This window comes from Streptococcus sp. STC1396 (genome assembly GCF_058933875.1).
In genome coordinates, this window is the sequence record NZ_JBZYCU010000009.1 from 1 (window position 1) to 57,671 (window position 57,671).

General features: G+C 40.8%; 47 protein-coding genes, 3 pseudogenes, 3 CRISPR repeat arrays and 1 other annotated feature (1 of these 54 running past the window's edge). Of the genes and pseudogenes, 4 read left to right on the plus strand and 46 right to left on the minus strand.

All coding sequences use genetic code 11. The features are described 5' to 3' along the window. Nucleotides 1–267: 267 nt before the first annotated feature. From AC5FEC_RS04320 to AC5FEC_RS04355, 8 genes and pseudogenes are all read right to left on the minus strand, one after another. Complete coding sequence (locus AC5FEC_RS04320; protein WP_493661407.1) at nt 268–939, minus strand: potassium channel family protein; 672 nt, start codon at nt 937–939, stop codon at nt 268–270. Between the two features lie 10 nt (nt 940–949). Continuing rightward, nucleotides 950–2,299 (minus strand): TrkH family potassium uptake protein, encoded by a 1,350-nt coding sequence (locus AC5FEC_RS04325; protein WP_493661408.1) that lies wholly within the window; start codon nt 2,297–2,299, stop codon nt 950–952. Next, nucleotides 2,296–2,439, minus strand: a pseudogene (locus AC5FEC_RS04330) (putative immunity protein); the annotation flags it as partial. The gene AC5FEC_RS04325 and the pseudogene AC5FEC_RS04330, both read right to left, overlap by 4 nt. After that, a pseudogene (locus AC5FEC_RS04335) lies at nt 2,425–2,981 on the minus strand (HAD hydrolase family protein); the annotation flags it as partial. The pseudogenes AC5FEC_RS04335 and AC5FEC_RS04330, both read right to left, overlap by 15 nt. A 110-nt stretch (nt 2,982–3,091) precedes the next feature. Beyond that, nucleotides 3,092–3,646: a GNAT family N-acetyltransferase gene (locus AC5FEC_RS04340; protein ID WP_493661409.1), complete on the minus strand. Its 555-nt coding sequence runs from the start codon at nt 3,644–3,646 to the stop codon at nt 3,092–3,094. 425 nt (nt 3,647–4,071) lie between these two features. Beyond that, the gene (ucpA, locus tag AC5FEC_RS04345) at nt 4,072–4,872 is read right to left on the minus strand and encodes an SDR family oxidoreductase UcpA (protein ID WP_493661410.1); all 801 of its coding nucleotides are present in this window, start codon (nt 4,870–4,872) and stop codon (nt 4,072–4,074) included. Between the two features lie 248 nt (nt 4,873–5,120). Further along, nucleotides 5,121–5,987 carry a homoserine kinase gene (gene thrB / locus AC5FEC_RS04350; protein ID WP_493661411.1) on the minus strand — a complete coding sequence of 289 codons (867 nt, stop codon included), beginning with the start codon at nt 5,985–5,987 and terminating at the stop codon, nt 5,121–5,123. A 1-nt stretch (nt 5,988) separates the two neighbouring features. Next, complete coding sequence (locus AC5FEC_RS04355) at nt 5,989–7,275, minus strand: homoserine dehydrogenase (RefSeq protein ID WP_217473009.1); 1,287 nt, start codon at nt 7,273–7,275, stop codon at nt 5,989–5,991. A gap of 133 nt (nt 7,276–7,408) precedes the next feature. Here AC5FEC_RS04355 and AC5FEC_RS04360 point away from each other — a divergent pair, with 133 nt between their 5' ends. Next, nucleotides 7,409–8,353, plus strand: coding sequence for a polysaccharide deacetylase family protein (locus tag AC5FEC_RS04360; protein WP_217473008.1), 945 nt, complete (start codon nt 7,409–7,411; stop codon nt 8,351–8,353). 112 nt (nt 8,354–8,465) lie between these two features. Here the strand turns inward: AC5FEC_RS04360 and kphA are convergent, their stop codons facing one another. The 7 genes from kphA to lepA form a co-directional block, all read right to left on the minus strand. Further along, nucleotides 8,466–8,705, minus strand: a complete 240-nt coding sequence (gene kphA / locus AC5FEC_RS04365) for an RNA-binding protein KphA (RefSeq protein WP_005590445.1) — start codon at nt 8,703–8,705, stop codon at nt 8,466–8,468. Between the two features lie 19 nt (nt 8,706–8,724). After that, nucleotides 8,725–8,997 carry a 30S ribosomal protein S16 gene (rpsP, locus tag AC5FEC_RS04370; RefSeq protein WP_005590447.1) on the minus strand — a complete coding sequence of 91 codons (273 nt, stop codon included), beginning with the start codon at nt 8,995–8,997 and terminating at the stop codon, nt 8,725–8,727. Nucleotides 8,998–9,121: 124 nt separating this feature from the next. Then, complete coding sequence (gene pynA / locus AC5FEC_RS04375; protein WP_037617506.1) at nt 9,122–9,808, minus strand: pyrimidine 5'-nucleotidase PynA; 687 nt, start codon at nt 9,806–9,808, stop codon at nt 9,122–9,124. Between the two features lie 90 nt (nt 9,809–9,898). Beyond that, nucleotides 9,899–10,732 carry an AraC family transcriptional regulator gene (locus AC5FEC_RS04380; protein ID WP_493661412.1) on the minus strand — a complete coding sequence of 278 codons (834 nt, stop codon included), beginning with the start codon at nt 10,730–10,732 and terminating at the stop codon, nt 9,899–9,901. Nucleotides 10,733–10,814: 82 nt separating this feature from the next. Continuing rightward, nucleotides 10,815–11,309 (minus strand): YkgJ family cysteine cluster protein, encoded by a 495-nt coding sequence (locus tag AC5FEC_RS04385; protein ID WP_493661413.1) that lies wholly within the window; start codon nt 11,307–11,309, stop codon nt 10,815–10,817. Nucleotides 11,310–11,405: 96 nt separating this feature from the next. Further along, nucleotides 11,406–12,044 (minus strand): hypothetical protein, encoded by a 639-nt coding sequence (locus tag AC5FEC_RS04390; protein WP_149517250.1) that lies wholly within the window; start codon nt 12,042–12,044, stop codon nt 11,406–11,408. A 720-nt stretch (nt 12,045–12,764) separates the two neighbouring features. Then, the gene (gene lepA, locus AC5FEC_RS04395; protein WP_234550287.1) at nt 12,765–14,588 is read right to left on the minus strand and encodes a translation elongation factor 4; all 1,824 of its coding nucleotides are present in this window, start codon (nt 14,586–14,588) and stop codon (nt 12,765–12,767) included. Nucleotides 14,589–14,736: 148 nt separating this feature from the next. Here lepA and AC5FEC_RS04400 point away from each other — a divergent pair, with 148 nt between their 5' ends. Beyond that, complete coding sequence (locus tag AC5FEC_RS04400; RefSeq protein WP_217473002.1) at nt 14,737–15,552, plus strand: Cof-type HAD-IIB family hydrolase; 816 nt, start codon at nt 14,737–14,739, stop codon at nt 15,550–15,552. A 605-nt stretch (nt 15,553–16,157) separates the two neighbouring features. Here the strand turns inward: AC5FEC_RS04400 and hemH are convergent. Further along, the gene (gene hemH / locus AC5FEC_RS04405) at nt 16,158–17,252 is read right to left on the minus strand and encodes a ferrochelatase (RefSeq protein ID WP_493661442.1); all 1,095 of its coding nucleotides are present in this window, start codon (nt 17,250–17,252) and stop codon (nt 16,158–16,160) included. Between the two features lie 378 nt (nt 17,253–17,630). Here hemH and pepT point away from each other — a divergent pair, with 378 nt between their 5' ends. Beyond that, nucleotides 17,631–18,854 (plus strand): peptidase T, encoded by a 1,224-nt coding sequence (gene pepT, locus AC5FEC_RS04410; protein WP_493661414.1) that lies wholly within the window; start codon nt 17,631–17,633, stop codon nt 18,852–18,854. A gap of 214 nt (nt 18,855–19,068) precedes the next feature. Then, the gene (tnpA, locus tag AC5FEC_RS04415) at nt 19,069–19,533 is read left to right on the plus strand and encodes an IS200/IS605 family transposase (RefSeq protein ID WP_493661415.1); all 465 of its coding nucleotides are present in this window, start codon (nt 19,069–19,071) and stop codon (nt 19,531–19,533) included. Nucleotides 19,534–19,795: 262 nt separating this feature from the next. On the opposite strand, the gene AC5FEC_RS04420 is transcribed toward tnpA, so the two are convergent. The 30 genes and pseudogenes from AC5FEC_RS04420 to AC5FEC_RS04565 form a co-directional block, all read right to left on the minus strand. Continuing rightward, the gene (locus AC5FEC_RS04420) at nt 19,796–23,083 is read right to left on the minus strand and encodes a pneumococcal-type histidine triad protein (RefSeq protein WP_493661416.1); all 3,288 of its coding nucleotides are present in this window, start codon (nt 23,081–23,083) and stop codon (nt 19,796–19,798) included. A 9-nt stretch (nt 23,084–23,092) separates the two neighbouring features. Further along, nucleotides 23,093–24,031 (minus strand): metal ABC transporter solute-binding protein, Zn/Mn family, encoded by a 939-nt coding sequence (locus AC5FEC_RS04425; RefSeq protein WP_493661417.1) that lies wholly within the window; start codon nt 24,029–24,031, stop codon nt 23,093–23,095. Nucleotides 24,032–24,346: 315 nt separating this feature from the next. Then, nucleotides 24,347–24,685: an ATP cone domain-containing protein gene (locus tag AC5FEC_RS04430; RefSeq protein WP_037617483.1), complete on the minus strand. Its 339-nt coding sequence runs from the start codon at nt 24,683–24,685 to the stop codon at nt 24,347–24,349. Between the two features lie 18 nt (nt 24,686–24,703). Then, the gene (locus tag AC5FEC_RS04435; RefSeq protein ID WP_493661418.1) at nt 24,704–25,207 is read right to left on the minus strand and encodes a GNAT family N-acetyltransferase; all 504 of its coding nucleotides are present in this window, start codon (nt 25,205–25,207) and stop codon (nt 24,704–24,706) included. 340 nt (nt 25,208–25,547) lie between these two features. Continuing rightward, complete coding sequence (gene brnQ / locus AC5FEC_RS04440) at nt 25,548–26,876, minus strand: branched-chain amino acid transport system II carrier protein (protein WP_493661419.1); 1,329 nt, start codon at nt 26,874–26,876, stop codon at nt 25,548–25,550. A gap of 646 nt (nt 26,877–27,522) precedes the next feature. After that, nucleotides 27,523–29,295: an ABC transporter ATP-binding protein gene (locus AC5FEC_RS04445; protein WP_493661420.1), complete on the minus strand. Its 1,773-nt coding sequence runs from the start codon at nt 29,293–29,295 to the stop codon at nt 27,523–27,525. Between the two features lie 9 nt (nt 29,296–29,304). Continuing rightward, nucleotides 29,305–31,041: an ABC transporter ATP-binding protein gene (locus tag AC5FEC_RS04450; protein WP_493661421.1), complete on the minus strand. Its 1,737-nt coding sequence runs from the start codon at nt 31,039–31,041 to the stop codon at nt 29,305–29,307. Between the two features lie 227 nt (nt 31,042–31,268). Then, nucleotides 31,269–32,775: a CRISPR direct-repeat array (repeat unit 29 nt; unit sequence GTCTCAATTCCTTATAGGTAAGGTATAAC). A gap of 386 nt (nt 32,776–33,161) precedes the next feature. Further along, nucleotides 33,162–34,865 carry a cache domain-containing sensor histidine kinase gene (locus tag AC5FEC_RS04455; RefSeq protein ID WP_493661422.1) on the minus strand — a complete coding sequence of 568 codons (1,704 nt, stop codon included), beginning with the start codon at nt 34,863–34,865 and terminating at the stop codon, nt 33,162–33,164. Continuing rightward, a complete protein-coding gene (locus tag AC5FEC_RS04460; RefSeq protein WP_493661423.1) occupies nt 34,862–35,596 on the minus strand; it encodes a response regulator transcription factor in 735 nt (244 codons plus the stop codon). The genes AC5FEC_RS04455 and AC5FEC_RS04460 overlap by 4 nt, the downstream gene beginning before the upstream one ends. Nucleotides 35,597–35,655: 59 nt before the next feature. Further along, the gene (gene msrB, locus AC5FEC_RS04465) at nt 35,656–36,762 is read right to left on the minus strand and encodes a peptide-methionine (R)-S-oxide reductase MsrB (protein WP_037615671.1); all 1,107 of its coding nucleotides are present in this window, start codon (nt 36,760–36,762) and stop codon (nt 35,656–35,658) included. A gap of 15 nt (nt 36,763–36,777) precedes the next feature. Then, nucleotides 36,778–37,341: a redoxin family protein gene (locus tag AC5FEC_RS04470; RefSeq protein ID WP_234550298.1), complete on the minus strand. Its 564-nt coding sequence runs from the start codon at nt 37,339–37,341 to the stop codon at nt 36,778–36,780. Nucleotides 37,342–37,409: 68 nt separating this feature from the next. After that, a complete protein-coding gene (locus tag AC5FEC_RS04475) occupies nt 37,410–37,730 on the minus strand; it encodes a hypothetical protein (protein WP_493661424.1) in 321 nt (106 codons plus the stop codon). 27 nt (nt 37,731–37,757) lie between these two features. Next, nucleotides 37,758–38,468, minus strand: a complete 711-nt coding sequence (ccdA2, locus tag AC5FEC_RS04480; RefSeq protein WP_062199274.1) for a thiol-disulfide oxidoreductase-associated membrane protein CcdA2 — start codon at nt 38,466–38,468, stop codon at nt 37,758–37,760. A 142-nt stretch (nt 38,469–38,610) separates the two neighbouring features. Continuing rightward, nucleotides 38,611–38,874: pseudogene (locus AC5FEC_RS04485) on the minus strand (ATP-binding protein); the annotation flags it as partial. Between the two features lie 332 nt (nt 38,875–39,206). Next, a CRISPR array of direct repeats spans nt 39,207–39,635; the repeat unit is 29 nt; unit sequence GTCTCAATTCCTTATAGGTAAGGTATAAC. Nucleotides 39,636–40,032: 397 nt separating this feature from the next. Continuing rightward, nucleotides 40,033–40,293: a CRISPR-associated endonuclease Cas2 gene (cas2, locus tag AC5FEC_RS04490; protein WP_148880170.1), complete on the minus strand. Its 261-nt coding sequence runs from the start codon at nt 40,291–40,293 to the stop codon at nt 40,033–40,035. Further along, nucleotides 40,294–41,769 carry a hypothetical protein gene (locus tag AC5FEC_RS04495; protein ID WP_493661425.1) on the minus strand — a complete coding sequence of 492 codons (1,476 nt, stop codon included), beginning with the start codon at nt 41,767–41,769 and terminating at the stop codon, nt 40,294–40,296. An 86-nt stretch (nt 41,770–41,855) separates the two neighbouring features. Further along, nucleotides 41,856–44,121: a CRISPR direct-repeat array (repeat unit 29 nt; unit sequence GTCTCAATTCCTTATAGGTAAGGTATAAC). 164 nt (nt 44,122–44,285) lie between these two features. Further along, the gene (gene cas1 / locus AC5FEC_RS04500) at nt 44,286–45,098 is read right to left on the minus strand and encodes a CRISPR-associated endonuclease Cas1 (protein WP_493661426.1); all 813 of its coding nucleotides are present in this window, start codon (nt 45,096–45,098) and stop codon (nt 44,286–44,288) included. Further along, a complete protein-coding gene (locus AC5FEC_RS04505; protein WP_493661427.1) occupies nt 45,061–46,257 on the minus strand; it encodes a reverse transcriptase domain-containing protein in 1,197 nt (398 codons plus the stop codon). The genes cas1 and AC5FEC_RS04505 overlap by 38 nt, the downstream gene beginning before the upstream one ends. Next, a complete protein-coding gene (locus AC5FEC_RS04510; RefSeq protein WP_493661428.1) occupies nt 46,208–46,720 on the minus strand; it encodes a 3'-5' exonuclease family protein in 513 nt (170 codons plus the stop codon). The genes AC5FEC_RS04505 and AC5FEC_RS04510 overlap by 50 nt, the downstream gene beginning before the upstream one ends. Next, on the minus strand, nt 46,721–48,865 hold the full coding sequence (locus AC5FEC_RS04515) for a hypothetical protein (RefSeq protein WP_493661429.1): 2,145 nt from the start codon (nt 48,863–48,865) through the stop codon (nt 46,721–46,723). A gap of 14 nt (nt 48,866–48,879) precedes the next feature. Next, a complete protein-coding gene (gene cmr6 / locus AC5FEC_RS04520; RefSeq protein WP_493661430.1) occupies nt 48,880–49,695 on the minus strand; it encodes a type III-B CRISPR module RAMP protein Cmr6 in 816 nt (271 codons plus the stop codon). 5 nt (nt 49,696–49,700) lie between these two features. Further along, nucleotides 49,701–50,114: a type III-B CRISPR module-associated protein Cmr5 gene (locus AC5FEC_RS04525; protein ID WP_493661431.1), complete on the minus strand. Its 414-nt coding sequence runs from the start codon at nt 50,112–50,114 to the stop codon at nt 49,701–49,703. Then, a complete protein-coding gene (locus AC5FEC_RS04530) occupies nt 50,107–50,808 on the minus strand; it encodes an RAMP superfamily CRISPR-associated protein (protein ID WP_493661432.1) in 702 nt (233 codons plus the stop codon). The genes AC5FEC_RS04525 and AC5FEC_RS04530 overlap by 8 nt, the downstream gene beginning before the upstream one ends. 3 nt (nt 50,809–50,811) lie before the next feature. After that, complete coding sequence (locus tag AC5FEC_RS04535; protein WP_493661433.1) at nt 50,812–52,086, minus strand: hypothetical protein; 1,275 nt, start codon at nt 52,084–52,086, stop codon at nt 50,812–50,814. Continuing rightward, nucleotides 52,086–53,720, minus strand: coding sequence for a type III-B CRISPR-associated protein Cas10/Cmr2 (gene cas10 / locus AC5FEC_RS04540; RefSeq protein WP_493661434.1), 1,635 nt, complete (start codon nt 53,718–53,720; stop codon nt 52,086–52,088). The genes AC5FEC_RS04535 and cas10 overlap by 1 nt, the downstream gene beginning before the upstream one ends. Before the next feature lie 21 nt (nt 53,721–53,741). Beyond that, nucleotides 53,742–54,926, minus strand: a complete 1,185-nt coding sequence (locus AC5FEC_RS04545; protein ID WP_493661443.1) for a hypothetical protein — start codon at nt 54,924–54,926, stop codon at nt 53,742–53,744. Nucleotides 54,927–54,941: 15 nt separating this feature from the next. Then, nucleotides 54,942–55,670, minus strand: coding sequence for a CRISPR-associated endoribonuclease Cas6 (gene cas6, locus AC5FEC_RS04550; RefSeq protein WP_493661435.1), 729 nt, complete (start codon nt 55,668–55,670; stop codon nt 54,942–54,944). A gap of 323 nt (nt 55,671–55,993) precedes the next feature. Then, entirely contained in the window at nt 55,994–56,359 is a 366-nt protein-coding gene (gene rplL / locus AC5FEC_RS04555; RefSeq protein ID WP_037617729.1) for a 50S ribosomal protein L7/L12, read from the minus strand. 75 nt (nt 56,360–56,434) lie between these two features. Next, a complete protein-coding gene (gene rplJ / locus AC5FEC_RS04560; protein WP_037617727.1) occupies nt 56,435–56,935 on the minus strand; it encodes a 50S ribosomal protein L10 in 501 nt (166 codons plus the stop codon). 38 nt (nt 56,936–56,973) lie between these two features. Further along, nucleotides 56,974–57,108: a sequence feature (ribosomal protein L10 leader region), on the minus strand. Nucleotides 57,109–57,199: 91 nt separating this feature from the next. Beyond that, nucleotides 57,200–57,671 carry the 3' portion of a formate/nitrite transporter family protein gene (locus tag AC5FEC_RS04565; protein ID WP_062199285.1) on the minus strand. 326 nt of this gene lie beyond the right edge of the window, so only the last 472 of its 798 coding nucleotides appear in the window; the start codon falls outside the window, past its right edge — the gene reads right to left on this strand; the stop codon is at nt 57,200–57,202.

Here is a 57,671-nt window from a genome sequence, read left to right on the forward strand (position 1 = left end):
CTTTTGAGTTTTCGTATAAAAAGTCCTAGCCTCTCAATTGTCTTTGGATTGTCGAGCAAGACGCAGTGGTTGAGTGGGCTCTACTACGCTGATTTCATCAGCTTTTACAGCCCTACTCAACTGTGCGTAGGTGGGACGACGAAATCGAATTCTAAAGAATTACCGATTTCTGTCCCCCTCTCTATGTATCGATTTTTTATTCATATAATAGAAAGGTGCCGAATGCCTAGTTAGAATCGGTTGGACTCCCAGCGAAGAGGAATTATCCTAGCTGCTACTCACTATTTCACGTAAATTATCCAAATGCTGGTTATCAGTCACAGCTATAATGCTGACTCCTTCTGGCCAGACAAAGTCTGGGGTAAACTGGCTTTCCAAAGGCTGATTTTTTTTCAAACGGTAGCCGATAATATTAAGATGATACAACCTACGGGCGTCTACATCACGAACTGTTTTCCCGACCCAGCTAGCAGGCAGTTCAAACTCAGCCACCACTACATCGTCATCCAGCTGGAAGACCTCAATCGAATGGTTAAAGAGAATGGTCTTAGCCAATGAAATACCAGCCTCCACTTCAGGCAGGATAACTAGATCAGCTCCTACCTTTTCCAGCACCTGCTGGGTTACTTCATCCTTGACCTTGGCAATGACATTTTTTACGCCCAATGCCTTGCAGTGCATGACCGCTAGGACGCTGGATTCCAGACTTTCTCCCGTCGCTACGACCACCGTATCACAGGACCCAACGTCTGCCGCCTCCAAAAGCTCCATATCGGTAATGTCCCCGATCACACCGACGGCAATCATGTCTTCATACTGATTGATTGTCTCTTCGTGATTATCAATCGCAATGATTTCTACATCTTGAGAAATCAAGGCCTCAATGATACTCTGTCCAAAAATCCCCAAGCCGAGGATTCCAACTGTTTGATTTGCCATTTCTTTTCTCCTATCCAATCATAATGTCCGCCTTGCTGTAATGCAAGGTTGCAGCCTTCTTCGGTTGATAATGGTTGAGACTGACCATAAGAGTCAGCGGCCCCACCCGTCCAATAAACATTAGCAACATAATCACAATCATACCAGCTGTATTGAGGCTGGTAGTGATATTTGCCGTGACACCAACTGTAGCCAATGCCGACACAGTCTCAAATATCAGGTAAATAAAGCGATGACTGCTATCGGTCACTAGCCCAAGAGCCAAAAGACCAAGCAGAAATGTCAGCTGAAAAATCACTGTCACACCAAAAGCCTTCTGCACTAGCTGAGGAGCTAGTGTCCTCCGCCCCATATTGGTATGAGGCAAGCCCAGAATTTCCTTTCGGGCAAAAAGCAAAAGAACTAAGAAGGTCGTAATTTTCAGACCGCCCGCTGTACCCCCCGGAGCCCCTCCTAGAAACATCTGGAGCAGATAGATAAACAGGGTTACTGGACGAGCAGCCGTATAATCTATGGAAGCAAAGCCAGCTGTCCTCATACTGACTGTCTGGAAAAAGCTAACCAGTAGCTTATCGCCAAAGGAAAGATTGCCAATCGTTCCAGGATTATTGTACTCCGTCCAGAGACTCGTGACCGTCCCAAAAACGAGGAGACCAGCAGTCAGCAGCAAGACTACCTTAGTATGAAAGTGCAGCCCCTTCTGTTTTCCTCCCAATTTAGTCGCCAAGTCAAACCAAACCATAAAGCCAAGTCCTCCAGTAATAATGAGGAGAGCCAAGGTGATATTGACCAAAACATCTGTCTGCAAGCCTAGTAGACTATCATTGCCAAAATTATCAAAGCCCGCATTACAAAATGCAGAAACGGCTAAAAAGATAGAATTAAAAATCCCTTTTCTCAGACCAAACTTGGGAATGAAGCGAATCATGAGAAGGAGCGCACCCAGTCCTTCGATAGTAAAAGTCGTGATAAAAATCGAACGGACAAATTGACCTAAGGTACGATTGTGCCCATAACTAAAACTATCCCGTAGAATACAGCGATCCTTGAGGCTGAGCTTTTTCCGACTTTCCATGGTGAAAAATCCGATAAAAGTCAGGATTCCCAATCCACCAATCTGAATAAGCAGCATACAAAGGAGCTGGCCCCAGACATTGTATGTATCCACAACCGATCGAGTAAAAAGCCCTGTCACACAGACCATCGAGACAGCTGTAAAAAGATGATCCAGATAGCCCGCTTGGGAACTTGCCGTCTGCACCCAAGGCAGACTGAGTAGCAAGGAGCCACAGAATATCACCAGAAGAAAAGACAAGATAATCTTTTGCGCTGGTGACAAGCGTGAAAATAAATGCTTCATAAAGTTTCCTTTCCTGATCTAATAAAAGCAGAGGCTAGCTCTATCTGCCCTTCTCTTTCCTTGACAGCCCGCTGCAAATCATCTGGACTCTGCAAGTTTCTAACTTTGATGGCATAATCTACTGCGACAATAGCATGGCCATTGGTAGTCGGCTCGACCTTCCCAGCTAGCTTTTCTCGAAAGAGATCATAGTAGTCATAGGTCTTATCCGCTGGCACTGTCGGGGAAAACTTAAGAATAGTATCCTGGACGTCCTTGAAATCATCTACCCATTGCAGCCGATGAAAGTAATGATTGGTCAGCTCGTAAAAATCTTGACTGACTGTCCCTCGCTCGCAATAGGCACTTTCTAGCCCGCAGAGGACATTCTTTATCTCAGGATACTGGCGACAGATGTCAATCACCTCGTGAACAACCTGCTTAGGCATATCAGCCGTAAAAAGCAGGTCCTTTCGGTCCTTGACAAAACCCCATTTTCCGCCACAAAGGAAAGCTCATCATAGTAGTCAGGAAAAAGATCCCGTAGCTGATAATACTGGTTGCCACTGGCTACCACAAACTGACAGCCGACTTCCTGCATCGCAGCTAAAATTCGCTTAAAGAGTGGCACATCATAAGTATAATCTGAACGGACAAAGGTTCCATCCACATCTACTGCCACTAGTTTAATATCCTTATCCATGATTTATCTTCCTTACTGTTCAATTATTTTTCTAAATAAGCTGAACTATAACTTTACTTTCATCCTTTTTCTTAAGCAAAGGCGACAGTTTCTACCAATAAACTCTACTTTTAGTAGTCGCTGAAACGTCTGTGCTTGATTTCAAAGTCGAAATAATGCTCCTCCTGAAGGCGACGGAAGATATCTCGATAGGCATTCTCGTCAAAAGATTCTCCTCGATAAAGGATTTCAAAACTAAGATCGTCATATTCCAAAAAAGCATTGGCTGAGCGGAATCCCTTACGCTGATAAAAGTCCCAGCGAGCCTGGCGTTGCTCAGGATTGTCACAAGGCTCATCCAGACGCTCAATCTCTAAGAGCATGGTTCGCTGATAAAAATTTACCAGCTTATCAATGATTTCTCCACCATAGCCATGGCTGCGTAGGTGGGGCATAATGGCAAAAAAACTGACATAAAAAGCCTGTTCATTGGAAATAGCAAAAGCAAATCCAACAAACTCATTTTCATGATAAAAAGCGAAAAAATTAGCCTCTTCCTGATCTTCATAACGCAAAAACTCACTGAGCGGCACCCTCTCCTCTTCCGGAAAAGCCTCAATATTCAAGGCTTCTACTTTGTCCAAATCCGGAAAATCTGCTGTAATAAGCTGGCTGGTTAAACTCATAAAATCACTCCTTTTCTATTGATAGTATAACAAATTTTGCAAAGGGTTTCAAAAACGAGCAAACTAGTTGGCAAGAGTTCATAAAAACCAAGGGAAATATCTTGGCTTGCTGATTGATTATTTACTTGCCTACACTAACCTGCACTGGAAACCTCCCTGATCGGTCATTAGTCTGTTGATTTCATCCTTGGGGGGTCCACCACTTTCTACTGTAACTATCTGGACAAGGGGGTTATTTGTTTAACATCAACTCTGTAGTAGTAAGGAATCATAATCATGGATGCTCAGGATTTAGGTTATCGCTTTCCTCTGTATAAAATAAAAGATGTTGAAATCACAGTAACAATTCCAACACCTTTTGAATTTTTTGATTGATAACCCTTCGTCTGCTAAAGCTACCTTCATAAATACAAATTCTTAATTTTCTAATTTGTCCCCATACTCATGGTTTCCGGCAAAGTACTACCTCCATCAATAACAACTTGAGAACCTGTTAAATAAGAGGATTCATCGCTTCCTAGAAATGCAAAAAGTTCACCAACCTCTTTTGGTTTTGCTAGACGTTTCATTGGTACACCACGGGCAATGTCATTGATAACACTTTCTGGATCGTCAGGATTTGACTCTTTTGCCATCTTTTCCACCATAGGTGTACGAGCATAGCCGAGCTGAGTGCAGTTAACCCGAATATTACGTTCTGCATATTCAACAGCCAAAGATTTTGTCAAACCGACAAGAGCTGCCTTAGTCATAGCATAGGCCGCTTCTCCAGCATCAGCTACAATGTCTCCTGTCACTGAAGAAGCAATGACAATTGCACCTTTTCCTTGCCTGAGCATAGGTTGGATAACAGCTTGACAGGTATTCCAAACACCCTTAATATTCACATCAATATGGAAATCTCTCATTTGGTCACTCATTTCCTCAAACGGAGCCAACTGACAAACACCGGCATTGCAACATGCAATATCCAAAGAACCGAATTGCTTCACTGTCTCTCTCACCGCTGCTTCCATATCCTCTTTTTTTGATACATCTCCGACAAAAGTAATGACCTCTGCCTGATAAGAATCTCGAAGTTCTTGAGCCGTTTTTTCCAGCACTATTGAATCAAGATCAATCAAGCAACATTTCGCCCCATATTTAGCATAAACAAGGGCAATCCCTTTTCCAAGTCCAGCAGCAGCTCCTGTGATTAAAGCTACCTTATTATCTAATTTCGCCATTTTCAACATCCTTTCTAAATAATAGTATAAGAAAAACGTTTTCAACCTAAGTGTAGTCTAAAGAAATGCCTTTGTCAAATATTAATAGACTATGAAATATTCAATGAATACTATCATATAAAAGCTTTGTTAAGGACTTAAATGAGTCATATTGAACTATAAAAAAGAGAGAAGCTGCCTTCTCTCTCAATGTTAAAATTTGTCAGCTATTACAGCAACGAAATCTATGAATATTCTCTAGATCGCTTTTACTCTTCTACACGTACACCTTGAGTATCCACTTGCAACTGGAAGACTTGCCCATCAAAGCCCTGTTCCTTGATTAGTTTGTAAATCTTCTCAGCTTTGTTCCGCGGAGATAAGACCATCACTGTTGGTCCGGCTCCCGAAATATAGGTCGCAAAAGCTCCTTGTTTTCTGGCTAAAAATTTGATATCAGAAAACTCTTTGATGAGCGGCTGGCGGTATCTTTCATGGAACCGATCTGATTCAATGGCACGACCAGCTGTTTTCATATCTCCCTTTAAAAGCGCTGCAATGGCCACATTTGCTATAGAGCTCGCTGCAACTGCTTCCTTATAAGAAAGACGGTTTGGCAGTACACGGCGGCTTTCAAATGTTCTTAACTCATAATCAGGGATGAAAGCGATAAAGCTAGCCTCTGGAAAGTCTGATACAACTGCTGAGACCTGATTGTGGAAAGAACTAGCAACCACTAAATTCCCGTAGATTGCAGGAGCAACATTATCAGGATGACCTTCGATTTTTGTCGCAATTTTCAACTTTTCATGATTAGACAAGTTAAGATTTGCTAACTGGTTAGCCAGTTCAATTCCTGCTACGATAACGGAGCTGGAAGAACCGAGACCGCGCGCCAAAGGAATATCACTGGTCATTTTCAGACGGCGAGGCTGAAGGTCTGGTGCTAATTGCAGGGCAATCTTAATGAGCAAATTGCGCCGATCCGTCGGAATTCTAGGATTCAGGTCATGCTCAATGACCCACTCCTGACTCTCCCCCAAGACTTCGATTTCCAAATATTTGGAGACAGCGACACCAACTGAGTCAAAGCCAGGCCCAATATTGGCACTAGTTGCCGGTACAATAATTTTCATCTTATTCTCCTAATACTTTAAAGGTATTGAGCAATTCAAACTCTGGTACCTCGCGCAACTTAGCCACTACATTTTCTAGCTGAGTTTTGCTAACAGCGTGTGTGATAATAACCACACGAGCTGTTTCGCCATCGCTGCTTTCTTGAAGAATCTGCTTAAATGATACTTCCTCAGCATTGAAAATTTCAGCCAAATGCAAGACTTGACCTCTAGCATCTGGAGCCAAAATAGAGAAATAATAGCTACTCTTCACATCCTCAGGCTTAGCCAGAACTAGCTCACGACTAAATTCATTGAAGGCTTTGCCGATAGTGTCTTCATTTAGACGGCGGACAATGCGGACGATGTCTGCAACAACACTGGTAGCAGTTGGTTTCTGACCCGCACCTGGACCGTAATACATGGACTCTCCAATACCGATTGACTCGACAAAGACAGCGTTCATTACGCCATTTACGCTAGCTAGGGGATGTGCTTTAGGCAAGAAAGTAGGTGTCACCTCAGCTGCAATTCCGGATGGTGTTTCCTCGATAGATCCAACTAATTTAACCACATAGCCCAATTCCTGAGCAACTGCGACATCTTCAGGCGTGATATTGCGAATACCTTGGTGGCCGACATCTTCAAACTGGATATTCATACCGAAAGCAAATTGGCTGAGAATGACCATTTTATAGGCTGCGTCAATTCCATCAACGTCGTTGGTCGGATCACTTTCAGCAAATCCTAGGCGTTGTGCTTCTGCAAGGGCAGCTTCGTATGACCAGCCTTCTTCTACCATCTTGGTCATCATGAAGTTAGAAGTTCCATTGACTACCCCCAGAACGCGAGTAATCTTATCAGACGCTAATGAATTGACTAAGGTACGCAAAATTGGGATACCGCCTGCAACAGCTGCTTCATAGTAGAGAGCAACGCCATTTTTCTGAGCAATATCTAACAATTCTGAACCGTGAACTGCCAGTAAGTCCTTGTTGGCAGTTACCACTTGCTTACCTGCTTCGAGTGCACGTGTAATAAAGGTTTTAGCTGGCTCAATCCGCCCCATCAGCTCCACTACAATAGCAATCTCGTCGTCATTTAAGATTTCATCCACATTGGTCACAAAGTTGAAATCATTCCCAGCAGCTAAGAGACGTTCCTTTTCAGCATCATCCTTAACTAGGACCTTAGCTACCTCAATCTCTGAATGGGCAGCCTGAACAATCTTTTCTCCGTTTTCTTTCAGTAAGAAAGGAACACCGCTGGCAACCGTTCCAAAACCAAGTAAAGCAATTTTAACAGACATGAAGAACTCCTTGAATATTTCTTATATAAAAAATATTATAACAAAATTATATAGAAATGCCTACAAATCTATTTGTAGTTTTGTTATAATATAGGTAAAAATTTAAAAGTTCATAAGATTAGAAGGAGATATTATGGCAGGTAAACACACTGGAAATCGCATGCAAAGACGCAAAGCTAAGAAAAGAGCTATCTTTTTAGCTATATTCAACCTCTTCTTACTCCTCGTTTTGGTCATAGGAGGATTTTATCTTTGGAATACCAAATTCTCCTTCAACAAACAGACCACTGAAGGTAGTCAGACAGTGCAATCTACCTCTACACCTGCTTCTAATGTCACAAATGAAGATGATTCGAGCAAGGCTTCAACCGTAAAATGGGTAAAGCAGGATCAGCCGGTCAAAATTCCAATTTTGATGTACCATGCTATCCATGTAATGGATCCCTCTGAGGCTGCAAATGCAGGTTTAATTGTAGATCCTAGCACTTTTGAAAGCCACTTGCAAGCTCTGAAAGAAGCTGGGTATTATACTTTAACTCCCGATGAAGCCTACAAAGTTTTGACAGAAAATGTCCTGCCTGAAAATAAAAAAGTAGTCTGGCTGACATTTGATGATAGTTTGAAAGACTTTTACACTAATGCCTTCCCGCTGCTTCAAAAGTACCAGATGAAGGCCACTAACAATGTCATCACTGGATTTGTCGAAGCAGGTCGAGAGGATATGTTGACTCTGGAAGAGATGAAAGAGATGAAAGCACAAGGCATGTCTTTTGAGGATCATACTGTCAACCACCCTGACCTTTCTGCTACATCAGCTGATCAGCAAACCACTGAATTACGAGATTCAAAAGCCTTTTTGGATAACAATCTCTCACAAAACACCACAACTGTTGCCTATCCATCCGGACGCTACAGCGATACTACTCTGCAAATAGCTGAAAGTCTCGGCTATAAGATGGGCGTAACAACCAATCACGGCCTCGCCTCACTTGCTGATGGTCTACTCTCACTCAATCGTGTTCGCATCAATCCAACAACCACCGCTGACGATTTATTAAATGAAATCGCAACGAATTAGATTAAAAAGCTGCTCTATATGAAGCAGCTTTTTAAAAACTTTTTATCAACAGTAGCAAATGATTGAAGAGCCTCTTTTGCCCACTTAAAAAAGCAACGAATTTTCGTTGCTTTTACTTTTCATCAATGACGATGCGTACTTTTTTGTACTCGGTTGGGACAGAGTAAACAATCGTCCTTATAGCGGAGATAGTACGCCCCTTACGACCGATTACACGTCCAACATCACTTGGATCAAGATCAAGATGATACTCTAAAAACTCAGGTGTATCTTCAATCTTGATAGTTAAGGCATCTGGCTGTGAAATCAAAGGTTTCACTATCGCAATAATGAGATTTTCAATCGTGTCCATATATCAACCTGCACTTCTATTATTTAGAGTATTTTGAATCGTGGAATTTCTTCAAAACACCAGCTTTTGAAAGGATGTTGCGAACTGTATCTGAAGGCTGAGCTCCATCAGCCAACCATGCAAGAACGCGATCTTCTTTCAAAGTCACTTGGTTTTCTTCAACAAGTGGGTTGTAAGTTCCAACTGTTTCGATGAAACGACCGTCACGTGGTGAACGTGAATCTGCAACGTTGATACGGTAGAAAGGTTTTTTCTTAGAACCCATACGAGTCAAACGGATTTTTACTGCCATTTTTAAAATGTCTCTTTTCTTTATTTTTTCTTTCGGTGAAATAGCTAAGCTATTTAGCACATGTTCTATTATAGCAGATTAAAAACAGCTGTCAAGTTTTTTTCTTGACAGAGTTGAAATTTTTTCAAAGCAGCAATTTTTTTACTTCCTCATAGGAGGACACGGTATAAGTCGGATGAACACTACTATTGTTCATCAGCTTTTTGGGATTATACCAGATAGAATCAAGACCTGCATTATTGGCGCCAGCAATATCTGCTGTCAAGGAGTCTCCAATCATCAAAGTCTGATACAGGTCAAAATCTGGTATCTGCTTTGCTATTTTTTCATAAAATAAAGCTTCAGGCTTCTGAGTTCCCATTTTTTCAGAGATGAAAATGTGATTAAAATAAGGAGAAATGTCGGAATTGGCCATGCGGCCGGTCTGAATAGCAGTGATGCCATTGGTCGCTCCGTAAATCTCATAGTCAGCTGCTGTCAGACTGTCCAAAAGCTCGCTAGCACCAGCGTAAGTTTGTCCTTGCTGAGCAATATGCTGCTGATAAAGGAGGGCCAACTCGGCGCCATCCTTCTCAATGCCAAAATGAGCAAAAAGACGAGAAAAGCGAGTGTTGACCAGCTCCAGCTTGGTAATTTTACCCTGCTCCAGTTCCCGCCAAAGCCCCTTGTTCATGGGAATATAATAGTCTTTGTAGCTCTGAATCTCCGTCACGCCCTGCTCCTCCAAAAAATGCGTCAGCGCGATGTCTTCTGCCGTATCAAAATCCAGCAATGTATGGTCAAGGTCGAAAAGTAGAAATTTGTATGACAAAATCGAAATCCTTTCTGTAACTGTAGTAGCTTCATTATACCACAATGCATAAAAAACCAGCCGCTCAAAAAAGAACGGCTGGTTTCTAATCTATTTCACCACCGGTATCCAGAGTTCCATTTGATAGTCTGGCGAGGACATGTCTCCCTCGGTGTAAACTTCAAAGTCTGGTGCTCCTGAGTGGCGATAGCCAGTTTCTGGGAAAAAGACTTCCAAAACATATTTCCAAGCATGGTGGATACTGGCTGGTATAGCGCCTTTGACTGGTACGATAGCATATTCAGCTTCTGCGATTTCCTTGATTGACAGACCTAGTTCTTCTGCTTTCGCTTTATCCGTCACATCATAAGCAGCCATATAATTAATGATTTCACCTTCTTTAACATCAGAGCAGAGGCCAAAGGATTGGCCACTGCTCAGACTTTCTAGGCTTTCAAAGCTGTGATTTGCATAGAGCTGCTCCCATGCAGACGGGCACTGGCTATTGTCAATAGCTTCCAATAGGACGCCTGCCACGGTAAAAGCAGGTTTCTTTTGAATCTTGATATCCATGTTCTTTCCTCCTGTAATCTTTAAGGATAATTGAAGTCTAGGAAAGACCCGATAAGGTTTTCCATTTCGAACTTCTGAGGGGGTCGCACCATGGAATTTCTTGAAGGCTGCGCTGAAAGCATCCGCAGAGTCATAGCCGTATTTCATCGCAATGTCAATGACTTTCTCAGAGCTTTTCCGCAAGTCTGTCACTGCTTCTGACAGCCTGCGATTGCGTAGATATTCTGCTAAAGTCATATCTGCTAGAATAGAAAAGAGCCTGCTAAAGAGAGCATAAGAATAGCCTGACAGCTGCTGGAATTGCTGCAAATCCACTTCTGCGTCTAGCTTACTTTCCAGATATTCCATGGTTCGATTGAATTGATGCATCATAATCTTTTTACCTCCTGACTATAGTTTAACAAACCTAGTATTCTCCTGCCCTAGAATTTTTGTACAAGATTTATAGGGGATTTTACAACCTATCCCGCAGCTTCTCCACAAAGAGATAAGCCGCTGGACAGGTCAGGGTATTTCTGATTGTCAGATGATTAATCTGATGAATCTTCTTGCGGTCTGTATGAGGGAACTCTCGGCAGGCCTTGGGACGGACATCGTAGATCGAGCAGAGATTGTCCCCACCTAAAAAAGGACAAGGCATGGCCTTGAAAACCTTGTCACCGTCTTCGTCCACCTGCAGAAATTCCTCTTCAAAAGCTGGCAGCTTCATCTTGAAATACTTGGCAATGCGGACAATGTCGGCTTCCTTAAAGTCTGGCCCCAGAGTTTTACAGCAATTGGCGCAGGCTGTACAGTCAATCTCCTCAAAGACTTCATCATGGATTTGCTGGGCAATCTTATCGAGGTCTTTTGGTGGCTTTTTCTTGAGACTGGCTAAAAATTTTCGGTGCTCTTTCTGTTTTTGCAGGGCTAGCTGATGGTATTTTTCAAGGTCAATTTCTTGAGGCATGATCTCTCATTCTCTCTATTCATAGGCATTTGACACTTAGCATTATACCATAAAATAAAAAAACGGCAGCTTTTAATAAAAACTGCTGTTTCATTTTTAGATATTCGATTTTCCTGACTCTTCTAGCTTTTCATCCCAAGTGTATTCAATATAATAAACGAATTTACCGAGAGTATCCGAATCCCCTTCAAAGGAGATGAGATAGATCTTATCCTTTTGTTTGAAAATCCAGCTAGTGAGGTATTGACCAGATTTCATATTGACATTTACTTGATAAGCATCATTTCCTGAAACAGTCGTTTTTGCTCCCCAAAATTTCTCCGCCTCTTTATTCTCACTCCAGTTATAATATATGCGATTTGCGATTGTCTCAGCCGTGAAATCCTCACCTTCTCCAATATTAGCTTTTTCCTTCGTATAGGCATTCATGCTGACAATGTTGTAGCCGGAACCATCTGTATACTGGATACTGTCTCCACCACCTAAATCAGTAAACTTAACCCAGTTCTTTGGAATGCTGATGTAGCCATAGTCATCTGAACCGACACGTTTGGTTTCTGCAGTGACCAAACTATCATCCGCACTAGAGCTTGAGCTGCTATCACCTCTTAAAGAGAAAGTCTCACTCGTTGAAGACGACTTAACTCCACCCTTTTTTCTAGGAAATAATACACAAGAACTCAATGTCAAGCCTATTAAGCCCATCATAAGCAGTAAAAACCATTTCTTTTTCATAGAAAAACTCCTTTCCAAAAGAGTAAATTGTACCGATAACTATATTTTACCATATTTATCCATTTGCAAAAAATATTTACTGTCTAATCTGATAACTAAAGACAAGGAGCATTATTGTAGTGTAAGCTATACGCTGCGATAAATAATATTCTCAATTGATTTCTGCACTTCCGATTTTAGCCCCTATGGACCTGACTAAAGATTTGATTTTTGTCAGAACTACCAACTCTGGCTTGATTCTGGCATTTTTGTTACAAGCTCTTTCAGAACATTCTCAAGTTGATAAACTACTTCTTTTTAAGATTTGTTAAAAAGAAAGTTTCACTTTTAACTCACACATCCCAGAGGCACTATACAACGGATAAAAAGAAGGATTGGAAAGCAAATAATAAAATACTTGTCCTTGAAATGCTATTCGATAAGAATGCTGTAACAGTTGGCAAAATAGATAGGCAAAATCCAATAATACACCTACATCCGACAGCCTCGAAACGAAAAGTTTTGAACAAATTCAAGCGATTTTTCTAGTACATCTTTCTTTTGTAAGGGATTGATTGTGTGAGAAAAGCCCTTCTTTCAACTTTTCTGTTCATCATAGTAGTTTCATTCCATCTTGTTCTAGCTCATTTTTACACGATACATAAAAAATCCTAGCTTGCTAGGATTTTAAACTGTCATTAAATTTATCTCTAGAATCGGGTGAACAATATCCACTGGATGTTATTCCTCATCCATACTCAGGACACTGAGAAAGGCTTCTTGTGGAACTTCGACAGATCCGATAGCTTTCATCCGTTTTTTACCGGCTTTTTGTTTTTCTAGGAGTTTGCGCTTCCGGGAAACGTCACCACCATAACACTTGGCAAGTACATTTTTACGAAGGGCCTTGATATCAGTACGAGCCACAATCTTATGTCCAATGGCTGCCTGAATGGGCACTTCAAACTGCTGACGAGGGATAATTTTCTTGAGCTTGTCCACAATCAGCTTACCACGCTCATAGGCAAATTCTTTGTGAACGATAAAGCTGAGAGCATCAACCTTGTCGCCATTGAGGAGAATATCCATCTTCACCAGCTTGGACGAGCGATACTCAGAGATTTCATAGTCAAAGCTAGCATAGCCACGAGTAGAGGACTTGAGCTTGTCAAAGAAATCAAAGACGATTTCAGCAAGCGGGATTTGATAGATGACATTGACCCGATTATCATCAATATAGTCCATGGTCACAAAGTCACCACGCTTGCGCTGAGCCAGCTCCATAACTGCTCCGACAAATTCTTGGGGCACCATAATCTGTGCCTTAACGTATGGCTCTTCGATGGAATCAATCTTGGTCGGGTCCGGAAACTCGCTTGGGTTGGACACATCAATAGACGCCCCATCTGTCATATTGACCTTATAGATAACGGATGGCGCCGTCATAATCAGATCGATATTAAACTCACGCTCCAAACGCTCCTGAATGACATCCATGTGCAGTAAGCCCAGGAATCCACAACGGAAACCAAATCCTAATGCCTGTGATGTTTCTGGTTCAAACTGCAGACTGGCATCGTTTAGCTGGAGTTTTTCGAGAGCCTCACGCAGATCGTTGTATTTATTGGACTCGATAGGATAGAGACCAGCGAAGACCATAGGATTCATCTGCTTGTAGCCAGCTAGTGGCTCTGCAGCTGGATTGTCCGCCAAGGTCACTGTATCTCCGACCCGAGTATCCTGTACCGTCTTGATAGAGGCTGCGATATAACCAACATCCCCAGTAGCCAAGAAATCACGACCAACGGCCTTGGGCGTAAAGATGCCGACCTCAGTTACATCAAAGGTCTTGCCATTACTCATGAGCTGAATGCTATCTCCCGGCTTGACCACACCGTCCATCACCCGCACTTGCAGGATTACCCCACGATAGGCATCGTAGACTGAGTCAAAAATCAAGGCCTTGAGCGGTGCTTCAACATTTCCAGTCGGAGCTGGAACTTTTTCCACAATCTGCTCTAAAATTTCCTCAATTCCGATACCAGCCTTGGCAGAAGCTAATACGGCTTCGCTAGCATCCAAACCAATCACGTCTTCAATCTCAGTTCGTACACGTTCTGGGTCCGCAGCTGGCAGGTCAATCTTATTAATAACTGGTAGGATTTCCAAGTCATTATCCAGCGCTAGATAAACATTGGCCAAGGTCTGAGCTTCAATTCCCTGAGCCGCATCCACGACCAGAATGGCACCTTCACAGGCCGCAAGTGACCGCGATACTTCATAGGTGAAGTCTACGTGTCCCGGGGTGTCAATCAAGTGGAAGATATAGGTTTCGCCATCCTTGGCAGTATAATTGAGCTCGATAGCATTGAGCTTAATGGTGATGCCACGCTCCCGCTCCAAGTCCATGCTGTCTAAGAGTTGGGCTTGCATTTCCCGGCTGGAAACCGTCTCAGTCGCCTCCAAAATCCGGTCAGCCAAGGTTGATTTCCCATGGTCAATGTGGGCAATGATGGAGAAATTGCGAATCTTCTCCTGACGTTTTTTCAAATCTTCTAAATTCATTTTTCTCTTCCTTTTAGGGTATTCTATTCATTATACCATAAGGAAGCGGACTTTTACCACTGTTGGAAATTTTTCCAATCCATCCATATCCTTTCCTCATCAGGTCAAAATATGCTATAATATTCACAAATACCTTTGGAGAAAACTGATGATTAAATTACTTGCTCTTGATATGGACGGCACTCTGCTAGACAATCAAAAGGAAATCCCTCAAGCTCACATTGAGGCCATCCACCAGGCAATCAAGGCTGGTGTCAAGCTGGTTTTGTGTACCGGCCGTCCTCTTGTCGGTGTCAAGCCTTACTATGAAAAACTAGGCCTTACCCAAGAAAATGAATACGTTATCGTAGATAACGGCTGCGCTATTCACCAGACAGAAGACTGGAAGCTGGTCAACTGGCGCCAATTAAGCAAAGAAGATATCATCTTCCTAGATCAGATTTCCAAACAAACACCAGCACAATATACCCTTTTTGACGAGGAGCGTTATCTGGTCGTCGATGAAGAGCCAAATAACCTTGTCACCTATGATGCCAGTTTGGTCTTCACTACCCCTACTCAGATCAGTCTTGAGGAAGCTCTGCATCCCGATACAATCATGTTTCAAGCTATGTTTTTAGCACAACCAGAAGAATTGGATGCCTTTGAAGCCCAGTTTGGAGACGTTTTGAGTCAACGATTCAGTGCTGTCCGCTCTCAACCTGTTATTTTTGAAACGATGCCCAAAGGGACAACCAAGGCAACTGCTTTAAAAGAATTAACTGAAAAACTTGGTTTTTTGCCAGAAGAAGTCATGGCTATCGGCGACGCCAACAATGATATCGAAATGCTCGAATTCGCAGGCCTCGGAGTTGCTATGGGCAATTCTAGCAACTATGTTAAAAAACTAGCCAATTATGTGACAGATACCAATGATGCGAACGGTGTCGCCGCAGCTATTGAAAAGTTTATTTTGAATCAATGAGATATAAAAGATGGTGGGACAGAAGTAATTTTTTAAAATTTTACTTCATCCTCTTGCCTCTAGACTGAGATTAAAAGGATCTTTCAGACATTATTTTGTTATCACTTAGTTTATCTTTTATTACCTTATTAGATTAAACAGTCTGGGAAACTGTTGATCAGAACAAAGCGAGGCTGAAACAAAAGTGTCTCAGCCTTTTTTGTTGCAATCTAAAAAGTATCGAGATTAGAAAATCTCTATTCCCTTCTTTTTTCACATTTTCCAGTATACTTGCAGGTGGCTGGTAAGATGGGAGTGCCTAGCTCCTGTCAAAAAGCTGCTGATACGGTGCAGTAAACAGATCTTAACACAATGATCCTAATCCAACCAGAGTGCTCCGCTACATCTCCTCCATAATTAGAAAATGATAAACATAAAGCCGATAAGGATTATGTCCAAAAACATAATTGGCCATCGCAACGGCTTTCCTCCATGTAAAGTTACATATTCTTAGTGCTGGCACAAAGACTACTGGCAAAGCAGTTCCCTGATCAAATCTTGGTGCCAAAGTATCGCGAATTTCCCTTCTGAAATCATGTTATAAAGTCAGCAACGAAAATGCATAATCAGCTTTTAGGCAGTTTTCCTGCTTTCTCCAGCATTTTCTTGACAAAGTATGGCATTTTAACATTTTCGCGGCCTTTTTTCTCAATCAATTTCTTGACAAAATCTGGCATTTTCAGCTCTGCACCTTCTGCCAGAATCTGACTGCTCTCCTCCGACGGCTGCAATTCATCAAATGTTTCTTCTTCTGGAAAACATTCTTTGAAAGGTTCATGCTTATGGCGGTGGATACTTTGAATCAGAGCGTCAATTAGACGGTCATCTGCATTGGGCATAGGCGGTCTATGATAGGCAACACCCAGATCTTCGCAAAGTTCCTTGCACTCCACGTCATTGTCAAAAAGGACCTCTATATGCTCACTGATAAAGCTAATCGGTACAAAAATATAATGCTGCGGATGTGTTTCTTGCTGACGCATGTAGTCCAGCACATCAGGTTTGATCCAAGGGAGTCCAATGTCACTCTCACTTTGCCAAACATTGAGATAATCCTCCTCTGTCAAACCCAACCTGTCAGCAATCAAGCGGACATTGTCATAGATCTGATCAATGTAAGGATCTCCAAAATCTAAAGCCAGAATAGGCACACTGTGGGCTGAAAAGAAAATCTTGAAGGTCTCCTCTCCAACCTCTTCTGTAAGAATCTTTCTCAGTTTCTCTGCCCAATAATCAAGAATAGCTTCTTCTTGATACCATTCCTTAATGATATTAAAGCGGATGGAGTCACTCTGGATAAACTTCTCATAACCCATAACAGAATAGTAAGAAAAATGCGGCTCTAGGATCAAACAGATACAATCCTCAATACCATCCTCTTCCATCCGCTCAATCACATCTGGGATAAAAGGACGTGAGAATTTATTGGCAAAATAAACCGCATACTCACCAGATAAACGCTGACGGACCTTTTCCACCTCTTCTAGACTGATACGCTGCAGAGGCGTTCCGCCAATGAGGACATAGTTATCATAGAGGGTCTGAATCTCATGGTCTTGCGGCCTGACACCGCGGCGAATATTGGTAAAAAATTCAGCCACTCCCTCAAAGCTAATCTCCTCTGGCGAGCCAAAAGTCATCATTAGAACTGCTTTCTTCATCATCTTTCCTCTTCAATCACCTTGTGAAAACCAAACTAGCCTTTCAATGGTTTACTTGTAATTTCTTTCATTTTAACATCTTAAAAAAGACTTGAATAGCCTAAAATCCCATTCTCTACGAAGAAAATACAAATTTAATAATTCAGACATTTTAACAATTGAAAAACAAAAATAAAACAGAACGGACTGCTGCTCTCCAAAACTGAAAAATAGTTTGCGACTTCATCTTTTAAAGCCTTCCCTGTGAAATTCATATTTTTTAACGCTTATATAAAATGGTTTTTAAGATGTTAGTTAGAAGCGACAGCAGTAAAAAATATTTCTCACCTTTCCCCAATTATGCTAAAATAGATTTGAATAAATGAAAGAGGAGTTTTTATGAAATACCCTAATCTTTTAGAGCGTTTCCTGACTTATGTCAAGGTCAACACGCGCTCAGACGAAACATCTACTACTACACCCAGCACCCAGAGTCAGGTGGACTTTGCTAACAATGTCCTCATCCCTGAGATGAAGCGGGTTGGCTTGGAAAATGTCTACTACCTACCAAATGGCTTTGCGATTGGAACTCTGCCAGCTAACGATCCAAGCTTTACCCGCAAGATTGGCTTTATTTCCCACATGGATACGGCGGACTTCAACGCAGAAAACATCCAGCCGCAGGTCATTGAGAATTATGACGGCGGTGTGATTCCGCTTGGTCAGTCTGGCTTCAACTTAGATCCTGCTGACTTTGCTAGTTTGAAAAAATACAAAGGACAAACCTTGATTACAACCGATGGAACGACTCTTCTTGGATCTGATGATAAATCAGGTATCGCTGAAATTATGACAGCAATTGAGTATCTATCAGGTCACCCGGAAATCAAACACGGCGAAATTCGAGTTGGTTTTGGTCCAGATGAAGAAATTGGTGTTGGAGCTGACAAGTTTGATGCGATAGATTTCGATGTAGATTTCGCTTATACGGTTGACGGTGGCCCGCTTGGAGAACTTCAATTTGAAACTTTCTCTGCAGCTAGTGCAGAAATCACTTTCCAAGGACGCAATGTCCATCCAGGGACAGCCAAAGGACAAATGATTAATGCTCTGCAATTAGCTATTGACTTTCATAATCAATTGCCACATGGTGACCGCCCTGAGTTAACAGATGGCTACGAAGGCTTCTATCATCTTATGAATGTAGAAGGAACTGTTGAGGAAGCAAAAGCAAGTTATATCATTCGTGACTTTGATACAGTAACCTTTGAAAAACGCAAAGAATTCATGCGCTCCATTACCAATAAAATGAACGAAAAACATGGTGAACGGGTTCATTTAGAACTGAAAGATCAATACTACAATATGCGCCAAGTCATTGAAAAAGACATGACACCAATCAATATCGCAAAAGCAGTCATGAACAAATTGGACATCAAACCGATTATTGAACCTATTCGTGGCGGGACGGATGGCTCTAAAATTTCCTTTAAGGGAATTCCAACACCAAATATCTTTGCCGGTGGTGAAAACATGCATGGACGCTTCGAATACGTCAGTCTGCAAACAATGGAACGTGCTGTCGATACCATTATCGGCATCGTCTCTTATCAAGAAAAATAAACTTTAATGAATATAAAAAGCGAACACAGCTAATCTCCCACGAAATTAGTATGTTCGCTTTTTCATTATTGACTTTCAGTCTGTCTCGCTCCGCTAGGTGCGAGACAAATAAACCACCCGCTATGCGGGTGCGCATCAAAGGTTATACCAAAAAAACTCCAAACGCGATACAATAAAGGTGTTCAAGCCAATTGTGAAGCGAAAGGAGAAAAATATGGCGCAAAAGGCACATAGTTTATCACACACAAAGTGGATGTGTAAATATCACATTGTGTTTACACCTAAGTATAGACGAAAAGTTATCTATAATCAATATCGAAACAGTTTGGGTGAAATATTCCACCGATTATGTGGTTATAAAGGAGTTGAAATTATTGAGGGACACTTAATGCCAGATCATGTACATATGTTAGTAAGCATTCCACCAAGGATAAGTGTTTCTAGTTTCATGGGGTATTTAAAAGGTAAAAGTGCTCTCATGATGTTTGACAAACACGCCAACCTAAAGTACAAGTTTGGGAACCGACATTTTTGGGCGGAAGGTTATTACGTGAGTACAGTAGGACTTAATGAAGCCACCATCAAGAAATATATCCAAGAGCAGGAAAAGCATAATATAGCGTTGGATAAATTGAGTGTAAAAGAATATGAGGATCCCTTTAGGGATAGTGGTAAGTAATGCAAACACCTCTTTGAGAGGTTTGTGACGAGTCAAGAGCAATGAGGCTTGAACAAAGTGAAAGCCAGCGTCTTTAGGCGCTGGCTGGTGATGTGGGCTTATAGCCCTGGAACAAACCACCCGTTAGACGGGTGGTTATGATTCTATTTCCTAATTCTGATCCAATTTCCAGAGTAAAATTTATCCTTGTTGAACCTACTCCAACACATTCTGGAACACAGAAGTTTTCCTGAGAGACAGCATTGATTAAACCGCCTACCTCTTATTGTCCTGCTACTTCATTTGTTGAAGGATCTTGAACAGAAGACTGATTCGACTTTTCTTGCACGGTATTGACCTCTTGATCTTTTGATTCTGGAGCAGTGTTATCAGAGGCTGCTTGACTGTTACTGTCACCTGCTAAAGCTTGAGTCTCACTTGATACCTTAGCAGAGGCAGCTTCCATGGATGTTTCAGCAGATTTCCCTGCTTCGGAATCTTTCTCTTCAGATTTACCCGCGTCAGAGACTGGTTTTTCAGCTTTGTCCGGATGTTGAAGACCTTCGATAAAAGTCTGAACTTCTGTAAGCAATTCCTCTTTATTGACCTTGTTATCCGCAAGCTTATCAAATAAAGCTTCTAGCTTAGTAAATACTTCATCTGAAGCATTTTGTTCCTCAAGCAACTTATGGGCAGCCATAAGGAGGACATAGATTTTCTTATAGAGCTCTTGGTCTTTCGGACTGCTTTCTGCTTGCTGAGCTTTGATGGTCTCAACCATCTTAGCCAAGAGAATCTTGCCATCTGCTAAAATAGCTTCTCTATCCTTACTAGCTGCTTGAAAATCAGTTTGGAGTACCGTTAATTGATTCTTATAATCTTCCTGACTAGCAGAATCTTTGATTCTTTCTAAAAGCGTTTGCCCTTGCTGGAAGAGAGCCTGGAAAGTTTCATCCGGAATCTCTACTTTTGGCCGCGGCGCAAATTCACCGTACAATTCTTTCAAGAAGCCATAGATAGCTGTTTTGTAGTTTTGATCATCAGTCTTTTCTGTATCTAGAATTGTTTTACTTTTTGCTGGAGCCGTCTCACCACTAGCAAGAGCCTTATCAACTTCTAGCTTCGTCTGATAGAGATCCAAGAATAAAGCTTTCAAATCAACCGCTTCGATAAAGGCTTGTGACTTGTAGATCTTCATAGCTAAGTCTGCAACTTTTTTACGAAGCTCTGGCTGCAATCGTGCATCATCTACGGCTAGATAGAAGGCCTTTAGATATTCGACAGAAGTCACCCCTGTCCTGTCTTGATAATCTTGAAGACTGGTCAGCAGTTGATCGATTTCATTTATCTTAACTCCATTTTTCTCCACCTTAGCTAGCTGCAATTCACTGAGCAAGGAAGTCTTATTGACATTGTAGCTGTCTGTTTCCAAGCGTTTGATTTTATCGACCAGTTCCTGATATTTCTTATCTACTTCCGTCAACTTCTCAGTTTGGGCGCTCTTATCTACGTGAATATAGTGCTTATCAAATTGCTCCAAACTAGCCAAATAGCCAGCTGTCGAATTGCTTGGCAATTGCTTCATGGTTTCTACAAAGTTTCCTAAAGCAAGCTCAATTCGGCGCTGCATCAACAGATCGTCAGCATAAATCGTTCGACTCGCTGTAAGCAGAGCTTCCACTTTCTCTAAAACAGGCTTTTCACTATAAGCACCGGCTTGATAAGCTGATTGTAAGGCTGGCAGTTTATTCTTTAGACCTAAGTCAACACCTTTGGACTGTACACGAATGTAATGATTGTGGTCCCCGTGGGGAATAACAAACTGACCATTTTCTACTTGAATGCTGTAAGGCGACAAACCTGAACGCAGAGCCGTTGTATAGAGCTCATTTAAAAAGTCCAACTCAGGATTCCCTGTCTCTAAAGGAATACGGACATGCTCTTTTCTGACAGCATAAGGGTGGATATGGGTCGGGTCATAAGCTTGATCTGGATTATTAAAGACGAAGAAGCCTTTGGAAATCTTAATCGCTTCGCGCGGAACTCCATAAGTCTTGGAGATATAAGCCATCTTTTCCTCATCACTGGCATCGCGAGAATAGCGATCATATTCTGCGCTGACTGGACTGGACTGGTTTGAATCTTTTTGCTTAGCCAAGTTAGCTTCTGCTGCTGCAATTTGATCTGCCGTCAAATCCTTTTTAAAGAAGTAATGAGCATGGCCTCCATGTTGGACAACATAACCTTCCTCATCTTTTGAGATGACAGCTTCCGCATGAAAACCATGGTCGTGCTCAGGCTGAGACGGTAGCTGAGGCTTCAAAGCTTGCAGAGGATCTCCCAGCGGCTGATAGGTATAACCTATAGGAATCAAGCGGGCAATCTTCGCTTCCAAGTCTGACAGCTTGTCATAAGGAATGAAATGATGGTGGTCTCCGTGGGGGATAACAACCCCCTTGTCTGTCCGACGACTAATTTTCAACGGGTCAAACACCACACCGTCCCCTTCATGATAGCGCTGAGATTGAGGCAGGGCATAGAGTTGCTGCAGCAGACTTGGCAAGGATGGCTGAGATGGTTGAGACGGCTGGAGCGGATTGGACGGACTCGGCTGAGGAACCGCTAAGCCAGGACTTGGCTGCTCAATCTTTGAATGATTTGGCAGCTGTGGAGTCCGATTTGAGACTGGTCCACCCTGATTGCCAGCACTATTCTGATTCCAAGTATCGGAAGAAGCAATCGTCTTGCCGTAGTTAGGCGGATTCACCCGTCCACCAGCCCGTCTGCTATTCCAGTAGCTCTGAGCCGCCGCTAATTCTGCTGGTGACAGGTCGCTCTTAGGAATGTAGTGAAAATGCCCGCCATGCGGCACGATAAAAGCATCGCCAGTATCCTCGATGATGTCAGACGGACTGAAAGTATAACCATCATCCGTCTTATAATACCCTTGGCCTTGATAGCTAACTCCTGTAAGGTCTACTGCTGTCTTTCCCGCAGCTAAGTACTTGCTGGGCTGGCTGAAATCGCGAGTCTTGCTTGATTTTGTAGTGGAAGATTTGCCACTATCGCCATCTTCCTTGGTCTTATGCAGCTTTTTCTGTTGGGCAATCTCCTCCACCGAGCGGACATTGCTGGTATGCTTGGCATCTTTGAGGTAAAGATAATATTTCCCCTCTACCTCAATGATATAGCCATCCTTGACCTCATTGATAATATCTGCTTCCTGCAGCGTGTAGTTAGGATCTCGGATAATCAGCTCTTCGCTGATAATGGCATCAAAAGGAACCTTTCCATCAAAGTAATGATAATGATCTCCGTGGGAAGTGACGTATCCCTGATCTGTGATTTTCACGACAATCTGCTCCGCTTCAATACCTTCCTCGTCATTGATTTGGTCAGATGTCAATTTTTTATTTTTATCCGTCTTGCCATCCGAAGTCTTGTCCTCAATATAGGCTACTTGGTTATCTTTGGTCTGGGGTCGGGATTGAGCTTGCCATTGGATGAGCCCGTAAGTGCCAAGGCCGACAGCCAGTATAGCGACTGAAGCAAGGAAATATTTCTTTTTCATGGTTCTCCTTTATTCTTTCAAATCTTTGGCTAAAACAGCTAGATTTGCTTCTAAATTTTCTAAATAAGACAGTTGATTGGCTGGGTCTGCTTCCAGAGGATTCAGCTCCTTAATTTTTACACCAGTCGCCTTGACCAAAGTCTGGGCGATTTTCGAGGAAGCATTGCTTTCCACAAAAATGGTCCGCACCTTGTGCTCCTTGACAAAGTCTTCTATCTCTGTCAGCTGGCGTGGACTAGGCTCCTGCTCTGGTGAGATACCAGCAATGCCCAGCTGGGTCAGCCCAAAACGCTTGGCTAGATAAGAAAAGGCGGTATGCTGGGTGACAAAGGTCTTGTTGGGCACTTTATCAAAAATCTTCTGGTAACGCTCGGTCAGCTCCTTGGCCTGTTCTTGAAATTTTCGAGCATTAGCCTTATAAGTATCTCGATGGTCGCTATCCAGCTCCGACAGCTTGTCGGCAATAATCTGAGCTTCCTCCGCAGCTTTTTTAGGATCCAGCCAGGTATGGGGGTCATAGAGTGTCTTCTCATCCACTCCCTCTCCTGCTTGGACATCTTCTAAGCCTACGACCCGATCCAGCTCCATACCTTGAGAAGCCTCAAGGACCTGAACCTTAGAATGCTGCAAACTCGGATTGAGCTCGCCTGCCCAAGACTCCAAAGTCCGCGAGTGATAGACAAAGACATCCGCATCATAGATGGCTGCCACGTCATTGGCTGAAGGCTCAAAATCATGAATGCCGCTGCTAGACTGAATCATGCGCACATCATTCAGGTCCCCCGATATAGCCTTGACCATAGAATAGATAGGATAAAAACTCGTCACAATCTTCAAGCCTTGGGATGGATTAGCGTTGCCAGACTCCTTCTGAGACTGACAGCCCAATAGACATAGGGCCAGAGCCAGCAAACTTAGCCAAGTTGCAATTCTCTTACTTTGTTTCATAAAATCTCCTTAATTATCATTAACCAGTTAATTAACTGGTTAATATCATACACTTTGTCAATATTTTTGTCAAGTTATTTTGAAAAATATCCAAGAAAAAGAGGAAGAAGGACAGTAAAAAGAGAAGATCAGTTTGATCCTCTCCAGATTTTAGCTTTTCTCTAATAGCTACAGTTGACAATGAGGTGCAACAACCCATCAATTCTCACTTCCCTCGCTCCTATATTTTCAGATTCGAGCTAAATAGCGTTGACACCCTCATTTCAGACCAAGCATCACCTACGTCCCACAATACAGTTGTATGAGGAACTACTTTTATCGGATCTGCTCAAAATGCAGATGGACGGCGATATGGTCTCCGTAGCCGCTACGCTCCAAATCACGCTGCAAGCGGTACGAAATGTAATGCTCAGCAATGGTAATGTAGCCCGCTCCCAAAAGACGATTCTCTACCATGGACTGAATCATGCTAATAGTCGCGCGCTCTACCTTGGCTTCTTCCAAATCTAAAACAACTTTTTTAGTCACCAAAGCCAGATTTTGACGGAGATCGTCCGTCAGAACATACACAGTCTGTGCTGCCTTCAAAACAGCTTGATAAATCTTATCTGGGTCAAATTCAACAACTTCACCGCTACGCTTAATAACTTGCATAAATGCTCCTTTTTATTTTTAAATATTTCTGAAATAGTGTAAATCTCTGGCCTGACTACTATCAATCCAATTTTCAGTAGCATTTTCAAAGCCAAAGCCTTCTTTTTCGTAGAAAGAAATACCGAGAGTATTTCCTTCGGTCACTGTGACAGCTTGTTCCACAGCTTGATGTTCCGATTTTTGATAATCCGTTAAGGTACGGACCAAGGCATGACCAACTCCCAATCGTTGAGCTCGAGGCAAAACATAGAGAACATAGATATTAGCTCTACCGTCCTCCCCCATACCGCCTCCAATGCATCCGAGAGCTTGACCATCTACTTCTGCCAGCCAGTAGCCATTCCATTCAGGAGAGAGCTCGGTCAAGTCCTTTACTAAGCGCTCTTGACTGTAAAATATTTCAAAAACTCGCCGGATGTACTGGGAGGAGTAGATTTCTTGATAAGTGCTCAGCCAAGTTTCGGTACAAATGTCCTGAATAATCTGCCAGTCCTCTTCGCTAGCTTTACGTATAAGCAGCACCATCACCTCCAGAGCTCAAAGCTAATGATCACCTTTTCATTATACAATCTTTTTCATTATTTTTCAAAAGAAACTCCCTATCTGCATAATAACCAAATGATGAAAAACAATCACAGCAACATTAGCTCTTATAAACAAGTTTAATTCCCCCATTTTACTGATTCAGCACAAAAACTGGAAGAACTCCCCAGTTCACAACCATTTTCCCATATGCAGATTATCCTCATTGCCGACCTCTATTCACTAAAAGCCATTAATATTATGCTATTTTTAATGAAAAAGAAAAATCCAGCGAATATCGAAATTTCACTGGTTTTTAAAGAACTTATATTTTGCAGAATCAATCTAGCTCAAAACGCTCACTCTTTTGTTTATTTGGCAGAAAAAGCGAAAGAATGATACCTGCTAAGGCTGGGAGCAACCAAGGAAGAGAGGCTCCGGCGAGAGGCAAGGAATTTATCGTGTTCTCGAGCCCCTTTATTTTAAACTGGGGTGCCAAAACGCTGGCCGCAGCAATCAAAGCAACTATGGCAATCGTAAACTGCATCCCAGGTTTCGAAAGTGGCAAAATTTTATTAACAATCACAATCATAACAATGGTAATCGTAATTGGATAAAGAATCATCAGGACTGGGAGTGAATACTGGATAATGGCATTGAGCCCAAGATTGGCTATAGCAAAGCCTATCAAAGTAAAGACAGTCGCATATACTTTATAAGATAATTTCGGAAAAGTATTATGGAAAAACTCACCAGTTGAGACAATGAGACCAGCTGTCGTTGTAAAGCAAGTCACCGTTACCATGACCGCTAGAAAAATCTGTGCCGCTGGACCAAAAATTGCCTGAGTTGCTGAGGAAAGAACAGAAGCTCCAATATTCGCCCCTTGAGGCAGTTGAGCTGTATCAAGCGGGAAATGATTCCCTAAAAATCCGAGCCCAACATACAGGACACTAAAGCCCATGGCTACAAGGATACCAACCACCCAGATCGTTGAAACATATTCTTTTCTATTTTTAAATCCGAGCTGGTTTAGGGTCGCTACAGCAACCACACTAAAAGCAACTGAGGCCAGAGCATCTAGAGTGTTGTAGCCTTGAAGGAAACCTGCGCCAAAAGCAGATCCAGCATACTCAGCAGTAGCGGGCTGGGGAGCAGCCACTCCATATCTGAACGCCCCAAGAACAACCAAAACGACAATCAAAATCGCGAAAATTGGAGTCAGATAGCGGCCGATACTGTCCAAAATCTTTGATGGATTAAAAGCGATGATATACGCCAACACAAAATAAATTGTGGTGAAGATAAAAAGCCAAATCGTATGAGAATCTGCCGGCAGCATTGGCTCAATTCCGACAGAGAAAGCTGTTGTAGCGGTCCGTGGAATGGCGAAGAAAGGACCAATCGAAAGGTAGAGAACCACAAGATAAGCAATTGCAAACCAAGGAGCAATTTTTTGTGAAATTTCATCCATATAACCTTTAGGATTCGAAGCTCCGACAACCAAAGTCAAGATGGCAATCCCAACTCCAGACAAAACAAACCCTGCAATCGCTGCCCAAAATTGAGGACCCGATTCCAACCCAAGCTGAGGGGGGAAAATTAGATTTCCAGCTCCAAAAAACATTCCAAATAAAAGCAAGCCTGTTAAAGCACCCTTTTTAATCATTAGAAACTCCTCTCCCACTTTAAAATGCTTTTCCATTATAACTATAAACTCACTTTTCTGCAAGATATTTGGATAAGTTATACTGAATAAAAGGGATTTATAATACAAAATATGTTTTAATACGAACTTCATGAAATTAATTTTGATTTAAATTGAATATTTAGAGAGCATTTTTTGATAATCGCATCTTTTTCAAGGATATAGCACTTCGCTTTTAAATTTCAAAAACTTTTTGTTCGTTTTATATCGAATCGTTTTCTTTGTTCAAAATGTTTTTATGATGTACTAGGAACATAATTTTACGCTGGAGACTTTCTGTTGCTACACTTATTTGCTTGTGTTCAAGAAATTACCTACCTTTTCATCCTCTACTGCAACTGGTCTACATATTCCTTGAACTCTTACTCCTGCTTTCGTTCAGCTCAGGAGTCAATCCCTTATTTTTACAAATTTAAAATATATAGCTAATCATCAATTTTTTTATCTGACAATTGCTCTTGGCACCACACGACGTGGAACTGTCCTATCGTAAAACCAGATAGATATGAGTTTTCTTAAACATTCCCCACCCAAATCTCAGTCAAATTCTTCACTATTTTTCGTCATTTTTAAAAGGAAACTCAGCTGAGTTTCCTTTTATATATATCTAGGCTTCTTTCTTATCCGAAAATTGACTCATATATAAGTCATGATAGAATCCCTTGTCGGCCAGCAGCGACTCGTGATTGCCCTGCTCAATGATTTGTCCATCCTTGAGCACCAAAATCTTATCTGCTTCTTGGATAGTGGATAAGCGGTGAGCAATGACAAAGCTCGTCCGCCCCTGCATAAGAGTTTTCATGGCTTTCTGAATCAAAAGCTCTAAACGAGTATCAACTGAGGAAGTCGCCTCGTCCAAAATCAGAATCTTAGGATCCGCCAAGAGAGCCCGTGCGATCGTCAGGAGCTGCTTTTGCCCTAGCGAAATATTGCTAGACTCCTGATTCATTTCCATATTGTAGCCACCTGGTAAGGTGCGGATAAAGTGGTCCACATTGGCTGATTTGGCCGCTTCCACAATCTCCTCATCACTAGCATCAAGGTTACCAAAGCGAAGATTTTCCTTGATAGTCCCCTCATAAAGCCAAGCATCCTGCAGAACCATACCAAATTGCTTACGATAGTCTTGACGGGATAGCTGGCGAATATCGTGGCCATCCACGCTGATAGAGCCTTTAGTCACATCGTAGAAACGCATGAGCAGGTTGATCAGGGTCGTCTTACCAGCTCCGGTCGGCCCGACAATAGCCACCATTTCACCCGGCTGGACTTCCAGATTAAAGTTGCGAATCAGCGGCTTGTCTGCCACATATTGGAAGTCTACATCTTTGAAGCTGACTTGACCAGTCAAGTCCTTATCTAGCTGAATAGTATTGTCCATAACTTCATCTGGCTCATCCAAAATCTGGAAAATCCGATCCAGCGAAGACTTGGCGCTCTGGAGCTGACCTGCCAGCTGGGTAAGGTTTTGGATAGGCTGATTGACTTGCCAGACGTACTGGACAAAGGCTTGCATATTCCCGATGGTCAATTGACCAACAATAACCTGCAAACCGCCTACCAGAGCGACGATGAGATAGGTTAAATCAGAAATCGCATTAAGGACGGGCATCATGAGCCCAGAGATAAAGCTGGCTTTAAAGCCGACTTCCTGTAGATTTTGAGTAATAGCGCGAAAATCTTCAGCCGAAGTCTCTTCTCGGCCGTAAAGCTTGAGGACATTGAAGCCTGTCAGATTTTCCTGAACAAAGCCATTCATGGCTCCCAAAGCATCTGCCTGCTTCTTAAAGTAAGGCTGGGATTTTTTGAGGATAATTCTTGCTCCCATATAGGTCAGAGGAATGCTGACGATAACGATCAAGGCCAGCTGGAGATTCAGATACAAAACCATCCCGATGACTAAAATCAGCGTCATAACGGCATTGACCACTTGCAAAAAGCTTTGTTGGAGAGCATTTGAGACAGTCTCCACGTCACTAGTGAAGCGCCCAATCAAATCACCAAACTGGTGCTTGTCAAAGTAAGAGACAGGAATTTGATTGATCTTATGACTGAGCTCATTGCGCATGTCGCGGACAGTACTCTGCACAGCATTGGTCATGAAATAGTTAGAAAAGTAAGAACCAATCTCATAAAAGAGGGCACGAATAAAGTAGAGCAGCATGATCCAAGCAACATAGCTACTATTGATGGCTGCACCGGGCACTCCCTTGGCCATATCCAGCAGATTTTGCGTCAGTTCTGTAATGGCAAGCCCTAGGACAAAAGGCTCTAGGACACTCATGACCACGCTGACAATCTTGAGGAAGACTGCAAGAAGCACGGCGGCTTTATAGACTTTTAGATAGCCCCATAAGCGGACAAAACTATTTTCTTTCATCTCTTCCTCCTATTCTTCTGTTAGTGATTGGCTATTGAGCTGGGAATTAGCGATTTCGCGATAGATGGCATTATTTTCCATCAGCTCTTCATGCCGGCCTCGACCCACGATTTCACCCTTGTCTAAGACAATGATTTGATCCGCATCCATAATGGTTCCGACCCGCTGAGCCACGATGAGAACCGTTGCATCCTGCGTCTCTTCCTTGAGTCGGCGGCGCAAAGTAGCATCCGTCTTGTAGTCCAGAGCCGAGAAGGAATCGTCAAAGATATAAATATCCGGCTCCTTGACAACCGCACGCGCAATGGACAGCCGTTGCTTTTGGCCACCAGATAGATTGCTGCCACCTTCGGCCAAGTGCGTCTCGTAGCGCTCTTCTCTGCTCTCGATAAAGTCGCGAGCCTGAGCCACATCTGCTGCTTGATTGAGCTCCTCAGAGCTAGCATCTTCCTTACCATAGCGGATATTTTCAGCGATCGTCCCGGTAAATAGCAGAGCTTTCTGCGGAATAAAGCCAATCTTCTGACGGAGGGCCTTGAGGTTATAAGCGCGGACATCCACACCATCCACCAAAATCTTGCCTAAGGTCACATCATAGAAACGCGGAATCAGCTGAACCAAGGAAGACTTCCCAGAGCCTGTAGAGCCGATAAAGGCGATCGTTTCCCCCGGTTTGGCCTTGAAAGAAATACTATGTAGGACAGGATTTTCTGTCTCACCTGGATAAGCAAAGGTTACATTGTCAAATTCCAGATAGCCCCGCGTCGCTGTTTCCGTGATCCCATTCTCATTTGGATCGATGGAAATCGGCATATCCATGACTTCCTTCAGCCGCTCGCTAGAGACCGCTGTCCGTGGATACATGGTAAAGAGACTGGACAGGAGCAGGAAGGACAGAAGGGCATGGAAACTGTACTCGATAAAGGCAACTAAATCCCCGATTTTCAACTCGCCGCTGCCTAGTGGCTTGAGGGCAAACCAGACAATGGCCACAATCATGGCAATGATAATCTGCACAAAGAGAGGCTCCGTCAAACCTGTCAATTTAAAGAGACGATTGGAATTCTCCGCATAGATTTCATTTTCATCGGCGAAGCGCTCTTCCTGAAATTCCTCACGGGCAAAGGCTCGAATGACCCGCAGACCGGTCAGATTTTCCCGAGCATACTGGTTGATCTTGTCCAGCGTTTTCTGCTGCTTTTCAGACAGAGGACGCGTCTTGACCGCCACATACCAGACTACGATTGCCAAAAAAGGCACCGAAATCGCCACAATCCAAGCCATGGACGGACTGGTCAGGAAAATCATGAGGATAGACGACAGCATCATGATAGGCGTGATAGCTCCCATCTTGAGCGTTTGCTCAGCAAACTGCATGAGGACAAAGGCATCACTGGTAATCCGCGTCACCAGCGAAGAAACGCCGATCTGCTCGTACTCATGATGGGAATACTCCTGCAGCTTATCATAGAGATCATTCCGCATATCTCGCACCATGCTGGTCGTTAATTTCCCAGCAGCATAGGAAAGGACGATCCGCCCCAAAATCCCAAGGATAATAACCAGCAGCATGATAAAGCCCCAGAAATACAGGCGTTCCTGATCGCCCTGGTTAATCCCTTCGTCAATCATACGTGCCAAAACCGTTGGCAGCCCTAGATTGACCACTACAAAAAAGATAGCCGACACAAAATCCAGTACCAACCACTTGGGGTAGCGTTTCAAATAAGACCAAATGTAAAGCATAATCCCTCCATTTTCTATAATAATAAAAAAGCACTGAAGAGTACTTTTCTTGATTATCCATGCGGCGGGCAACAGCTCCGCCACAATCTCTAACTGCTACTAGTATAGCAAATCATGACGGAAATTTCAAATATTCCTACAAAACAAAAGGCGAACAAATTCTCATGCTTCCCAGCAGATAAGAATTTGCTCGCTTTTTTGGTGCCTTAGAGACAGACAAAGACACACCGCCAATTCCTTATAGGTAAGGTATAACTGATTAACAAGTTTAATCGGATGTACTACGAAATTGAACATTGGAAAGCGTCTCAATTCCTTATAGGTAAGGTATAACGAAGGATTACCTAAAACTGGTGAGAAGGATAACTCTTTGTCTCAATTCCTTATAGGTAAGGTATAACATACTCAATGAATATTTTCAGTGAGGATTTCAAGATCCTTATGTCTCAATTCCTTATAGGTAAGGTATAACTCGTTTGCGGCTTGGGTTACAAAGATTCTTTGAAAGCTATACAAAGGATAGTCTCAATTCCTTATAGGTAAGGTATAACATAGCCAACCTTTATACTAAAGGAGAAGGTGAAGGGTCTACTTCGCCGAAAAAGTCTCAATTCCTTATAGGTAAGGTATAACAAAGAAGGCCTATCAGAATCAGAAACATTAAATCTAGTCGACATCCAAGAAGTCTCAATTCCTTATAGGTAAGGTATAACCCCTTCTAACTGAATATCGGGAAAACACAGCCCGGACAACTGTCCGTCTCAATTCCTTATAGGTAAGGTATAACAGGAAGCCAATAGATCCACTAAGCTATACAACAGATTCTAAAATAACAGGTCTCAATTCCTTATAGGTAAGGTATAACAAAAAGTGTAATTGAAATTCAAGATCAAAAACAATGGTTGGAAGATATGTCTCAATTCCTTATAGATAAGGTATAACGGTAGAAGGTTTACCTATCTACCATATTGCGCCTTGGAATCTGTCTCAATTCCTTATAGGTAAGGTATAACCGGATCAAACGCCGCAGCAGCCGCAACCAAATCCGGATCAAACGTCTCAATTCCTTATAGGTAAGGTATAACTGTCTAAAAGAATTGAGCGTAGAGAATTCTTCGTTATAGTCTCAATTCCTTATAGGTAAGGTATAACCTTCGGCTTAGAGGTGGAGGTAAAATATATCTAATATAAGTCTCGCGTCTCAATTCCTTATAGGTAAGGTATAACGAGAATCCAGGCCAAAAACCTGAATTACCTAAAACTGGAGAGAGTCTCAATTCCTTATAGGTAAGGTATAACATAGATACATTGGTTACATTAAGATTGGTCAAAATGACATTTCGTCTCAATTCCTTATAGGTAAGGTATAACATAATCAAGAAAGAGGAGGATAAAATCTTTCTAATTCTTGATTCCAAGCGTCTCAATTCCTTATAGGTAAGGTATAACTCACACAGAACAAGATGAAGAACTCGTAAATTAGTCTCAATTCCTTATAGGTAAGGTATAACACCAACTCCAAACCCAGGCGAGGAGCAAAAACCAACTCCATGTCTCAATTCCTTATAGGTAAGGTATAACCAAACGACAGGATATCATGATTAACAAGTTTAATCAGATGTACTATGAGTTCGTCTCAATTCCTTATAGGTAAGGTATAACGTAAAAAATAGAACATTTGGAGGACTTAGTTATGATGTCTTTAGTCTCAATTCCTTATAGGTAAGGTATAACAACAGCATTTTCGCTGTTTCTAGATTGATTGTATCAAAAAACAGGGCTTTTTTCAAGATTTCAATGAAAAAAGTCGGTCGATCTTTTTTGTCCTAGCGCTTATAAACCGCTTGGTTGGCAGCTTTTGAAAAAGAGACAAAATATCGAAAAGATCGACCGACTTTTTGAAAGACAAAATCAGAAAAATCGAGAGTGGGACAGAAATCGGTAATTCGTTAGAATTCGATTTCGTCGTCCCACCTCCGCACAGTTGAGTAGGGCTGTAAAAGCTGATGAAATCAGCGTAATAGAGCCCACTCAACCACTGCGTATTGCTCGACAATACAAAGATAATTGAGAGGCTAGGACTTTTGTCCCAGACTCTTTAATATTGAAGATTAGCGAACTTAATCATCTGAATCTAGCGGCAAATAAAGACAAATCTGGGTAAATTTATCTGGTTCAGACTGGATTTCCATATGATAGTCGTCTCCGAACTGCAATCTCAAGCGTTGATCGACATTTTTCAGACCGACACCACCTAAGTGAAGGAGAGTCGCATCCATAGGAGCGTTAACATCAAATCCTCGGCCGTTATCATAGATAGACAGTCTCAGTTGTCCCTCTTCTACTTTCGACGTCACCCGAATCATGCCATGTCGGTCAATTTCCTTGATGCCATGGTAGATTGCATTTTCAACCAAAGGCTGAAGTACCAGCTTGGGCAGTTTATAATCAGCTAGAGATTCATCCTCTTCAATCTCATATTGGAGCTTGTCACCATAGCGCTGCTTCTGGATGAAAAGATACTGACGAACGTGGTCAATCTCATCTCTAAGAGAAATCTGTTCGTGCCCTTGATTAAGCGCCAAACGGAAATACTGAGCGAGTGATTTTGTTACCTCAACAACACGCTTGCTGTCGTTAAATTCAGCCATCCAGACAATCGTATCCAAGGTATTATAAAGGAAATGGGGGTTGATTTGAGCAGAGAGAGCTCGGAGCTCATAGCGGCGGACATTTTGTTCTTCAGTCTTGACTGCTTCCATTAGTTGTTCGATTTGGTCCAGCATTTTATTGAATTGCTGAGCCAAGTCAACCAACTCTGGAGACCCCTTTGCTTCCGCTCGCAGATTTGAGTCACCTGCCCCAATCTTCAGAATGACAGCCTGCAGATTCTGAAGAGGCTTAATCCACAAACGTAGAACAAACCAAATACCAGTCAAGCACAGCAGGAGTGCTAAAATGCCCATTCCTACAAAAGAATAAAGCATCTGTGACTGAAGCATCTGTAATTGCTCTAATGAGGAAACGCCAATTAAAGTCCAGTCGCTGTCCGCAATATCAATCTGGTAGACAAAAGCCTGCTTCTGGTCTGCGTAACCGTCCTTGACCGAGATATAGGGCTGCATAGCTTTCATTTCCTGACTGGATGAATAAACACTCTTCTTAGGATGATAGACAAATTCATGCTGGCTGTTGACAATAAAGCTAAAACCCTTCTTCCCGAGCTGAAGCCGATCCAAATAGGCTTTGAGACTCTTATAGCCGATATCCAAACGCAAAACACCGAGATTCTGCCCTGCTTCATCCACTACTTCCTGAGTGACGGAAACAACCCACTTCTCCTTCTCTAATGCTAGAGACTCCTTGCGAGCAGGAGTCAAGACAGGCATGGCTCTGGTATGGACGGCTTCCTGATACCATTTTTCATTCATCATATCAGAGGATGTCTGCATGCTGATTTTAGAATCTGTCGAGACCACGCGCCCGTCCTTAGTAACCAATACTGCCGACACCAAATCCGGATCTGTCTCAATGATGGTTTTCATCAAAGACTGAACTGACGTTTCGCTGCTTTCTTGATTCTGAGCATACTTCCGAATCGTTTCTTCCTTGCTCAGTGTGGAGGTGGTTTGTTTTAATTTCTGCAAATAGGAAGCAATGAACTGCCCGCTTTGCTCCATACTATTACGCGTCGTCCGCTCTGTCAGCTGCCGAATGGTTTCTGAGCTAGTCTGATAGTAAAGACTCCCAACAGCCCCCAAGAGTAAAAGAACCAGCAGAAAAATATAGACAATCAACTGGATCAGAAGCGGATATCGTTTCATTTCTCCTCTCCTTTTTTAAACTGCCGAGGTGTCAGCCCAACCACCTGCTTGAAGCGCTGAGAAAAATAGTTCATATCGTCAAAACCTACCTGCTCTGCTATTTCATAAATCTTCAAATCTGTAGTTAAGAGTAAGAGTTTTGCTTTTTTCATCCGCTCTTGAATCAAATAATCTTGAAAGGGCAGGCCTAATTCTTTTTTGATAAGAACACTTAGATAGGACGGACTAAACCCCAATTGAAAAGCCAAACTTTTCAGGTTTAATTCTGGATCAGCTAGACGCGCATGAATAGCCTCTTCCAACTCAGAGTGCTGTCCCTGATCGACCAAACTTTGAATCTGGGCCTTTTTACGCTCCTTATCAAGCTTGATCTGCAGCTTGGCCAACATCTCCTCGACATCATCTTTTGAAAACGGCTTGAGAAGATAGTCATCTGCACCTAGCTTAATGGCCATCCGAGCATAGTCAAAATCATCATAGCCCGTCAGAAAAACGATATGGCAAGTAGGAACCTGATCTCTGACTAGCTTGGCCAGTTCGAGGCCGTTCATCTGTGGCATATTGATATCGGTCAGCAGAATGTCAGCAGGATTTTCCTGAAATTTCTGCCAAGCTTCTATTCCATTTTCAGCTTGGGCAATGACTTGCATACCAAACTGTTCATAGTCTACCAAGGACGCAATCCCCTGTCTGACCAGATACTCATCCTCTACAATCATAATTGAATACACAAGATTCAACTCCTTATTTTTACTGGATTTATTATAGCAAATTTTCGATCAAAATGCTCTTAAACATAATCCAAAAGATAACCGTAGCCCTTCTCCTCCATCTCAGCTTTTGGAATGAACTTAATTGACAGACTATTGATGCAATAGCGCAAACCGCCCTTGTCCTTAGGGCCATCAGTGAAAACATGGCCCAGATGTGAATTTCCAACCCGACTGCGAACTTCTGTCCGTGTCATGTTGAAACTCTTATCTTCTTTGTAAGTCGCAACATCTGGACTGACAGGACGGGTGAAACTCGGCCAACCGCAGCCAGAGTCAAATTTATCCTTTGATGAAAAGAGAGGTTCTCCTGTCACCACATCCACGTAGATACCAGCATCGAACTTATCCCAATAGCGATTAGAAAAAGCTCGCTCTGTGTCATTCTTTTGTGTGACTGCGTATTCTTCTGGAGAGAGCTTAGCCTTAATCTCTTCATCGCTAGGCTTTGGATAGCGACTAGCTTCGATAACAGGGTAAGCAGCTTGATTGACATCGATATGGCAATACCCATTAGGATTCTTTTTTAGGTAATCCTGATGATAATCTTCTGCCTTGATAAAGTTTTTCAGAGGTTCTTTTTCAACGGCCAAAGGCTTATCATATTTCTTGGCGACTTCATCAAAGACCTGATTAATAGTATCAAGATCAGCTTCGTCCTTATAATAAACACCCGTTCGATACTGGGTGCCTTGGTCGTTTCCTTGTTTGTTTTTGGAAGTCGGATCAATGATACGGAAATAATGAAGTAAGATTTCTTTGAGAGATATCTTTTTAACGTTATAGGTAATTTTCACCGTCTCAGCATGACCAGTTTGGGAAACTAATTCATACTTGGTTGTGTCGCTCTTACCATTTGCATAGCCAGACTCAGCATCAATGACACCTGGTACTCTAGAGAAATATTCTTCTACACCCCAGAAACAACCGCCAGCCAGATAAATCTCCCGCTTATCTTCTTCCTTGACGTCTTCTTTCTTTTGTTTGGTCACTTCTGTCTTGCTCATAGAGGCTTTCTTGATCTGTTCAGGAGATGATTGCTTACCATTCCCTGCAATCACATAGACCAGTCCAAAACAGAAAAGCAAGCCAATTAAAACCAGAAAAATTTTCCATTTTCCTTCCATTTTCTTTACTCCTTTCTACTTGATTTCCTTCAGTGTTTTCTCAATATCTTCCTTGCCCATGTAGCCCACATGAGTTTTAGCAAGTGAGCCGTCACTATTGATAAAGAGAGCAGATGGATAAGAGCGAATACCGTATTCTTTCAGTAATTCTCCCTTAGTATCCATAAGAACTGGCATGTTCTTGTAATCCAAAGATTTATACCATTCCTTGAAATCATCAGCAGACTTTTCTCCATTAAAAGTCGGAGATACCACCGTCAGGACAACATAATCTTTTCCTGACTGTTCCTTAGCCAAATCATTGGTATCTCCAAGTGTGGATAGACAGATAGAGCACCAAGAAGCCCAAAATTTTAGATAGACTTTCTTGCCTTTAAAATCAGACAGCTTGTAGGTCTTGCCGTCCACTCCTTGCAAAGCGAAGTCCTTAGCCATTTTTGTAGCTTGGTTAGAATTTGACTTGCTAGTCATGGAACTTTTATCATTTTTGGAAGCTTCCGAATTCATTTGCTGATTTGAGCAAGCTCCCAGTAAGCCTACGCAAAGTAGCCCTGCGGTTAATAGAGACAGTTTTCTCATAGTATTTTTTCCTCTCTAAACAAGGAGAAAGCCGACAAAATTGACGACTTCCAGCCTTATTGATAATTTTATTTATCAGATGACATTTCAGACGAATCTTTCGTGTCATCCTTCATGCTTGAATCACTTGATTTCATATCATCTTTCATGTCAGACTTACTTTCGGACATCATAGAAGAGTCCTTCATATCATCCTTTTGCATCTTGTCATCAGACATGCTAGAGTCTTTCATATTCTCCTTCTTCATGTCATCTTTTTTCATATCGTCTTTCTTCATCATGCTGCTGTCGTCCATCTTTTTCATATCTGAATTTGACTTTTGACTGGAGCAAGCAGCCAAGGCAAAGATACTAAGAGTAGCCATTGTAAGAGTTGCGATTTTTTTCATGATATTTCTCCTTTAATCATATAATATTTATCCAAATAGTGACGCTAAAGCGTTTAGATTTCCGAGCATAAGCAGGATTCCCATGAGGATGATGAGTGCCCCGCCGATTTTCTTAAGCGTTCCCATATAAGGTTTGAGTTTTGCAAAGCGCTGTAATACCCAGCCGGAAGCCAAAGCCATAGCTAGAAATGGAAGGGCTAATCCAAGTGTATAAACCAACATAAGCAAACCGCCCTGAAGAGCACCGGCTCCCCCAGAAGCAGCAATCGCTAAAACAGAGCTCAGAACAGGCCCAACACAGGGTGTCCAACCAAAGCTAAAAGTAATCCCTAAAATAAAGGCATTAAGCAAGTCACTCCGTTTACTATTCTGTTTAAACTGGATGCTTTTTTGCTTTTGCAGCTGCTGGATATTGATGACGCCCGTTTGGTGGATTCCCAATAGTATGACAATTCCACCCAAAAGATAGCGAAACCAAGGGGCGTATAGGACTTGACCTAGAGCACCAGCACCGTAGCCCAAGACTAAAAATACAGTCGACAATCCCGCTATAAAGCAGAGTGTTTTGACCATCCCATACCAAGAAACCTCTCGTCCTAGAATCTTGAACGTCCTCGGCTGCTCTTCATCTAACAAGATTCCTACATAAACCGGCATAAGCGGTAAGATACAAGGGGAGAAAAAGGAAAGAATCCCTGCCAGAAAAACTGAAATAAAGAACAAAAAACTTGTAGCCATTTCAAAAACCTCTCGATCATTTTCTGACTATAGTATAAAATAAAAATCCCCCTAAAAATAGGGAGATAGATTTGAAAAAACTTGAATTTGATTTTATCTTTTCTACACCATGAGTTGAAAGTATTCACCACTGACTGAGGATTTATGTTAAGTTGAGAGCAAATGCAAAGGTGCTTCCTAGGCCACACTGGCTTTCGACCGTAATTTCTCCACCCAGCTGATGAGCCAACTCACGCGCAATCGCAAGGCCCAGACCATGGCCACCTGTCTTCATATTACGTGAAGTTTCCACACGGTAGAGGCGTTTGAAAATCTTATCCAAATCCTCGAGAGCAATGCCCTGTCCTTCATCTTTCACACTAATTGTCAAGACTTGCTCAGTTAATTGAGCCGTAACCTCAATTTTAGGGCTCTTTTCTACCATTTGTCAAGTCTGTCAAGGCTTTAAGTGAAAAATGAGATAAGACAGTAGCTATTCCGGCTCTTTTCTACAACAAAATAGGCTCCATAATCCCTGCGGTGGATTTACCCACTACAGAAATTATAGAGCCTACTTTTCTTGATTATCCATGCAGCGGGCAACAGCTCCGCTACAATCTCTAACTGCTACTAGTATAGCAAATCATGATGGAAATTTCAAATATTCCTACGAAACAAAAGGCGAACAAATTCTCATGCTTCCCAGCAGACAAGAATTTGCTCGCTTTTTTAGTGCCCTTGGAGACAGACAAAGACACACAAGCAATTCCTTATAGGTAAGGTATAACTGAAAAAAGTTTCTTTCCTTTTATTGTCTGTAGCTGTTCTTGGGACAGGTCTCAATTCCTTATAGGTAAGGTATAACGGAATCATGGCTGTCTTCTTTATATTGACTACTCCATGCTTAGCCGCATGTGTCTCAATTCCTTATAGGTAAGGTATAACATTTGTTTATGATGGTGATAAACTGCTCGACACGCAGGTCGATTTTCATGCTTAGCCGCATGTGTCTCAATTCCTTATAGGTAAGGTATAACACCGTAGAGGTTAATTACTTGATAGCTGACCATCCTGGTCGGTTAGCAAGTGGTCTCAATTCCTTATAGGTAAGGTATAACGCGGATATTATCGAATATTCAGAGATCTTCAAACAGGAATGGTCTCAATTCCTTATAGGTAAGGTATAACAACAGCATTTTCGCTGTTTCTATATTGATTCTATCAAAAAATAGGGCTTTTTTCAAGATTTCAATGAAAAAAGTCGGTCGATCTTTTTTGTCCTAGCGCTTATAAACCGCTTGGTTGGCAGCTTTTGAAAAAGAGACAAAATATCGAAAAGATCGACCGATTTTTTGAAAGACAAAATCAGAAAAATCGAGAGTGGGACAGAAATCGGTAATTCGTTAGAATTCGATTTCGTCGTCCCACCTCCGCACAGTTGAGTAGGGCTGTAAAAGCTGATGAAATCAGCGTAGTAGAGCCCACTCAACCACTGCGTCTTGCTCGACAATCCAAAGACAATTGAGAGGCTAGGACTTTTGTCCCAGACTCGATTGATTGACTGACTATGATACCACTTTAATCCCTAAAGAATAAAGTCGTTGGATTCTACCATGCCGATTTGAATCTTCTTGGTGTATTTTGGGGATTCCAACTGATAAATCTGTACAGAATCTGTCTGAGGTTCTATAATGTTGGCTAATTCCTTTTGTAAAGCGCTCAGCTTTGCTGGAGTAATATGCCCTTCAAAGACCGACTTTTGCACATGAACCAAGTATTTCCGACAGGTCTTTAAAACCTTGGCCACGCGTTTGCGATGCACATCATATGTCAAGATAATATACATTTATTTTCTCTTTTTGAAATAGAAGAAACAAACTGTCGAAAGAAGAATGAGCAAAGTAAGCCAAGATGAATACGCCAGACTTAGATTACATATAGTCAAACAATTATCCTGCAGTTCTTTGATATTCGGAACAATTGCTAAAGCTAGACTTAAAACAGTCAGCACTAATACTCTGTCATTCAATTTATTACTTGCTTCTGTCTGGCTGATATCATGCAGTTCACTGATTTGACTATCTAGGAGATTGATATGCTTCTCTATATAGAGTGAGGTTTGTAGCAATTCGTAGATTTCCACCGCCTGCTCCTGCGGGCACAGCTCTGGAAGCAAAAATTGATTTTTAAAGGTCGTGTAAGCCTTCTGCAGCTTCAGTTTATCAGAAACTGTAGCATTGACCTTATCCCCCGCATCCTTGGAATACTTCAAAATACCAATCCTCTGACTGAGCGTGATCAAAGCCAAGTCCAGATATTCCGTCAAAAAGTAGCCTTTGAGGAAAAATTCTGGAAAATCAGAACCACTCATAAAAATCATGGAATGCTGGCTGGCCATATAAAGGCTTCCCTCAGCTGACCACCTCGTATAGAGAAGCTTCTCTAGCTCTGCCTTCAGCATGTCCCGACTCAGACATGTTGAATCTCCCTTATCAACGTATAAAATACTAAAAAGAAGCTTCATCTCCTCTAAACTATGCTTCGAATCATCAAAATTCGCCCAATTCGCTGTTTTATAAATCAGCTCCTCTACTTCAGGAACCATCATGTAGCTCACCACATACATCCGGTCATCAATGATGATTTCTAAATGAGGCTTAGACTCAAACTGTGAGATTTCTTCCGGAAATATCGCTTCCTCAGGCAAGCCAAAGAAATCCTGTAAGATTTCTTTCGGAGCCGACATGATCCCATAGGAAGAAATCAAGCCAGATGGCTGTGGAGCCTCATTAACTTTTTCACTCTTAATCAACTCAATATTATTTGGTGAGACTAAATCACGCAGCAATGGAGTCAAGAAAGGAGCATAGAGATGACGACCATACTGGTTGATGTTTTTAATATCTTCCAATTTATCTTTGCAACGATTTTCCATTGAAAAAATCAGGAAACCTGCTTCTAAATTTGGAAAATAACGAAGCATGATATAGTCAAGCGTCAGGTCATAACACTCAAGTTTGTCGATTTGATTATAATAAGAAATCCGATACACATCACCTTTTTCTAAGCCAGTATAAGCATAGTTTGTGACCAGCTCAGGATTGCGGAAAATCAGCTCCTCTGCTTCTTTATTTAAATATCGGTGATAAGCGTACTTTAAACGCTCGCTTTTTTCACCAGCTTCTACATTCAGATAGGGGAGTTCATTGGCTTCTTGCTTAATCTTCTTCCACTTGGAAGACTTCGGAAAAGACTCCAGCCCCTTGGCCGCAAAGGGCAAAACAAAGATATGGTGACTATATACAGGATGATTCTCAGACATAAATAACCTCCGATTAAGATATTCATCATGAAAGCACTACCAATATACCATAAAAAACTTGCACCCGCAAGTTTTTTCAGTTGAAGCAACCAATTCCTTATAGGTAAGGTATAACAAGTGTAACTTCTGCGCGAATAATCGCCTCAAGGAGCGACCAAAAGTGTCTCAATTCCTTATAGGTAAGGTATAACCTACGAGTACGAAAACGGCACTTACTACAACATCACGTCTCAATTCCTTATAGGTAAGGTATAACTTTTAAAAAAAAGGTTTCACTGGCAAGTTTGAAAACACGGCTTACCAATCGTCTCAATTCCTTATAGGTAAGGTATAACCAGTGAACGATCTTCAGATAGTTAGTGGCGTCGCTGACGCTAATTTCGTCTCAATTCCTTATAGGTAAGGTATAACAAGGTTTCCCGATTTTCCACTTAGCACCTTGGGACATAGATTTTAACCGTCTCAATTCCTTATAGGTAAGGTATAACACTCCCAGAACTGGAGGGAGGAACTCACAATCCTCTCTACGGTCTCAATTCCTTATAGGTAAGGTATAACAAATGAAGGAAATGATCAAGAATGCTGGAGCTGGAGATAACGTCTCAATTCCTTATAGGTAAGGTATAACGAATATCTTAGCCATGAGGCTCGTAAGCTATGGTATAAATGTCTCAATTCCTTATAGGTAAGGTATAACGGTGAAAAAATGGAAGACACAATTGTAAAATTTGCCGAAGGTCTCAATTCCTTATAGGTAAGGTATAACGAAAAAAGTTCGTGAAGAAATTAAATTCTGGGAAAAACACGGAGGTCTCAATTCCTTATAGGTAAGGTATAACAAACGGCTAAAAGTCAGCACTAAAATGATTAATATGATTGAGTCTCAATTCCTTATAGGTAAGGTATAACATAAGGACAATGCCGCAGCATTAGTACATATGGGGCAAATCGTGGAGTCTCAATTCCTTATAGGTAAGGTATAACGAAAGAAAGGAAAAATCATGAAAAAAAATTTTGTTGGGGCCACGGCTCCGTCTCAATTCCTTATAGGTAAGGTATAACGTACTTCTTAACGACAATGATACTATATGATGATAAATCAAATAGCGTCTCAATTCCTTATAGGTAAGGTATAACCATTTGGAGGACTTAGCTATGTTTATGAATAGCAATTTCATTTTGTCTCAATTCCTTATAGGTAAGGTATAACCAACGAGTTAGAGTGAACCACTACGGAGTAAGTAAAGAGTCTCAATTCCTTATAGGTAAGGTATAACCATGCTTAACCGCATGTAGCAATGCAGCATCAGCCGCAAACGTCTCAATTCCTTATAGGTAAGGTATAACTTTTTCTTTTTTTCATTGTCATATCCTCTTAGGATAGAACCGCCTAATGTCTCAATTCCTTATAGGTAAGGTATAACTAAGCCGAAGCCGAACAAACCTAGCGAACCTTCAAAACCGTCTCAATTCCTTATAGGTAAGGTATAACTCTTGGCTTAATTAACTTCAATGAAAAGAGGTGAGAACGTCTCAATTCCTTATAGGTAAGGTATAACACACAAAGTATTTGCAAACGGCTCTTCAAACAATTCTCTTTCAGATGAGAAAGGTCTCAATTCCTTATAGGTAAGGTATAACGAGAATAGCAACTACTATACCACTGGATTAGATAAAAACAAGTCTCAATTCCTTATAGGTAAGGTATAACGAGGGAGGTCTAAAAATGACTGAACTAATTACAATCAATAAGTCTCAATTCCTTATAGGTAAGGTATAACCTAGTAGGTCAACCTGTCACTAAAGTTGAAACTGGAGCAAATGTCTCAATTCCTTATAGGTAAGGTATAACACACACAGCACAAAGTGTTTGCTAATGGGACAGAAGAAAATGTCTCAATTCCTTATAGGTAAGGTATAACCCTTCATGCTTATTTCGGTAGCTGTTCTTGGAGCAGCGTCTCAATTCCTTATAGGTAAGGTATAACTGCGACTTTTATACCAATTTTGCAGACACCATCAAACGTCTCAATTCCTTATAGGTAAGGTATAACCAAGTTGTTCGTATCAACGCTGATTCAGAACCTGAAGACGTTCAGTCTCAATTCCTTATAGGTAAGGTATAACACGCCGCAGCCGGATCCAACGCCAACGCCGCAGCCGGATCCAACGGTCTCAATTCCTTATAGGTAAGGTATAACCATCGAATCTGGAACAGTTTCAGGATTTGGCTTCATTTACAAAAAGGTGTCTCAATTCCTTATAGGTAAGGTATAACGTGACGATAATGGCCGTATCATCGGCTGTAAGAGGTTCGCCCTCGGTCTCAATTCCTTATAGGTAAGGTATAACAACAGCATTTTCGCTGTTTCTAGATTGATTGTATCAAAAAACAGGGCTTTTTTCAAGATTTCAATGAAAAAAGTCGGTCGATCTTTTTTGTCCTAACGCTCATAAACCGCTTGGTTGACAGCTTTTAAAAAGGAGGCAAAAAATCGAAAAGATCGACCGACTTTTTAATAGTATTTGTAGGGTTTAAAGCGTTTCAAGTCACCATCTTGCTGCAAGATTCTCTTAAACTGACGAATATCATGCTGAATGAGCTGGGCATAGGTATAGGTTGAACGCCCCATGACCAGCCTAGTCTGTAGCTTTTCCTCAAAACTTCGCAAGACGATATATTTCCCTTCACGATTCAGATAAACCGATCCGTCTTCCCTTTCTTCAAAATGATCTGTAGCATTGATTTGATGCTTATTGATCAAACTCAAAATCACTCGATCCACGATAACTGGCTTCATATAATCCGCAAAATCCAGATGCAGACTATAAGGACGATTATTTGAAGCATGCAGCACTCCGATTTTAGGATCCAGTCTAGCCTGCCAGATCAGGCGCAGAACACGACTATACAAAATCGTATTGCAAAAGCTAATCAAAGCATTTAGTGGATCTCGAGGTGGCCGCTTGGTTCGCTTAACAAAAGAAAAACCACTTTGATTCAAAATCTCATTAAACATAGGATAGTATATCTGCTTGACCCGTGCCTCTAAAAGCATCAAATCATCGACCGACTTTTTGCGATGAACTTCCTTAATCGCCATCGTCAAGTCTTTCTCAATCTCTAAAAGAAGCTTATTGGACTTATATCTTTTAAGATAATAGCGACAGTTTGCCCGCAAATTATGAAAATGCGATAATTCAAACTGCTTGGACAACAGCAAACGCTTTTCCTCGTCCAGATACACTTGGCACTGCTTCAATAAAAGCGGAGCTGGACTCTTCATGGTCTCAGGAATAAAGTAGGCTTGGAATATTGCCAAAGTCATTATGAACTACCAAAGGGATCTTCTTTTGAGCCAAAAGCTTGAGCGTCCGCGGTGCAATAATGACATCCGAATAAATATCAATCTGCTCTACTGCCTCTATCGGCAAATGATACCGATGTTCTTCATTTTCAAAGAGTAGCGAATAATCCTTTTGATTTAAAATGCCACCTTCAACTATATGATACTGACGATTGACAAAATTTAGCTGACTAGGATGCCAACCAGAATAATAACTGAGAGGAGTATACTGATGCTTCTGGCAAATTACCTCTCCTTCCCTGAGAAGAAAATCATAACCTAAGACCCTGCGATTCATAGAAGCAAAGACACCGCTCTTTTTCTGATTGATTTCCAAAGCGAAATCGCGTACCAAAACTTCCGTCGCCTCTTTGTAAATAGCCTGAGCCTCACTCCTATTTTTGCAATAAATATAGATATTATCAGCATATCGAAGCCAATTCCAACCCTTACTCTCTAAAAATTGATCGAAATCCCTCAAATAAAGATTACTTAAAACAGGACTGATCGCACTCCCCTGAATTAAGCCGATTGTATTCTCATGTACTTGCCCTTGATACGAAACACTTGCATACAGGTAAGCAGTTAGCAAATCAAGTACCCTGCGATCTTCCAATATCCCGCCTAGCTGCTCTTGAAGTTTCTCAAGATCAATCTGGTCAAAATAATGATGGAGATCAATTTCAACAAGGTGATGAAGATTTTGGCTTAGAAATTGTTGCACGCAAGAAACAGCAGCCAGCACGCCCTTATTTTCCTGATAAGCAAAACAATGTTCTAAAAAGCTATCATTAAGGTAGCGATTTAGCTTCTGTTCCAATAACCGCAAGATGAAGCGGTCTACTGTCCCAAATGAAGAAATTTTTCTTTTACCACCTGACTTTTTAATAAAGTCTGTTTGGTAAATCAAGCTCGGCCGATATTTTCCCTGCTCTATTACCTTCCGAATACTCTCTGAGTTCATCAACCAATAATCCGCTAATTCACTCAAAAGCACACCATCACTACCTACTTTATTTGACTTACCTGATAGATGCAAGAGTGCTTCTCTTTGATTTCTTTTCGAAAATAGCTCTTCTAACGAAAACATCTCACTCACCAAGCAGTCTTTGGATGATACGACTTGATAGTCTGACATCATCTAGCGCATTATGCAGCCTTCCTTCGAAATGCGAGACTAAATCCAGTCGGTTTCCAATGGGTTCAAATCCTCTTGCGTACAAAAGACTGGCAACATCAATAATAGGGAAAGGAGCCAAAAATGCTCTATTTTTCCTATCCTTTTCTACTATCTTATGGAAAAGCCGACTCTCTACAGGAAAGGGTACATCTGCAAAGCAACGCGCGGAAGTCCGATAAGTACACCAGAGCTGCCAGACCTCTTCCAAAAGCTCTTCCTCTGTATCAAAAGCTTGATAAGCTCCGATGTAGGGAATGACATGTTCCAACATCCAGGCTTCTTTGGTCTCCGCGATCTGCTTAGGTATACCACCGTAAAAAGTGGCTACTTCCGTTCCATCTAGCTTTGTGACTAGGACAGCCATTGTCAGCAGAGGACCATACAGCCCATCCACCTCCGCATCTACAATAAAACGATACTCCATTTAATATCTCCATTTCTGAGAAAAAGACCAAAGCTTATCAGTAATAGCCTCCGACTTTTGATCAAGATTGTCAAAAAAGTTTTCCCATTCTCTCAGCAATTCCTGCGTTTCTGAAAAATCAACATCGTTTTTGCCAGTATAGCCCTTCATCATTTTTTCCAATTGATGAAGGGTAGTTTTTAATTTTTCGTAAGTGTTAGATTTTTTCCCTTGCAACTTCTCGCAGCTAATTTTAGCTGCATAGATTGGGATGGAGCGTAGTTTTAACGTGAAACTATCTTGGTTTCTCATACATACTTTAATAGCCTTATCATAGCAATTCAGGCTGTCTTCCATTTTTCCCTCAAAGCGATAATAATTAGCAAAATTCCAATAGACTATCTCCATAGGATGGTAAAAAATTTTCTCCGTATTGACCAACTTTGTTGCCTTATTTCGCTCGTGAGATGAAAAGAACTCTCGATAGACTGGATGTTTGACAAAGACAGTATAAAGTAGTTTAGCAAAGTCTATATCCTGCTGATAAGCCTCAGTCATGATTAAAGAGTAATACATGGCATAGAACTGTTGACTAATGGCCGTTTCTTGTCGCTCAACCCTATCCCAAAAATATTGAATCACAACCTCATCTATCTCACTAACCATCTTATGAGCATAGTCAATCGCTAAAATCAACCAATGAAGCGCAGCTTTAGCATCCTTTCTCAGAAGTTCAATTCTGCTACGGTATTGCCGATGGCGCTCCAACTCTCCAGGGAAACTCGGATACTGCTGCAAGCCTTCATCAGATAAACGGATGATACTCTCTAATTTAAAATCTTCCTGCTGGGCTTGAAATAAGAGACTATAGATTTCCATACAGAGAACATCCCCATAGTATTCGGACTTCAAGGATTGAAAATAATTTGAAATTGAATCATAGATTAACAGTAGATTTAGGAATTCTTTAAAAATAGCGTGGAGATCTGCCATTAATTGAGAAGCTTTTTTATACTGACCACTGTCAATGTAAAATACAGCAAGTTTTTCCTTGATTCGGTAGAGGCTAAAAAGATTTTCTAAGCTATTTTCAGAAATCTTTACCAATTCTAAACTTTGAGAAATGACTTGACCTGCTTGACAAGAACGGCCAGAACGCAGGTAGACATCGCTTAGTTGCAGGAATACTTCAAAGGCAAACAACTCATATGGATACTTTTTATCTCTCAAAAGTGGCAGTAGTTGATCACAAATCTCTGTAAATATCTCAATAGATTTCTCATAATCATCCTGTCTCGCTGTATAAGCTAAAATCTCTGAAGCAAACTGTTTTAATTGCGACTTCAACACTCTGTAACTCAGATACTCCATTCGGTCGACAATCAGATGCAAATAAGTTTCCTTGCTTTTTATAGCTTGGGATGTATAATATTCCATCAGAGCTTCTGATATATCGTTTTGAGCAAGCAAATATCGGATGCGACTATCTGAAGATAACGTTGACAGAGAAAATACATAAGAATCCTCAAATAAATTGCGCAAGACTGCTCTCTGATCTCGAAAGACTGGAACATCTCGCAAATACATCCGCCGAATATTCGAAGCAAAATCCGCCAAAATTAACTTTTGTGATTCCGTCGCTTTTTTCAACTGAAATTGAACATCTGTCCCAGAACGATAGCTGACTTCACTTGTTTTTAAACTTGTTGTAAAGGAACGCTTATATTCAGACTCCTGAATATGGACACGCTTCTCTATACCTTTTCGAGCTACACGACTGGCAATGATAATATCCAATCTAATATCACCATACTTTGCCTCTAATAGCTGCGTGAGTTGCACGAGACCCTCGGATAAGATTTGTAAATACAGTTGTCGATTATCCCCATTTCCCTGCCACTCAATATTTTCAAAAAAGATATAACGCGCATCCGTCTGATTTTTAAATTCAATCAATTTAGGAATAACATATTGCTTTTTCTGATTTGGGGTCATATTCATCGCATGATTTAACGAATCATCATTAAGAATGCTAGAAAAGTTAAAGTTTTTAATAGCAGCCTTTTCAACTAGCACACCACCAAGAAAAGAGTAAATTTCCTCTCTTTGAGACTCAGAATCTGCAAATTTTCCACTTTCATCCAGCCACAACTCAAATTGTTTCATAAAAGCTTCCTCTGCTACTCTAACTGTCCGAAACCAACGTTCGTTTTGGCGCCAATGCCTACATCAGTTAAGATGGTTTTAAATAACTCTATTTTTTCTTCAACCGTAATTTGAAGTTTATCTGAAAGCTGGTACTCGTTCAGATAAAAGCCAAATTCAAAAGAGATTCCAGGCTTAACTTTCAGACAGTTGATTGGAATAGGATTCTTGATAATATCACTATGAGGCGTAATGAATTCCAATGCTAGGCACTGTTGCTTAGAGGTTGGACAGGGATAAGCATCTAAAAATACATCATTATCTTCGAAAATATTGTCTTTCAAGTCATAAATTTCTTCATCAAAAAGTTCTTCATCAGAAAGTTCTGGTTTAAGAAGTGACTTAATATACTCCATCTTTTGTTGATTAATATCATCTTTGGTATCTTCTTTCCTAGGAAAGACGCTTCTCAGTACCCCTTTGACAGAGGATCCAGGTATATAGGGCAGTCCCGTTACATAATCAAATGAAAAGCCAGAATAAATAGAACCCTTTGATTTCAAATCATGGGGATTGCCCGTTCCTATCATAAGACCAGGATAAATAGTTTCCAAAGAAAAGGTTTGGAAACTTGCTACACCTTTTGAAGCATTTTTCAAATGCTCCAGAGGTGATAGAGAAAGGTCAAATTTAAAATCCTGCAAAGCCATATTTCTCTCACGAAATTGCTCCTCACTAGATTTTTTTTGCCTACCCAGTTCATAAACTAGACCTGATGGTTCTTTCCGCTCCTCTAATCCTTCAAAATATTCATGATAGTAGATATAAGACATGTTTTTTGAACTAAACATCATCCTTACCCTCCATTTTTCTCGTCTTCCTTGACTTTTTCATCTTTTGACTCAATTTCAAACAAGTTTAACCCTAGTTTGATCGCAATTGCTGCATGCAGTACATCTTCTTTAATAGCGAAACTTTCATTATCATTTTTGAACGATGTCACATACTCAAACAAAGTGGTTTCTGTAATGTCTGTGTTTTCTTTCTTCAATACTTCCAAAATCATAACAGGGAGCTTGGTGCGATCTTCTTTGGCATTTTTTGATGCAGCCGAGTAGTAGGCGACTGCTGCAGGGAGACTTCCCATAGTAACCGCCGCTCCAAAAGAAGCGATATATCCTCGAAACTCATTTGGAATTGGCTCCGAAAGCTCCTTTTCAATCATCTCAACAGCAATAGGAAGCAACCGATTAATTCTGTTCTTATCCATTATTTGCTCCTTCTTCATTTTCTGAAATCACTTTAATAAACTTGCAAAGTCCGTAACCTACGGAAGCATTTGCGCCAAACTGGATGATTTTTCCTCTCACCGACTCTGTAAACACATCTAAAAAGCTATCTGACTTACTGGTTGAAGACACCACTGCAAAATAGAAAATCGATTTGTGGGGCACAACTTCCTCATACCACAAATTAGTTTGTTCTCCGACACTATTTCGAGCAATGACTGGTAAACCATATTTTTCGTAGCAAGAATTATCTGCGTCCAGAGTTATCTTCTCATCGACACCTTTTATATCTTCTATTGAAACAGATTCTAACTGAAAATTTTCAATCATTTGCTTAAAATCTTCACAGGCTGTTTTCGGAGCATGTATTGAATAAGGCTTATCCCCACCACTTATCGAACGAATTGGCAGGGCTAGTAGATTCGCACTAAGAAATTTTAGTGCTCCTGAAGTAGTAACCTTACTATTTTCCGAACCGAATATTTCATTAATCTTCGATAACTTATTTTCTTCAAAGAAGGACCTCAGAGCACCTTTAACGCCTGAGGAGTTAATCGTCGGAAATCCCGTTACAACATCTCGCTCCACTTCGTTATCAATGATGTTAAAATTAACATCTCCATTGCCCACATGCAAATTTGTTAAACATTCAATGACAAAAATTTTTGCTTTCATTTTTTACTCCTTACTTCCTGTAATCTTATAAATAGTATTATAGCCTGCTGGCTCTAAACCAGTTTTTACCGAAATAGCATTATCACCATAAAAGATGCTCCCTGCCTTATAAAGAAGGCTAGTTCCTTGTAAATCAAGTCCTTTTAGACGATTTTTACTAAGGTCTGTATGAAGCTGGCGAACTAATTTTTCCTCTAAAATTGCAAAGCTTTGAACATCATCTACCAGGCACACATCTGATAAGCAGTATTGCCAAGTCTGACCTTGTCGAGTATGCTTCTGGAAATGCTCTGTGATTTTACTTTCTAAATTATTTTCCGATTCTTCTACAGAAACCTTGAAGAGGGTCCCTTTCTGTCCCATAGGAACAATACTGTCTTTCAATGTAATATCACCATTAACCTTTACATAGACAGCAAACTCGTAGCCCTTATGTAGCTGATGTACCTCTCGCTTAAATAGACGGTCAGCATCAAAATTTTTGATTAGTTTTTCTAATTCTTCTTGAAAGTGATTTTTTTTCTTTTTGTTGTGCTTTTCTAACAAATCCATAAAATCATTTATAAAATCGGTTAAACTAAGATTGCTGTTCCTATCTAAATTAGAAACCTTTTGTTTCATAGCGTTATTCACAAATGACTCACATAAATCTCGAATATTTATCTTAAGGTTCTGCAGATCCTTCTGCGTAACACGCCTTACACCAGTCGCTACCTTAGTCATAAAAATATCTTCGATTGCTTCTAAATGACCTGTATTAATATTGTAATAGCCATTTCCATACCCTTCTTTAGGATTATATTCCTTAGATTTAGGAAGAGCGATTTCACCAAAACTAGTCGATTTTTTAATTTTTTCTAGTATCATTGGTGCAAACTGTTCAATCCCCTCTTTCCCTTGCTTATTGTTAAACGGATTTGGTATGACGATTTCCTCACTATTTTTACGCAGAAAGATGGGAGAGATTTTTTCTAATTTTCCAAAGTCTCCTACACCTCCATTTAGAGAAAAGCTCTTCTTTCCGATTAGTTTTTCCATCTTATCCCGCGTAACGTCATCATACCGAAAATCCTGCTTCAGCGGGATCCCATTACTGACTAAGATAAGATAGCGTATCATCCCAAAGACCGTAGACTGCTCAGGAACGCTATTAGTACGGATAAAATAGGGAGCATATTCATCCTTCGAATAGTTATTTCTACCGACAAAACTAAAGTGTCTGTCTGAACCAAAAGAATAGTCTCCCAGCGGTTTAAAAGTCACAAGATATTCTGTCATCACTTACCTCCCTGCCAAAATTTCACCAAAAATAAAATAGCCTGTAACTCTTTAGTATAGAATTCCCCTATACTTATGTTTCGTTTTGTACAAACCCCATCAACCTTTCCTTTCGTATTTGGCTTATATTGATACTCTTTCAAATAGTTATAATAGAAAAATTTAGCTATTTCGTTAAGATAACTATGATAAGACAACTGGTTTGGATTGTTAAAGTTATTCAAAAACCTCATTTTATATTTTTGAAAGTTAAATTCATTCTGTGCGGTCTTCTCAAACAACAACCTAAAAATAATTTCTGTATCCTGCAGACTATAGAGGACAGATTCTAGTGCTTGATCGTTCGTAGTTGCTCGATAGTTTATCAGATGATCAATGACATCCAACTTCTCGTTTTCTATCATCAATTGAACGGTTTTTCCGCTGTGTTTTACCAACTCTATCCCTAGACGATTACCTCCACTGATTTTACTACCATTCGGACGTTTACCGTAACTTTCTTTAGCCTTATAAAGTTGGACTCTAGCTCTTTCCAGCGCTTCATATAGAGGATATTTGACATACTGAACAGCAACACCAAAAGACAAGCTGACATTGATGCCATTATCTGGTAGATTTATTTTTTTCAAGGTTTTTTTGAACATTTCGTCCAATTCACTACATAAGGAAAAAATAGAATGAACAGGAGCAATAAATAGTAAATCATCCCCACCAGCATAAATAGTCATCCCGCCATAATCTCCGACAAGCTTAGCCGCTTTACCAGCATAGTCTAAACAAGCCCTCGAAAAACTGTTTATCCTATCAGATTGTTCAGAAATATCTACATCTCTACATAAAGATTTCAAAAGAGTTCCGACCTTATCTCCATCTGAATTGACGACTGCATAGTATTCGCTTCTGGTCGGTGCTACCTCACCATCAGGGACCTCTTCAGAAGAGTTTTCCTCTTTCTTTCGAGATAGAGCTATATCTTCTATTGATTTCAATTCAGAAGCGTGGTCTGAGTAGCTTGTAAGCAACTGGCTATTTAGCTTGGTATCTGTAAATAGCTCACTTCCTTTAATATAGCAATTCCGATTGTCTTTCTTGCCTGCAAAGAATGGAGCAAATAGATTCTTATCTGTTCTTCCCTTACCCGCAGCCATCAGCTCCAGTGCATCCAAAGCATCATTCAGTATAATAGCTATATTGTTTCCATCATCACCTTCTTTTTCTCTTTTTTCTATAATTCCATTCATGGTTTTTTCATCAAGAATAACAAAATCAATTCTCAGATAATTGTTAATAAAATTCTCAATCTGCCCTGAATTAAACACTCCGAATTTCCCAGCCATTTCCTTCTTCACTGCTGAAATTATACTCGGTAATTCTCCCTCAATTACTGTATTATCATCAACTAAAAACAAAATCCGATCATGGTAACGACCAATACCATCTTCTTGTGGGTTTTGATTACTATTAGAGTCATAAAACGGTGAAAAAATCTTAACAGTTGGAATCTCAACAAGTTCTTCACAGAGCTTCTTTGTCACCGTTGAGAAAAAATAACTACCAAACCACAAACCTGCCGGAGAGATCGCCTCTCCAATAGTTTTAAAAATCGGACCGATTGTAATACCTACGTATTTCATTTATTCATCTCCTTTGATATGTTATTTAACTATTTTTGGACCTTTGATTTTACCTCGATTTTCGTTATAGTATTCAACAGCCTTATCTAGAAAATCTTCTAAACAAAAGTCATTTGATGCTGGGGTATCTAATTTTAGTTTCTCTGGCTTTGATTTTGGCTGAATACCATGAGCGTGCCCCCTTTTTTTATCAAGTTCATAGGTAAATACAAATTCTTTTTCCCATATCCGCTCATCAATTTTTTTAGGAATAATATAAACAATATTATTAATCACCTTAAATGTTAAAGGAGAAGGAAAACGTTCGATAGTTTCACCAGCATGTGAAATTTTAATATTCACATCAACTGCACCACCATTTTGCCTTCTTTGATCCTTAAAAGCAAAGGAAGAAGATAGACCAAGCAATGCTCTAACGTAACACTCTTTATGGCTATTAATTGGGGGGCCCTGTTTTACTTTGTTTTGCTTTGAAGCGTATGGATGATCTATTATTTTTGTTTTCAAAGCAGCTTTTTCATTTTTTATTTCCTTGTCACTCATATATTTAAACAAAAAGCCTTTTATATATTCTTTATGATTAATCCCTCCTTTAATAATCTTATAGAAGTTTTCAATAATCCGAAAAATCTTTTTTATTGCTTTAAACTTAGCTAACTTTTCAACTAGCTTATTACAATCTATCTTATATAATGTTTTTAAGCCAAACTCTTCCATTAAGATTTTTTCAATATTTTCTTGCTCAACCTGATCATTTTTCTCAGGATCCATTTCGTGATCAATTATAGTAAAACTACCATATCCTTTTCCTTGCGCAGCTCCAAAATTTGTCACTATGAAAAAGTTTTTGATATGCTTAACTATCAATTTTTGAAGAATAGGATCAAAACAAGTAATGACTATTCTTGGATTAGTTATGACCATTCTTTTTTGGTCCTTAGCATAATAGAGAGGGATATCAACATCTTCATCTTCTTTGTTTTTGTCTATAACCTCTTTCTTTTTTGCTATAAACTTCATCTTATAAGGTAACAGTTCATAGGTTGCAAGTTCCTCAGGTTCCTTCGTCCAAAGATATTTATCAAATTTCGGCTTCACTTCACTAGCCCTAAGAGTAGCTCCTTTAGCATTAGTACTAGGCTGGAAATGAATAATTGGCGCATAACATTTTAATCCAAGCTCTAACTTACAATTTCTAAATTCCATATCCACTCTATCCTCCTATTCTTCAATCACAAACATTCCGAATCCCATCGAATTCTTCTCACCAAGCCCAACTTGATAGAGGAAATCCAACACCTCCGCATCTCCTCTTATCTCAAATTCTCCTTTCCAACCCGTTATGAGATAGTCTTTGTATTTGGTAACAAATTTATTTTTTAAAGAAAAATTTATCGGCTCCATATCAAATCTACCTGTCGGTACTTTATGATAATAAGATTGATATTTTCTCTCAAAATTCTCCATGATTCTGCTCTTAAATTCCGTATCAAACGGATTGTAATACAATGTTTTTTTGGTGTCAGCATCTGTAGAACGAACCACCAAGGGAGAAATCATCCGAATCTTATAAGAAGTCCCCGTCAATTTCTTCTGTTCAATTTTTACATTTAAAATTTTTACAAGGTTTCGACCAATTCGCAATTCATCTAGATTTGACAAGGACTCTGCAATAGTGAATAAAATGGATTGATCAATCGTTCTAATTTCAAAACGCACCTTATCAAGAAACTCTATTCGTTTTCCTTGCATTTTATACTGACCTTGCAACAATGAAAATGTAAACAACTTAAAATGTTTATCCTCTAACGGATAGCCCCTCTCATGAAGTTGCGCAGACAAGTCTTCCTTATTTTTCAATAAATTATAAATCATCGATTGAAGGAGGTAATTATAGTTCACCGGCAAGATAAACTGATCTATTTTTTGCAGTTCAATCAATAATTGCATCCTAGTTTCCTCCTTAAATGAATATATGTTTGTCCTATAGTATTGATATTACACAAAAATGGAAACGCTGTCAATTTATAACATTAAAGTTTATTAGTTTTTATAAACCATAAGGTTACTCCCCTTCAAGTCTCAAAAATCAATAAATCAATCTCCAATCTTGGTATAAAAAAATTTATCTAAAAATGCAAAAACACCCCCACAATATTTAGTGGGGGTGCTTATGGGGAAATTTCAAAAGAAACATCCCATTTTTTGAATCACCTTAACTCAACGAAAAGGCTTTAAAACTAGGGTTTCAGTCCTAAGCAATCGCTAAACGATTATTTAAGAGTAACTGAAGCTCCTGCTTCTTCCAATTTAGCTTTGATTTCTTCAGCTTCTGCAGTTGCAACGCCTTCTTTAACAAGTGCTGGTGCACCGTCAACAAGCGCTTTAGCTTCTTTAAGTCCAAGACCAGTGATTTCACGTACAGCTTTGATAACGCCGACTTTCTTGTCGCCTGCTGCTGTCAATTCAACGTCAAATGAATCTTTAGCAGCTTCTTCAGCACCACCAGCAGCAGCTACAGCTACAGGAGCAGCCGCAGTTACACCAAATTCTTCTTCGATAGCTTTTACAAGGTCGTTCAATTCAAGAATTGAAGCTTCTTTAATTTCAGCAATAATGTTTTCAATGTTCAATGCCATTGTTAATTTCCTCCAAATAAGTTTTAAATTTATAATAGTTTTTTTCGTAGCTAGGCTACGCTGCGTAGCTTAAGATTAAGCTGCGTCTTCTTTGCTTTCTGCAACTGCTTTGACAGCAAGTGCAACGTTGCGAACTGGCGCTTGAAGTACAGAAAGGAGCATAGAAAGAAGTCCTTCGCGGTTTGGAAGAGTTGCAAGTGCAATAATCTCTTCTTTTGATGCGACAGCACCTTCGATAGCACCACCTTTAATTTCAAGTGCATCTGCGTTCTTAGAAAAATCGTTCAAGATTTTCGCTGGTGCGATAACATCTTCGTTAGAAAATGCTACTGCAGATGGTCCAACAAAAACTGATGCCAACTCTTCAAGTCCAGCTTTTTCAGCTGCACGACGTAAGATTGAGTTTTTAATTACTTTGTACTCAACTTCGCTTCCACGAAGCTCACGACGAAGAACGGTATCTTGATCAACTGTCAAACCACGAGCGTCAACAACGACGATTGATGCAGCAGCTTTCATCTTTTCAGCTACTACGTCAACTAATTCCGCTTTTTTAGCAATAATTGCTTCACTCATTTAGTGTTTCACCTCCGTAATTATTTTGCTTGGGGAATTTTTCCAAAAGAAAAACGCGCCCAAACCTAGACACGAAAGTACAATACGCTTCTTTTACATGATACGTTTTGTCCTCGGTAGGATCTTTATGAGTCGAGCTCCCCTACTGTCTTAGGCAGTTTTTTCAAACCATTAATAATGATAGCACAGATAAAAAAAGATTGCAAGTCTTTTGTGCAATCTTTTTAATTTTTTTATAGAATTATTGCAACACCAAGCTGCAGATTAATCTACATAATGTTCTTCTTTTTTATTGAACCAAGCATATGGCAGACCGATCAGAAGACCACCACCTATCAAGTTCCCTACGAAGGTCACAGCCCAGTGACGCAGGATATTTCCAATACCAAAATTTGCCACCTCTGATGCAGCTGAGCTAAACTTCACGATAGCAAAAGAAGCAAAGTTGGCTGCCAAGTGTTCGTTGGTTAAGAATACAAACATATAAATGGCTGAAATAACCAAGAAAAGCTTGGCTGTACTATCCTTGACTAAGACAAAGGAAAGAATAGCAATATTAACAAAGACATTGGCCAATATGCCCTCAAGTAAAACAAGTTCATTGGAGCGAGCAAGCTTCATCTGCACAACACCAGCAATGAAACTGTCCTTGCTAAGTCCTGCATAAGCCGCCGAATTGGCAAAGAGCCAACCAGCAATCAGAGCCCCAATCAGGTTAAAGAAGGTACAATAGAAC

Bases quoted from the DNA above. Each gene is read 5' to 3' on its own strand.
- rplJ (WP_037617727.1), bottom strand. From the start codon at position 56,935: ATGAGTGAAGCAATTATTGCTAAAAAAGCGGAATTAGTTGACGTAGTA.
- AC5FEC_RS04515 (WP_493661429.1), bottom strand. From the start codon at position 48,865: ATGAAACAATTTGAGTTGTGGCTGGATGAAAGTGGAAAATTTGCAGAT.
- AC5FEC_RS04535 (WP_493661433.1), bottom strand. From the start codon at position 52,086: ATGACAGAATATCTTGTGACTTTTAAACCGCTGGGAGACTATTCTTTT.
- ccdA2 (WP_062199274.1), bottom strand. From the start codon at position 38,468: ATGGCTACAAGTTTTTTGTTCTTTATTTCAGTTTTTCTGGCAGGGATT.
- cas2 (WP_148880170.1), bottom strand. From the start codon at position 40,293: ATGTATATTATCTTGACATATGATGTGCATCGCAAACGCGTGGCCAAG.
- AC5FEC_RS04380 (WP_493661412.1), bottom strand. From the start codon at position 10,732: ATGATGCATCAATTCAATCGAACCATGGAATATCTGGAAAGTAAGCTA.
- kphA (WP_005590445.1), bottom strand. From the start codon at position 8,705: ATGGACACGATTGAAAATCTCATTATTGCGATAGTGAAACCTTTGATT.
- cas1 (WP_493661426.1), bottom strand. From the start codon at position 45,098: ATGACTTTGGCAATATTCCAAGCCTACTTTATTCCTGAGACCATGAAG.
- AC5FEC_RS04445 (WP_493661420.1), bottom strand. From the start codon at position 29,295: ATGAAAGAAAATAGTTTTGTCCGCTTATGGGGCTATCTAAAAGTCTAT.
- AC5FEC_RS04430 (WP_037617483.1), bottom strand. From the start codon at position 24,685: ATGCAAGTTATTAAGCGTAGCGGTGAAGTTGTTGAATTTGACCCAGAT.
- thrB (WP_493661411.1), bottom strand. From the start codon at position 5,987: ATGAAAATTATTGTACCGGCAACTAGTGCCAATATTGGGCCTGGCTTT.
- msrB (WP_037615671.1), bottom strand. From the start codon at position 36,762: ATGGAAGGAAAATGGAAAATTTTTCTGGTTTTAATTGGCTTGCTTTTC.
- ucpA (WP_493661410.1), bottom strand. From the start codon at position 4,872: ATGGCGAAATTAGATAATAAGGTAGCTTTAATCACAGGAGCTGCTGCT.
- AC5FEC_RS04385 (WP_493661413.1), bottom strand. From the start codon at position 11,309: ATGCCTCAAGAAATTGACCTTGAAAAATACCATCAGCTAGCCCTGCAA.
- brnQ (WP_493661419.1), bottom strand. From the start codon at position 26,876: ATGATTAAAAAGGGTGCTTTAACAGGCTTGCTTTTATTTGGAATGTTT.
- AC5FEC_RS04325 (WP_493661408.1), bottom strand. From the start codon at position 2,299: ATGAAGCATTTATTTTCACGCTTGTCACCAGCGCAAAAGATTATCTTG.
- AC5FEC_RS04340 (WP_493661409.1), bottom strand. From the start codon at position 3,646: ATGAGTTTAACCAGCCAGCTTATTACAGCAGATTTTCCGGATTTGGAC.
- tnpA (WP_493661415.1), top strand. From the start codon at position 19,069: ATGGCGCAAAAGGCACATAGTTTATCACACACAAAGTGGATGTGTAAA.
- AC5FEC_RS04355 (WP_217473009.1), bottom strand. From the start codon at position 7,275: ATGTCTGTTAAAATTGCTTTACTTGGTTTTGGAACGGTTGCCAGCGGT.
- AC5FEC_RS04425 (WP_493661417.1), bottom strand. From the start codon at position 24,031: ATGAAACAAAGTAAGAGAATTGCAACTTGGCTAAGTTTGCTGGCTCTG.
- AC5FEC_RS04360 (WP_217473008.1), top strand. From the start codon at position 7,409: ATGGCAGGTAAACACACTGGAAATCGCATGCAAAGACGCAAAGCTAAG.
- cmr6 (WP_493661430.1), bottom strand. From the start codon at position 49,695: ATGTTTAGTTCAAAAAACATGTCTTATATCTACTATCATGAATATTTT.
- AC5FEC_RS04400 (WP_217473002.1), top strand. From the start codon at position 14,737: ATGATTAAATTACTTGCTCTTGATATGGACGGCACTCTGCTAGACAAT.
- hemH (WP_493661442.1), bottom strand. From the start codon at position 17,252: ATGAAGAAAGCAGTTCTAATGATGACTTTTGGCTCGCCAGAGGAGATT.
- rpsP (WP_005590447.1), bottom strand. From the start codon at position 8,997: ATGGCAGTAAAAATCCGTTTGACTCGTATGGGTTCTAAGAAAAAACCT.
- AC5FEC_RS04495 (WP_493661425.1), bottom strand. From the start codon at position 41,769: ATGTCTGAGAATCATCCTGTATATAGTCACCATATCTTTGTTTTGCCC.
- cas10 (WP_493661434.1), bottom strand. From the start codon at position 53,720: ATGAAATACGTAGGTATTACAATCGGTCCGATTTTTAAAACTATTGGA.
- cas6 (WP_493661435.1), bottom strand. From the start codon at position 55,670: ATGCAATTATTGATTGAACTGCAAAAAATAGATCAGTTTATCTTGCCG.
- AC5FEC_RS04455 (WP_493661422.1), bottom strand. From the start codon at position 34,865: ATGAAACGATATCCGCTTCTGATCCAGTTGATTGTCTATATTTTTCTG.
- AC5FEC_RS04390 (WP_149517250.1), bottom strand. From the start codon at position 12,044: ATGAAAAAGAAATGGTTTTTACTGCTTATGATGGGCTTAATAGGCTTG.
- AC5FEC_RS04545 (WP_493661443.1), bottom strand. From the start codon at position 54,926: ATGGAATTTAGAAATTGTAAGTTAGAGCTTGGATTAAAATGTTATGCG.
- AC5FEC_RS04450 (WP_493661421.1), bottom strand. From the start codon at position 31,041: ATGCTTTACATTTGGTCTTATTTGAAACGCTACCCCAAGTGGTTGGTA.
- AC5FEC_RS04470 (WP_234550298.1), bottom strand. From the start codon at position 37,341: ATGAGAAAACTGTCTCTATTAACCGCAGGGCTACTTTGCGTAGGCTTA.
- lepA (WP_234550287.1), bottom strand. From the start codon at position 14,588: ATGAATTTAGAAGATTTGAAAAAACGTCAGGAGAAGATTCGCAATTTC.
- AC5FEC_RS04505 (WP_493661427.1), bottom strand. From the start codon at position 46,257: ATGATGTCAGACTATCAAGTCGTATCATCCAAAGACTGCTTGGTGAGT.
- AC5FEC_RS04475 (WP_493661424.1), bottom strand. From the start codon at position 37,730: ATGAAAAAAATCGCAACTCTTACAATGGCTACTCTTAGTATCTTTGCC.
- pepT (WP_493661414.1), top strand. From the start codon at position 17,631: ATGAAATACCCTAATCTTTTAGAGCGTTTCCTGACTTATGTCAAGGTC.
- rplL (WP_037617729.1), bottom strand. From the start codon at position 56,359: ATGGCATTGAACATTGAAAACATTATTGCTGAAATTAAAGAAGCTTCA.
- AC5FEC_RS04530 (WP_493661432.1), bottom strand. From the start codon at position 50,808: ATGAAAGCAAAAATTTTTGTCATTGAATGTTTAACAAATTTGCATGTG.
- AC5FEC_RS04420 (WP_493661416.1), bottom strand. From the start codon at position 23,083: ATGAAAAAGAAATATTTCCTTGCTTCAGTCGCTATACTGGCTGTCGGC.
- AC5FEC_RS04510 (WP_493661428.1), bottom strand. From the start codon at position 46,720: ATGGAGTATCGTTTTATTGTAGATGCGGAGGTGGATGGGCTGTATGGT.
- AC5FEC_RS04525 (WP_493661431.1), bottom strand. From the start codon at position 50,114: ATGGATAAGAACAGAATTAATCGGTTGCTTCCTATTGCTGTTGAGATG.
- AC5FEC_RS04320 (WP_493661407.1), bottom strand. From the start codon at position 939: ATGGCAAATCAAACAGTTGGAATCCTCGGCTTGGGGATTTTTGGACAG.